We start from the raw sequence: 42503 nt of genomic DNA on the forward strand, positions 1-42503 counted from the left end.
AAATATAAGCTAGGTGAGTTAAACCGAAACGAAGTGTAGGTTCATCGAACACCAGAACAAAATATAAGCTAGGTGAGTTAAACCGAAACGAAGTGTAGGTTCATCGAACACCAGAACAAAATATAAGCTAGGTGAGATAAATGGAAGATGACCTGAAATAGGTACAAAAAGAAATAAAAAAAGGATCAATCTAGTAAAGATTGATCCTTTTTTTATACGGTATTTTTACTCTTCTCCCTTCTCTCCTCTCCCATCTCCAAAATAGCGTTCGGTAACGAAATCGATATCTTTGATTGTTTTTCTCGCCCAATCAATGCGTTTAGCAAGTAATTCTTCTTCAGACAGCTGCCAATTGACTTCGGATTCTCTCAAGCGAGTCGTTAAGCTTTGGATGATGATTGCCGCAGAAACAGAAATATTCAAACTTTCAGTGAATCCCACCATGGGAATGGTAATAAAATCATCCGCTTGTTCGATAATTTCGGGGGATAATCCTGATTTTTCTGTGCCAAAAAAGATAGCAACAGGTTCTGATAAATCAAATTTATCCAAACTTTGCGCTGTTCCATGTGGCGTTGTAGCAACTACTTTGTACCCTTTAGCCTTAACGGCATCAATACAACCTTGTACGCTATTGTAACGGTGAATATCCACCCATTTTTCTGCCCCTAAGGCAATTTGCTTATCAATTCGCTTTCCAAATTTTTGTTCAATAACATGAAGTCCCTGTACACCAAAAACTTCACAACTACGCATCACTGCGCTAGTATTGTGCAATTGATACACATCTTCTGCTACAACAGTAATGTGATCTGTTCGGTTAGCTAAAACACTTTTAAATCGCTCTACTCGGTTCTCTGTCAAAAAAGTTTCTAAATAAGCTAAGTATTCCTCATCTTGAAATAGCTTGTTTGAAATATTCATTATATCTTTAGTTTTATTCAAAAATGCAAAGGTAACAATATTATGGAAAAACGTTTAGTCGTACTTTCAGGAGCTGGAATGAGTGCAGAAAGTGGAATCAAAACCTTTAGAGATGCAGATGGACTATGGGAGGGACACGATATTATGGAAGTAGCTTCTCCTCAAGGTTGGGCGAAAAACAAAGCCAACGTATTACAATTTTACAACGATAGACGTCGACAATTATTAACGTGTGAACCTAATGCCGCACATGAGGCTATTGCGGAACTACAACAACATTTTAGAACAACAGTAATCACTCAAAATGTAGATGATTTACACGAACGCGCTGGGAGTAAAGACGTCATTCACTTACACGGTGAGTTACTCAAGGTACGTAGTGAAGTCAATGAGCATTTGGTATATCCTTGGACAACGGATCTTACAGCATCCGATCAAAACGAACAAGGGCATACTTTGCGTCCGCATATTGTATGGTTTGGAGAAATGGTTCCCGAATTGGAACGCGCCATTCCCTATGTAGAAGAAGCAGATGTGATTTTAATTATCGGAACGTCACTCCAAGTATATCCCGCAGCTTCTTTATTGGATTTTGCCAAATCTGAAGCTTTGGTTTACTACATCGACCTCCACCCTGCTTCGACCCAACACTTCAATCGCCAAATCGAAGTACTCGCTGAAAAAGCTTCTGTTGGTATGCAAAAAATTCAAAAATCTCTGATTGAATTCAGTCAAATCATATAAAAAAATAAGGGTATTCTTTTAGAACACCCTTATTTTTTATCCTTTAGTTTAAGACTTTTGCGCCTTTTAGAAAAATCCATGACACACAGATTTTATCTCCTTCATCCGTTTTAAAAACTTTAAATTGTGGAGCGAAAACCGTTGCTATACCAGCACTCACTAGTGGGAGCCAGATGCCCGACAAATCGGTAAAATACATCAGTCCTACTCGCGCTAAAAGAAACAAGATCGCAAAACTCACAAATTGTAACAGTAATGTTTTAGTTCCTGCACTCATCGTTTTTTAATTTTGATTTATATATTTTCCTTTTTTACTTCCTTCGTAAAGATCGTATTTCGCTAAACGCGCTTCTAATTTACCATTAAATAATTTAATCTTTCTCGAAGGACGTAAACCTACGTATTTCAATGCCTCAATATTAGCCGTGATAAACCACGCTTCTGTTCCAGGATATCCTTGCTTTAGGGTATCGCCTATTTCGCGATAAAAACGCTCTAAATTGATATCCAAACGCTCGCCATACGGTGGATTAAAAACCATGTGCAAGGGTCCTTCTACCTCTTTAGACGTATCAAAAAAGTTTAGATTCTCCACTTTGATATATTCTTCCAAGTTGGCATTTCGCACGTTGTCCATTGCTTTCATCACCGCAGAAGGCGCTTTATCATATCCTTGAATGGTATAGTGGAACTCGCGTATACGCTTCAATAATGACCCCTGGATTACCTCGAACAAATCCGCATCCCAATCGTTCCAACGTTCAAAAGCGAACTCTTTTCGATTGATATTGGCCGGAATATTGCAAGCTATCATTGCTGCTTCAATCAAAAGCGTTCCTGAACCACACATCGGATCCATGAAGTGACTCCTTCCATCCCATCCGGATAGTAAGAGCATTCCTGCCGCTAATACCTCGTTAATTGGCGCAATATTCGTTGCTGTTTTATATCCTCTTTGGTGCAAAGAAGCTCCTGAAGAATCCAAAGAAACGGTACACATATCGCGTTGAATGTGTACGTTGATACGCAAATCTGGATAGTCTTTGTCTACATTTGGACGTTTGCCATATTTATCTCTAAACTGATCGACAATCGCGTCTTTCGCTTTTAAGGAAACAAATAAGCTGTTGTTAAACTGATCGGAGAATACAGTCGAATCAATAGCAAAAGATTGATGTGCACTTAAATATTTGCTCCAATCAATACTTTGGATTCCCTTATACAGATTGTTTTCATTGTAAACAGCAAATTGCTTAATCGGAACTAAAATTTTTAATGCAGTACGCAAAGCTAAATTCGCCTTATATAAAAATCCTTTATCTCCTTCAAAACTCACCATACGAGTTCCTTCCTTCACTTTCGTCGCTCCTAAAAGCTGTAGTTCTTTTGCCAAAACCTCTTCTAAACCGAACAAAGTCTTAGCAACCATTTTAAAATTTTCCATTTTTTTATATCGCTATAAGGAATAATTGCATTCGTTATCCAAATGTGCAAAAATAAAGTAAATTTGCAAGCTAATAAAAGATTTAATTTAAAACTATGTCTGAACAAAAGAAAGCTTGGTACGCATCGTGGTTTGATACCCCTTATTATCACATCTTATATAAGGATAGAGATTATGATGAAGCACAACTTTTTATAGATAACCTTACCCACTATTTAAACTTAGCTGAGGATTCAACTATTTTAGATTTAGCTTGTGGTAAAGGTCGTCATGCCATTTATCTCAACAGCTTAGGCTATGATGTGGTCGGAGCAGATTTATCAGCTAACAGTATTGAAGTAGCTAAAACCTTTGAAAATGAAAAGCTACACTTTGAGGTACACGATATGCGTGAGCCTTTAGAAAAAAAATACGACGCGATTTTCAACTTATTCACCAGTTTTGGTTATTTTAGTGAACCCGAAGATAATATCAAAGCACTAAAAGCAATCCACAACAGCTTATCTGACTATGGTCTAGCGGTAATTGACTTTATGAATGTCAATAAAGTAATTGCAAATTTAGTTCCTGTGGAAGTAAAAACAGTGGAAGGCATTGAATTTCATCTCGAACGAAGAGTAGAAAACGGATACATTTATAAAGATATTCGCTTTCATGCTGATGGAGAAGACCATGCTTATACAGAAAAAGTAAAGGCATTCACACTAGAAGATTTTGAAACAATGATGAATGAAAATGACATTTACTTACTTGATATCTTTGGTGATTATAAATTAAGAAAATTCTATCCGAACGAATCTGATCGATTAATCATGATCTTTAAATAAGCCGATGGCGTATATAGTACCCTTACTAGCTGTAATTATTGGATATTTAATTGCACTACTTATTCAACCCAAGAACAAAAAACACATCAAACTCTTGATGGCGTTTAGTGGTTCTTTCTTGCTTACAATTACAGTAACCCACTTGCTACCTGATGTTTATCAAGCCGCAATGGGAGATCTTGTTACAACAGCTGGGGAACACCTTCACGACCACGACCACAGCCATGACCATAGTGGAGCTGCTCGAATTGGGTTTTTCATCATGGTGGGTATTGTATTCCAGATTATTTTAGAATATTTCTCTAAAGGCGCTGAACATGGACATGTACATGGACACGAAAAACTAGAACGCATCCCTTGGTTGTTGTTTATCAGTTTGTGTATTCATGCCTTTTTTGAGGGAATGCCCATCAGTCAGCACAATGAATTAGCTATAGGCATCGGAATTCATCATCTGCCCATTGCCATTATTTTAACGGCATTTTTTATCAATGCCCAAATGAATAAAAAAATGGTATTTGTATTTATGATGCTCTTTTCCATTATGACGCCTTTAGGTACTTTGATTTCAAGTAGCATTCCTGTATTGAGTACCTATTATGCAGAAATATCGGCAGTGGTAGTCGGAATCTTATTCCACATTTCTTCAACCATCATCTTTGAAAGCAATGAAGATCACAAATTCAATATCAATAAATTAATAGCGATACTACTTGGAGTAGTCGCTGCTTATTTCATATAAAAAGTCGGAAGGTTTCTTCCGACTTTTTGTTCGTATTCAATTTATTTTAGCGATTTAAAAAAACCAGCTGACAACCATATAAATCATTTGGTTTGTTTTTAGTATTTTTGATGCTGTTACTATTTGTTAGACTTATTCGTTTATGAAAAAAATAATGATTATCACTTCTTTTTTATGCTTAGCTGCTTTGGTATTTGTGGCTTGCGAAAAAGATGATATATGCGGTAAAACGGAACCGACAACCCCTCAATATAAAATCGAGTTCTTTGATTATGAAGATCAAGTAATTAAAAAAACTGGATTGGTTGAGGCCTATGCAGTGGGTATCCAAGATACGATAAGAAGTACGGGAAATACCCTGTTACTTCCGTTGCGTTTGGATCAACAACAAACAGATTGGGTCTTACAAATTACAGAAGTAAAGGATAAGGAAACGCTGATTCAACGCGATACACTTACCCTAAAATACAACGTGAATACCCATTACTTAAATAAAGCTTGTGGATATGTCTCTACGTTTTCTTTAGTACAAGATGGTAGCTCACCTCAACTTAATGGAAAAGCCAATACAACCAAAGGCAATTGGATTAAATTATATATAACAGAAACAAACGAAATAGAAGATGCAGAGCAAACTCATTTTAACGTATATTACTAGTAGCATCCTTGTCTTGTTTTCTGTTGTAGGTGTTGCACAAGAAAAAAGCAAAGACAGCAAAAAAGAGACAGAAACGGCACATATGGCCACTATTGCTCCACCAAAATATCCGCAACGTTATGGATTGCGTGTAGGGGCAGATTTGTTTCGAATTACGCGTTCATTTTATGACAAAACATATAATGGGTTTGAAGTTGTAGGAGATTATCGATTGACCAAGAAATTATTTGCTGTAGCCGAACTAGGACATGATAAGTTAGAAAAAACAGAAAGCACCTATGGTTTTACGACCAATGGAACGTATTTGCGCATTGGGGTTGATTATAACTTACACGAAAACTGGATGGACCGTGAAGACATGATTTATGTAGGGGCTCGCTATGGTTTTGCTACCTTTTCTCAAAATTTAGATTGGTACAAACCCTATAGTACCAGTGATTATTTTGATAATCCCGCAATTCCAATCAACAAAAAATACAGCGGTTTATCTGCACATTGGGTTGAATTTGTTGCTGGGGTAAAAACTCGTGTGTTCAACAATGTTTTTATGGGATTCAGCCTTCGTTTAACTGGTTTGATTACCCAAAAACAACCCGATGATTTTGAAAATCTATTCATTCCAGGATTCAATAGAAAATACAGTGGGGCTATTGGTGTTGGTTTTAACTATTCGGTTAGTTATTTTATTCCGCTATACAAATCCAATAAAAAAGCCTTTACTATACCTGAAAAAGACACCCAATACGATTTAGAAGGAAATAAAATCGAATCGGAAGAGTTGAAAATGATTCAAGAGAACAAGCAGAAAGCTGCAGCAGATCAAAAACAACAAGGGTAAACCAATACAATAAAAAAGACCTTAGAGCCGCTTGCTCCAAGGTCTTTTTAGTTTCCCACCTATTGGGATTAATTCCGTATTATAAAAAAAGCGAATTTTCATTCGCCTTTTTTATTTATGATCCTTTTGTATTGTAACTCTTTACTAATTGCTTTAAAAAGGCCCATTGTTTCAACGTAGTCTTCGCTTCTAAAGCTGGATATCCTAGCACTGTTTTTCCTGCTTCTACATCACCGGTAACGCCAGATCCCGCACCTACTACTACACCATCACCAAGGGTTACGTGATCTTTAATAGAAGCACTTCCTCCGATTACAACAAAGTTCCCTAAGGTTACTGAACCTGCTAAACCACTGTTTCCAGCCATAATACAGCATTTTCCTAAAACAGAATTATGTCCAATTTGCACCAAATTATCTATTTTACATCCATCACCAATAATAGTTGCACTGAATTTCCCGCGATCAACACAAGAATTCGCTCCAATCTCTACGTGGTTTCCAATCACTACATGCCCAATTTGAGGGATTTTCACTAATCCTTTTTCAGAGGGACAAAAACCAAATCCATCCGCACCAAGTACTGCATTGGGATGAATAATACAGTGGTGCCCAATTTGCGTGCGTTCACGAACCACAACACCTGACCATACAACTGTATTATCCCCGATCACACTGTGATCCATCACGGTAACATTAGGGTATAAAATTGTATTTTTTCCGATCACAACATGTTCTCCAACATAACATCCTGCACCTATTTGCACCCCTTCACCTATTTGAGCAGTCGCTTCAATTGTCGCCTTGGGGTGAATACCTTCTTTGACTTGAGGTAATTGAGGAGCAAAAAAAGATAGTAATTGAGACATCGCAATATCAACATTATCCACTTTAATAAACGCTCTATCTTCACCTGGCACAATTGAAATATCTCGATTCACAATGGCAATACTCGCTTTCGAATTCGCCCACAAGCGCTCATATTTTTTATTGCCTATAAAAGATATTTGGCCATCTTGTGCTTTATCCAACTGCTCTGCTGCGTGAATCTTCTTTACTGTTGTGCCTATCACTATACCGTTTAGGACTTCGTTTATTTCATTAAGGGAGTACGTTCTCATACTAAATTTGGGTTTCTTGGTTTATATCAAAGAAAACGAATAAAAACTAATTATATTGCAAGAATACCTTTTTTTATTTCAAAAAAATAAAGCATAACATTTAATTAACCTAAAAATACTCAAAAACATAAATATATTTTTATTAGTTAATTCCTATTTTACGGAAATCAGATACAAATAACACACTATTTTAACTCATAATAAGAAATGATTCTTATTATTCATATTAAAATATAAAAACAAAAAATAAATAGATAAAAACTAAGATTTATCGTTTTTTCAGCTCCAATATTGCTTTTTTCCTTTTCACCACGAAAAAGAAAGTGCATTTTTTCCCTACTTTACTTCCCAAAATCCTTATCAAACTAAATTATCCCTACTATAAAATGGTCTTTCCCTCTCTTTTATTATGCATTCTTGATCCTTTTATGTATATTTTACTACCACAAAAAATAAAAAATAGATGAAAAATTTAGTTCAAACGATCGGAAGCCTTATTGCTGAAGAAAATTTTGGTGCTTTACATGATTTAAAAGTAGAAAAACCAACACATTTTAATTGGGTCACTGAAATATTCGAGGGCATTCACGTCAAGGAAACACCAGATAAAACAGCATTACTCTGGACGGATGGTCAAAAAACGGAGCATTATACCTTCAAGACACTATACCATCGGTACAATCAACTTCTGAATTTTTTGCGTAAAAAAGGAATTCAACAGCAAGATGTAATCCTTACTCAAATGATGCTACAGCGCATTAATTGGGTTACCCATTTGGCAACAATCAAAGGGGGATATCGTCTTTCTCCTGCAGCAAGTATTCTAGGGGTCAATGATTTAAAATATCGCTTTGAAAAGATTGCGCCAAAAGTAATTTTAGCAGATACTGATAATGTAGAAAAAATCGATGAAGCTGAAAAAGCAGCTAATCACACCATTCCCATTAAGATTATTATTGATGGAGAGCGCAAGGGATGGTACCCTTTGTCTGTCTTAGATGAACAAGCAACCGAAGCTGAAGCTGCAGCAACCCAACCCGATGACAATCTCTTCTTATTTTTCACTTCGGGTACAACGGGTATGCCCAAAATTGTTTGCCATACCCAATTGAGCTATCCCATTGGAAATCTAACGACTGCTGCTTGGATTGGGCTCAAAAAAGACGATATACACTACAATATTTCTCAACCAGGCTGGGCTAAATTTGCCTGGAGTAGTCTATTTGCTCCTTGGAGTGTAGGTGCCACTATTTTTGCCTTTCACACCAAGGCGCGCTTTCATGCAGCTACCACCTTATCCCTAATTGAAAAACACAAGATTACAACCCTTTGTGCGCCTCCTACTGTTTTGCGCTTCTTTATTCAGGAAGATTTATCCCTGTACAAATTCAGCTTGCGTCAATGTGTTGCGGCAGGTGAGCCTTTAAACCCCGAAATTATTGAGGAATGGTTTCAAACCACTGGCTTGTATATTCGCGATGGTTTTGGGCAAACAGAGAGCACTTGTATGGTAGCAAATTATCCTAATTCCAAACTAAAGTATGGCTCCATGGGAAAACCAACCTTTTTATATGATATTGTTATCGCAGATGATGAAGGTCGCGAATTGCCAAATAACGAAGAAGGTAATATTTGCGTAAAAACCAATACTGGAAAAGTCAATGGAATCTTTAAAGAATACATGTTCGACAAAGAACGTCAAAAACAAGTATTTAAAAATGAAGTCTACTTTACAGGTGATAAAGCCTATAAAGATGAAGAAGGCTATATTTGGTTTATTGGACGCGATGACGATGTGATCAAAGCTTCTGATTATCGCATTGGTCCCTTTGAAGTAGAAAGTGTTTTATTAGAACACCCGGCCGTAATTGAATCTGCTGTAGTTGCTAGCCCTCACGATATCAAAGGTTTTGAAGTTAAAGCCTTTGTCGTGATTCAAAATATTCAGCAGGCTAATGCAACCCTTGCTCAAGAATTATTTCAATTTTCCCGTCAACACCTCGCACCCTATAAAATGCCTCGTAAAATCGAATTTGTTACTGAACTGCCGAAGACAATCAGTGGTAAAATAAAACGAGTGGAACTTCGTGCACTACAAGCGGAACGAATCGCTAAGAAAACAATTGTTCCTTTGGAATTTGTTTATTAAGTGAGAGCGGGGAATGGTGAATAGTAAACACCGTAAACTCTCCTTCCCCACTCTATTTAAACTTGATATAAACTAATTTGCTTAAAAAAATTGCTTTCAATTTTATCGTAACTTTCTGCTTATAAAAAACACTGTTATGCTATCCGAACGCTATGCTTCTTTTGCACGTGAGTTGGCGAATTATATCAATCCGCTACAAATCATGACCAATCCCATACAAACGATTGCCTATGGAACAGACGCAAGTTTCTATCGTCTTATTCCCCAGCTAGTGGTCGAAGTGCGCAATGAAGCGGAGGTAATACACACCTTAACCTTAGCACACCAACAGCAACTCCCCCTTACCTTTCGCGCAGGCGGGACTAGTTTGTCAGGACAAGCGATAACAGATTCAATCCTAGTTGTTGCCACCCACCATTGGAAAAACTATACCATTACCCATGACGGCTTACAAGCTACTTTTCAGCCTGGTATTATTGGCGGAAGAGCCAATATACTTTTAGCCCCTTATGGGCGTAAAATAGGGCCAGATCCAGGTTCAATTAACGCCGCAATGATTGGCGGTATTGCCGCGAATAACGCTAGTGGTATGTGCTGTGGAACGGCACAAAACTCATATAATACACTGGCAGATATTCGACTTGTTTTTTATGATGGAACGGTCTTGGATACAGCGGATCCTCAAAGCAAAAAAGAATTTGCGGCCAAACATCCCGAAATTCTAAGTGAATTATCAGCCATACACTGTGAAATAAAAGAAAACAAAACCTTATACGATCGCATTCAACGCAAGTATAAAATCAAAAATACAACGGGATATAGTTTAAATGCATTTCTTGATTATCAAGATCCATTTGATATCATGAAACACCTAATCATTGGCTCTGAAGGAACACTTGCCTTTATCTCAACGATTACCTATCATACTGTTGTCAATTACCGAAATAAATCATGTACGTTGATGGCATTTGACAGTATTTCAACGGCTTGTCAGGCAGTACCTTTTCTCAAAAAAAGTCCCGTTGAAGCAGTGGAACTCCTCGATCGAAATAGTATTCGATCTATTGAACAAGAGCCACAGGCCCCTGCGTACTTTAAAACACTGCCTGCTTCAGCTTGTTTATTACTCGTGGAAGTACAAGCAACAACACAAGAAGAATTAGAACAAAAACAACAACAAGTACAACAGGCGGTTGCTCCTGTTCCGACTTTAGGTCCGTTCAATTTTACGTCAGATCCAAAAGCATATGCATTTAATTGGAAGGCGCGCAATGGTTTATTACCTACAACTGGGGCTTTAAGAGAAACAGGAACTACTTGTATTATTGAAGATGTTGCCTTTCCCCTCGATCGATTAGCAGACGCAAGTCTTGCTTTGCAACAACTATTTGCCAAGTACCATTATGACGACGCTGTACTATTTGGACACGCCTTAGAAGGCAATTTACACTTGGTTTTTTCACAAGATTTCAATCATCCGACTTCGATACAGCGCTATGCTGATTTAATGGATGAACTAGTCGAATTGGTTGTTCATCAATTTGATGGTTCACTTAAAGCAGAACATGGAACTGGTCGTAATATGGCCCCTTTTGTAGAACGAGAATGGGGTGAACAAGCCTATGCACTCATGGTGCGCATCAAACAAATTTTTGATCCGAACCACATCATTAATCCTGGTGTAATGATCAATACCAATCCACGCATACACCTAGAGAACTTAAAAGCCTCTCCTGCTACACATCCCATCGTTGATAAGTGTATAGAATGTGGATTTTGTGAATCTCATTGTGTGTCGGAAGGTTTAACCTTATCTCCTCGTCAACGCATTGTCATAGGACGCGAAATAAAACGCTTGGAACAGACCAATGAAAATCCTTTACTTCTCGCTCAATTAAAGAAAGAAGCTCAATATTATCTCGATGACACCTGTGCAACGGATGGCTTATGTGCCATTTCTTGCCCTGTAAAAATTGATACAGGACTCTATGTAAAAGCCATACGATCAGAGCGATTAACAGCTAAAAATCATCAGGATACACTATACTTTGTTGAACACTTAGACCGTGTGACCCAAATGGGTCGCTATAGTCTAAAATTCGTGCGCTTTTTTCAAAATAGTATAGGCGATCGTTCGATGTTGCGCCTAGCTACAAAAATGCGAAAGATAAGCAACAATCGCCTTCCACAGTGGAATGTGGCCATGCCAACAGGTACAAAAACTACGTTGCAACCTTCAACATCTGCTTCGAATCGCACTACTTCTGACAACCCCAAAGTAGTCTACTTCCCCTCTTGCATCAATCGTACGATGGGAAAATCCAAGGACTACGATAAAAGGGAATTAGATCTAAAAGATTTAATTGTCTTATTACTTGAACGCGCAGGTTATGAAGTTATTTATCCAGCTGCGATCAACAACTTGTGTTGTGGTATGCCTTTTAGTAGCAAAGGCTATCAGGAGGAAGGACTACAAAAATCTTCTGCTCTTGAAGCAGCCTTACTTATTGCCTCAGAGCAAGGAAAACACCCTATTTTATTTGATATGAGTCCTTGTTTTTACACCTTTCAAAGTCACCATACCTCAACGGATTTCACTTGCTATGACCCCATTGAATTTATCATGGACGTCGTATTTCCTCTTCTACCCATTATCCAACCAAGGGAAGAAGTGACCATTTTTCCCGTTTGTTCGGTTAAAAAACTAGGTTTAGAAGATAAATTAATGGAGATAGCGAAACGCTGTGCCCATAAAGTACATTATATTGATAGCAATTGTTGTGGTTTTGCTGGAGATCGCGGTTTTACTTTTCCTGAATTAAATAAACACGGAACGCGAAATCTTCAACAGCAACTCTCAACCCATTCGCCTAATTGCTCTGATGGTTTTTCCACCAGTCGTACCTGCGAAATAGGGCTAACTGCTGCTAGTGATCATTCCTTTAAATCTATTTTCTATTTAATAGAAGAGGTGACTAGATCCAATTAAATGTCACTGGAGTAAAATATAGAAGGCATCTAATGGTAATTAGATGCCTTCTATATTTTATCTTTATTTCTATTACAATTCAATATCGTATAGCTTCATTTTATTGTATAGCGTTTTTCTGTCAATTCCTAACAATTGCGCAGCCTTAGTCTTATTGAATTTCACTTTTTCCAATGCCGTTCGTATTGCTTGTTCTTCATTTTTAGACGAAAACAATTTCAAATCGCGTTCTTCTTCAGCTGAACTATCTGAAACAACGGGTTTCGGTGCAAACATTTCATCTGGCAAGACTTCTTTTTCAATAAAGTCGCCCTTGGTTAAAAGTACAGAACGCTTGATGATATTTTTCATTTCACGCAAGTTCCCTGGCCAATCATAGGTCAAGAAAATACATTCTACTTCGCTAGAAAACCCTTTTACCCTTTTTTCTAACTCCTGATTGGAATGTTTTAAAAAGTGTTTAGCAAAAGAAAGCACATCGCTTCCACGATCAGTCAATCTTGGAGCAACAATACCAAACTCATTCAGTCTGTGGTATAGGTCTTCCCTAAATTCTCCTTCTCGTACTGCTTTAGGCAAATCCTCATTGGTAGCGGCAATCACGCGAATATCCACATCAATCTCATTGCTACTACCCACAGGTTTTACTTTTCTTTCTTGAAGTGCACGCAACAATTGTATTTGTACTTCATAGGATAAATTTCCAACCTCATCTAAAAAGATTGTTCCACCATTTGCTGCTTCGAAATGTCCTATCTTATCTGTAACAGCTCCTGTAAAAGATCCCTTGATGTGTCCAAAAAACTCACTAGAAGCTAAATCCTTTGGAATAGCTCCACAATCAACTGCAATATAGGGTTTATTGCTTCTTTTACTCAAAAGGTGAATAGAATGAGCTATATTTTCTTTTCCTGTACCACTATCTCCAATAATCAATACGGACATATTAGTAGGAGCCACTAATTCGATATATTCTTGGAGTTGAAGCGACACTTTGCTTTCTCCTTTTACGTATTCTTCTATTTCTTCTTCCGATTGCACGAGACCAGCGGCAGAAGATGCTGGTTCTTTACGGGCCTTATCTTCTGTTTTCTGTTTCTTGTCCAAGGCTTGTTTGATTGTTAAAACAATCTCATCTGGATTAATCGGTTTAGCCACATAATCAAAAGCACCTAATTTCATCGCATTTACAGCAGTCTTAATTTCGGTATAACCCGTCATTAAAATCACTTGGGAAGTAATACATTTTGCTTTGATGTATTTTAATAGCTCGATTCCATCACTATCAGGAAGCCTAACATCTGTTAATACAATATCATAACATGTATCATCAATTGCTTTTTTTGCATCTTGGGAATTGAAAGCATTCATAACAACAAAACCTTTTTTGGTCAAAAAGGCTTTCAACATCTCACAAAATGGAACATCATCGTCTATAACAAGAACTTTATGACTCATATTTTATCCGTCTTTTTTTAAAGGGCTAAAGACAAATTTAATATAATTATTTTTGAGAAACTAACAAGTCATAAAACTTTAACCAATAACAGGGATTAGTTAACGGTTGACGGTTTACAGTTGGTTGGTGTTTTTGTAAGATGAGGTGATGAGAGGGTGCCGATAAAAACAGTAAAAGGGAGCCAAAGCTCCCTATTTACCTGAAGATTTCTCTTCTTCACCTTACTAACGATCTAACCTATTACCTCGTTTGGTAATAAAATTTTTTTAAAACAAACACTTAATTTTCTTTTTCTAGCAATTAAAGTTGACTGCTCAACTCATTTGTTTTTTTGTATAACACCTTACGCTATAGTATATAGAAAAAAGCGTGCCAAAAATTATTTTCTATTCAATAAATAAATAAAACCTTATTTATCAACAACTTGAATATGTTTTATTTTTTTTCATCTTTTGTGAAAGGTTACTATGCCACAACACAAAGTGGGTACATATTCCCCAAATATTAGAATGGATACCCAATTGCTAGGTTAAACATCAAATTGTCTTTTCTCCATTTTCCGCTGCCAAAATTAATATCTTTCACTACCCAACGTTCGCCTGGTTCGTTATAGGGCACACGTAAAGGAAAGGCAAAGTCAAAACGCACCACTAAAAAAGTAATATCAAATCGCAGACCTGCACCGGCTCCTAAGGCAATTTCTTTATAAAAATCACCCGAGAACTTCCCTCCTGGTCGATCTGAGACCTCATTTAAGTTCCAGATATTCCCTCCATCAAGGAATAGAGCTCCGTGAATAATACTCACTAATTTTTTGCGGTACTCGAAATTAAATTCAAACAACAAATCTCCTGATTGATCTGGAATAAACTTTGCATCAAATGAATTGGGATTAAAACTACCTGGTCCTAATGTTCTCGCTCGGAAAGCGCGCACACTGTTAGACCCTCCAACGTAAAACTGTTTGGTATACGGCAGATTCTTAGAATTGCCATAGGCGTAACCAATTCCTGCATGAATGCGACTCACAAATTGGGATGTTCTACTCAATTTCAAATAGTGCCTAAAATCGTGCTCTGTCTTGAAATACTGGCTAAATGGCACTCCTAAAATTGATTTTTCTTCTCCTTTATCTACATTGGCTCCCATGATTAACCCTGTAATATTACCTGAAAAATCAAGTCCTCCACGGTAGTAAAACGTATTCTTTTTAAACTGATTCATCGTATTGGTATACGTATAGGTATAGGTCGGCCCAAAGATCAGTTGCTTATCTAGCACCCGTTCCAACGAAGGATTACCCGCCGCAGTTTCCCGATACAAATCAGTGATATTTTGAGGGGTTACATAATTCACCTCCAATACGTTAAACTGATGTTCTTTTCTGACGTTTTCTTTCCATAGGTATCCCCAAGATCCCTTGAATGAAGTCAAGGAATACAGCTTACTTCGCTCTAAGTACTCTCCTCCTAAAGTTGCTCTTGTGCGGGGGATATAACCACTAGAAGAATGGAAATTCCAAGGTGCGATCAAACGCGGCCAGGTTAAACTCGTTTCCAATCCCGTTTTGTATACATTATAGCCCTTATTTTTAGATGACATCTGAAAATCAGCACCTCCATAGGCCGATACAGAAAATAACTCGGCTCCTTTGAAGAAATTCTTATGGCTCCAATTAACTTTTAACTCAGCTCCATTATAACTGGCTGAATTTGTTTTTCCCAACAACTCCAATCGAATCGACTTGGGGCTATCTGGTGTTAGAAAATAGTAAACATCCAATTTATTTTGAACAGAGTCCACTAATTCAAATTGGTTTTTCACATATTTAAAAACACCTAAATTCACGAGGCGATTGAGTGATAAATTGTGATCGTTTCGATTGTATAGTTCTCCTTCCTCTAAGTAAACCGTACGATCGTAAATACTGGGTTTAAATTTATTTTTAGGATCGATAATTTCAAAACCTTTATACGAGGTAGCGGTTTGTATATCGCGTTTACTATCCGTTTCAGCGAGTGAATAATCAGAAAAGATATAGACCTTATTAATGGTATAAGCCTTGGTAGCTAATACTGGCGTATCTTCTTTTACTTTTACAAATAGATTGACTTTGTGGTTTCCCACTGTACTATCTACCTGAACCAATAGATTATCAGGGCTAAAGTAAAAATACCCCTTATTTTTTACATAGTTATCAAAGCGAACACGTTCTTCTTTAATTTGATCGAGATTATAAGGATGATCTTTTCTCAGACGCGTCCATCGATTACCTGCATCATAAATAGCTTGTTGTAAAGGCGTAGAATCATTTAAAAAGGTTACATCATTAATAGTAAACTGCACCCCAGGATGAACGGTATATTTTGCTCCTATTTTCTTTACTCCTTCTTGTATGCTATCATAGTCAACCTGTACATTAAAGTAACCGTTATTTTCCATTCGATTGACTAAAATGGCTTGGTTGTGCTCCATATCCACTTGGCTAAAGAGTACAGGAGGTTGTCCCATGGAGTTGCGAAACCAACGTCTAACTTTATTTGTTTTGGCAGGATCACCACCTAAGTTGTAAAAAAACAATTTGGGTCTAAACCCTAAAAATGAAGCATTGGGTTCAGGACGCAACAGAGATTCTAGCGATTCTTCTAGCTCTTTTTTCTTGGCCTTATTCACTTCATTTCCGTCAATATCAACGACTCCTTTGGTATAGAGAGCCTCTCCATCTTCTATATACTTTGTGGAACTACACGAGCTTATAAAGAATCCTGCAATTCCAGTTAAGGTAAATAGTAGAACGTTACTCTTCTTTTTTAGCTTCATCTCTTAGTTGTTTTTTCAATTGTCTTTTGTCTTTCGAGCGTTCAAATAGCTCTTTAAAATGCTCGTAACTCATTGTAATAATAAACCCTACACCTGTTTCGACCACTTGCCCTTGTAGCGCCACTTCATATTGATTTTTGCGGTAGACACGCAACAAATAGCGTCCATCTTTCGATAAAGCATATTCTAACTCTATATCTCCTGCGATATTTGTTGCTTGTTCATTCTGTCTTTGATTACCTTCTACTTCAAAACTACTTCCTACTGTTACTTTCAAGCGATCTGAAAACAAACGCTTGGAAACTGCAATATTTAAATCTGTTCTATTTTCTCTCGTTCCCGATGAAAAATCTTCGGTTGATTCTAGATTAAAGTTCAATTCCACCCCTTGAATCAAGTTCGTAGCGAGATTATTCAATTGATCTGACAAGAGGCGATTTACACTTTGACGTGCCATTGTTCCGGCACTTAAACCTCCCATGCTACTCTCAAAAGGATTATCTCCAATAAAGTGATTCAATAAAAGTAACGCAAACACTTGTTTATTTAATTCTGATTCATTGGCTTTAATTTGTTCTAATTTGGATTTCGTCAGTGAAATCACATCCCCTGACGCGCTTGTTATTCCTTCTTTCAATCGAATATCAAACGAAATCTCTGGTTTGAGCAACTCGCCTTTCATCATCAGCAAAGCTTGAAATGGCAACTGTTGTTTGTATTTATTTTGTTCGGTCGGAGTCATTCCTGACAGTTGATTTTGAAGCAAGTCAATCGGTGCTGTTTTCGTCTCATAAATTGCTGTTAAGTTGAGAATTGCATCGGTTGGATCTCCTGCAAAGGTGATTGAACTTCCTTTTTCGACCAAAAATTTACGTTTAATGAAATTAAAAGACAGGTCATAGGAGCCCTCTGAAAACTCGTATCGTCCTGTTAACGAAACTTTGCCCGAAGGATCAATTCCTCCAACAATATCTCCTTCTCCTTTGAGTACAATTTTATCACCACTACTCTTATCCATGATCATAGCAAAGGTAGCTTCCTTATCCACGATAATGGATACAGAGACATCCATTCCTTTTAGCGCAGATTGATTAAAATCGTCTTGATATTTAAGTAATTCCGCTTGTCGCAAACTCGCTTCATCAATAAACTCTACAATTCCTTCTCGATCAGCAATAGAAGGATCCTCTTGTGGCATGACCATCGTAAAATCTGTCTTCTTACCTACTTTTATTTGGCCTGAAACTTTGGGTGTATTGAGATCTCCGCGGATTTTAAGGTCAGAATCAAAAATCAAGGTACCATAATACATATCATTGTCCTTAGCTGTTGAGCTAACCGCTTTAAAATCGACTGCTTTTATATCGAGGTTAAATTTAAAATCAGTATAGGTTTGGGTTAAAATTTGTCCATCAATAACCAATAAGTTGCCCTCTGAATCGGTAATACTAAACGTATTCAGTTCAATTCCACGGGAAGTAAACGCTATTTTCTCATTGATATCTTTAAAATCGGCATTGATGGGATTCACGTGAAAACCAATTTGATTAAAGTCGATTGCTCCCAAAATAGACGGTTTATCATACGTTCCTCCAATGGCAATTTGTCCCGAAAGGTAGCCTTGGGCATCGCTGAGGTTCCCCATACTAAAATGCTCTACGGCTTGTAATTGGAATTTATCTAAGGCCAATTTTAAATCTAAGGTTTGTTGATCCACATCGGTGGTTCCAAACAATCGGATTTTATTTTCTTTCCCTTCTAAAACGATATTTGCTCCATATTTGCTCAAGGACTGATTCGCCACACCAATATGAAGATTTCCTAAGCCAATTTCATAAACGGCTAAATCTGCGATATCTATATTGGATACGAAGCGAAAATCGGTCGTTAAATCTTTTAAATGAACCTCTCCGTTAATCGTACCGGCAGCCAATAACTTATCTTTTTGAATCATTTTAGTTATGGTTTCAATACTAAAATCTTCAAACTTCACGGACAGTGGACTATTCATTTTTTCTTCATCAGAAGCCAAGCGAATCAAGCTACCTTGATAACTCAGTTCAAAATCTTTAGCAAAGAACCCCTTATCGCTGAGTACAATGCGATTATCTGGATGGACAATCCACGGTTCATAATCTAAAATAAATCCATTTTCTTTTAACTGAATACGCTGTTGTTCAATACCGGCTAACAGCTCAGCACCAACTAAATAACTAATTTGTTCTTGGCTATCGAGTAGCTTAAAGTTAAGGTCAATTTTATTGTCCTTGGCAAAGCCGTCCAGCACCATGCGTCGAATTCCAAAAGACGCATTCGAAATACGCTGAACGGCCAATTTGTAAGACAAAGCTGAAGATGCATTGGGTTTAACATCTAGGGTGATGGAATCAATCATTAGATCCCCATATTGTATAGCTGGAATTTCTCCTTTTAACGTGAGGTAATCGTCTTTTTGTCTGTACGTACCTCCAAAAACAATAGGTTGAATTTCCTTTAGATCAGGGACAATTTTTTGAAAAATAGGATCGTTCTTAATGCGCAATTGATACGTAAAATAGTTTTGTTTTTCGGATGCTACTACTTCTTTTTCAGTTGGCCCCGATTGCTGCTCTACTTTATTCGTCATTTTATTTACAGTCTCCTCCGCACTTACACTGTAGTATTTTTGAATCGTCTGAGTCAGGGCATTGCCTAATTCTGTTAAGAGATAATCCCCCTCCATTTCGAAATCTAGAACTTGAGAATGGAGATTCATCTTGCGATAAGAAGGAGACGCTTGTGCGGTAAATTCAATGGGTTGTAAAGCAAAAGATCGACTTAATGCATTGAAACTCAAATCTCGAATCGTTGCTGTTCCAACAAGACTATCTGGGAGTATATTAGGCATTGCCACTTCTATTTTCCCTTTGAGGATAGCGGGTTCATCATTTAGGTGTAATTGATGTAAATCAATTTGTTTCAGGTCAGCAAGTAACTGTAAACTAAGTGCTTTATCCGTCCATGTTCCGGAAGCATCTAAATTAAAATTCAAATTAGGATCGTCATTTTGCGTTTGTACTTCATAGTGTCCATCTGCTAAATGACCTTCCAATTGAATATCTTTATACGTATAGCCATTGAAAACCGCTTTTTCAAGCTTAATGGATGCATTAGCCTGCGCATGTAAAGGTTCAAATCCCATTCCATCAATTTTAGCTTGTAAACTTAGGCTTCCGATGGAGTCATTTTTAATGATTCGCCCTACATTCAGCTGATCAACGGTTAGATTCCCCCAGTACTTTTCTTTGTTTTTTATACGTTGGTTAAATCCTCCATCAAAATCAATCGATCCTGAGCTTGTTTTCAAGTGGAAAGTACTTGCAATATCCTGCTGTGTTCCCTTTGCTTTTCCCACAAAGCGGATTAAAGAGGGAATTTCAATATTGTTAGGCAATACATTGGGTGGCGCCAAGGTATAAATATCTTTAGCTGTGGTTTGAAAATCTTTGATAGCAACATCGATATAGGCTTTTTCAACTTCAGGTAAATTTCGAATTTTCCCCTCAGCATTGATAAATGTTGAACCCAATACGTTCACATACATTTTTTCAATCGATAAATCACTAACTAATCCTTTGGCGATGAGTTCAATCTCAATTTTTTCTTGGTTTAGCTTTGTTAACCCATTGGCTTTGAAAAAGTCAGGCATGAGAAGATAAGCATCTTTCAATCCCAAGTGAGAATTGGAAATCACAACATCTGCAGAGAGTTGTCCCAATTCGTCTGTTAACTTAGCTAAGCTTTTGTAATTTAATACTGTTGTCGTATGGAATTGGGTATTTGGCGTTTCTATACTCAGATTTTTTACAAAGGAAGCCTGCTGGCCATATTGAAAGTACGCTTTGATGTTATTTAGGGTAAATCCACTTTGTTCCTTAAAGGCAAACTGCTGCAAATTTCCATTTAATCCAGCATCTGTGTACTGAAAGTCTTTCAAACTAAAATTTAAGTCTTCAATAGCCAAGTGATTGGTATCTAATCCCTCTAGAAGTTTCTTTTGGTTATTATCATCATACTTCGCATTAAAATCTTTGATCGCAAAGTTGCGAACCGCTAGATTCCACCCCAAGCTTGTTTGCTCTGTTGTCGTTAAACTATTGGGATTTACAACAGCAGCTGATTGGGATTGTGTTAGTTGCGGACGCGGTAAGAAGGTAACTTCAGCCTTGGTTTTATTTACTACAATATCCTCAATATCAATCTGTTGTTTTTCAATATCTAATTTATTCAACGACAATTTAAAATCGTTCAAGTCCAACATAGCTTGGATATAATCTTCAGCACTTTGATAGTCCAAATGCGTTTGTGTCAATTCCAATACACCAATACTCAAATCAATAGGCTGACTCTTTGTATCCGTTTTTTCGACAGACTTTTCTTCTGCTACTTCTAAGTGCTCTCCTGCTGGTTTTGCCTTATGGTATACAAGATTGATACCATCTGATGAAATTTTAGGAAGAGCGAAACGCATCTGCTCTAAATCAAAATCTTTAAAACGCGTGACAAATTGATTGAGTTTAAAATTGACATGATGCCCATCGTAAGCGTCATCAAAGGTAACGGCTATATTACTTAAATTAAGCTGCCCTACTGAAACAGCCATCGAAGAAGGTGTATCTTCTTTTTCTTCTTCTGATGCAAAGGCTTCTACAATATAATCAAAATTAAAACGCTGTAAGCTATCGCGTTTTACTGTTGCTTTTAGTCCATCTAAATCAACAGCACCAACATTAATTTTATTATTCAACAATCCAAATAATCCAATATCAACCCCTAAATGTTTCACATAAACCAAGGTGTCTTTTTCTTGGGACTCCAAATAAAGTCCTTTTACGACAATTTTCTTTGGAAATGAGATTGCAATCTTATCCAACTTTACAGGAGTTCCGATCTTCTGTTCCACAAAGGATATTGCCTTATCCTTTAGGGTATTCTGAATCGAAGGTATCTGCACCAATACAATTAAAAGTATCAGCAAAACAAGGATTGAAAACACAATCCAACCCACTATCTTACCTATTCTAATAAGGAGTTTCTTCAAAGTCTTTTATTTTTAATCAAAAATAGCAAAAACATACCGTATGTAAGGGTGTGAATAACTAATTTTTCACAAATATTCTTGTTTTGAGCCCCAATTATAGAGAAAAAAACAAAAGGTTGGCTAGTTTGTCCACCTAGTAATAAAGCTTCCTCTTTTATGCTCTTTTTACGCTTCGTCTACTCCCCTTTCACTCTCTTCCTTTTCTACAATACAAGACTTTTTTCTCCTTATTTCTGTCTTTGTATTTTTTTTTTCGCTAAAAATGGCTCAAAAAAACGAAGGTTAAACGCCAAAAAAAAGTTAAAGTATGTTCTTTTTCTGGTCTTTCTTTTTAGTAGAAAAACTTCTAAAATTCCCAGTATTGATCAAGGATTAAATGAAGTATTTTATTTAAAAACCTCCATTCATTTTTAAATAAAAAGAAACTAATTATAAACTTTAACGTTTTTACGTTAAAAATAAAAATTTTTTTAGTAATTTTACAATAACAAAAACAACACTTAAATTTTAAATTAATCAAAGCCCCTTACAAAAATTGATTGTCGTTCTTAAAAAGTAGCCGAAATGAAAAAATTATTTTTCAATCAAGAAGGAATTGAGCAAAAGCAACAAAACATGACTCAACTTCCTGCTCAACAATTGCAAGAGGAGCTATTAATTATGCTTTATGATACAAAAAATTGGGTTATTAGTAACTTCATTTTATCAAAGCATCAATTAGAAAAATTAGAAAATGCACCCGAAGCATTTCTAAGAAATTTTAAACTTACAACGATGAATATCGTTTGTAATTAAGCTAATTGCAAATTATTAATTGATACGAAAACAAAAAAAAATCCAGCTCAACAAAGCTGGATTTTTCTTTTGTATTACTTTTTATTTTGGGCTAAATACGTTCTAAAATAACCGCATTCATTTATAACCTCTTGGTAGTATTTGGTATCACTATATAAGGTTGCTAATTCTTGGAACCCCTTCCATTTTTTAAACATAGGATCATCCCAGCCTGCTCCCCAATAATAATCTTTATTTTGATACTCTTTCGCATAGAATTCATTGCGTTCTATTTTGGCTTCAAAATAAGCGATTTTGGCTTTTTGTTCTTTTGTTGTTGCCGCTTTTTTCGCTATTGCATAGTACTTCTTCGCTTGGCTCATATTCAGTAAATACTTGCGTTCAGCTGGAGAAATGGAATTGCCGTATTCATTGACTAAAGCATTGTAATAAAAAACACGGGCATTTCCATAATAGGTTCCGTTATAAAAGGCATTTCCCACTAATAATGCATTGTTGAATACATCATCTCCTTTTGCAATTTTATCCTGCATTTCTTTAATCTTGAGCAAGAAGTCTATTTTTGTGTATTTCACTGCCTGTTTGGCCCTGTGATCACAATCATTACAATCTTGTATCTTACCGTTAAATGGATTTCCTAACAATACCGTATTTTTATACGTTTTTTCATAGGTTTCTCCATCATAAGAAGAAGTGGTACGTATAGGTTCTGCCTTATTCATTTCAACAATCGCCTCGTCAATTTTATCAAGATAGAACAAGTTAATGGCTCTTCTTTCGTAAATATCACTTAAATTATACTCGTATTTATCGACCATCAACTGTTCCAAACTGGTTTTATTCTTGCTCAACAAGAATTTCTCCATGTTCACCGTATGGTCTACTTTACCATAGAAGTCTAAGTTTGAATATACAATTTCACTCATGACACTATTACCTTGTTCTTGGTAGATGGCAGCCAAATATTGACGTATCCAATGGAGGGCGTACTCATAGCGAAATGGATCTTCCCAATTCGAATTTGGCATAATATCGTTATAGATCCACTGCATGTCTGCTAAAATAGCTTGTTCAGCTTTGGCATCTATTTTCTTAATTTGAGACACTTGATTGATTAATCCAAATAAGCGAATTTGATTGTCTACTAATTTATTGCCTTTTCCTTCTTTTTTTGCTTGCGCAAAGGCGACATCTGCTTCCTTATATTGCCCTTGAAAAATAGCTAAATAACCACTAGCCATATGCCATAAGGCTGGATTATCTACTTTGCCTTCTTGTGTTGTTTTCTTCACCCAGTCTAAACCTGGTTGATCGATTTTTTTCTTTAAACTCTCAAAATAAACTTTACTCGATTGGAATGATTCTTCTCTAAACTTCAAAACAGAAGCTTCTTGTTCATTAACCCATCGCGTAAGCAAGAAATTGGCATGAGGACTTTTACTATCTACAGCAACGACCTCTTTTAATGCTTCCATTGCATTGCTATAATACCCTTGCATCGCCCAAAAAGCGGCTTGTACTTCTTTTGTTGGAATCGTTGAAACCACCGTTTTTACGCGTTGGGTTTCCATGGGTTTATAGTTGTATAACGCTACTTGACGCAAAGCAGGACTTCCGTTAAAAACCTCAGCATACAAGGCATTAGAACGATCGTAATCTCCCTCTTGGTAGTAAGCACCTGCTACATAGCTCAATCCTCTATAATACAGCGTATTTTTGGGTTGTTTTGCTGCTGTTTGCTCAAAAAACGTAACGACACTTGAGCGATTCGTCGAATAGAATTTCGCTTTCATCACCTGAAACCACATTCTGTTGGTGTAGAATACATCTTTGCTTTTGAGGCTTTTATATTCTTTTTCCACCTTATCTGCCTGATGCTCATTCATCACGTTAGCCACATACGATTCGTAGTCCCAATAACTGTAGCTGTCATTTGAATAGGCTTCAATTTCTTTGGCTTGATATAAAAAGGTAACAAAGTTTTTTACTCTTTCATCTTTTAGATTCCATCCTTTTACTTGTTTCCTATTTAAGTTCGCGTATAATTGATCGATCTCACTTGCGTGCTCAGTACTTGCTAATACATAATTTTTAATGTCCTCTCGGTCTATTTTACCTTGTAAATAGGCCGTCCATTCTTCGACGATATCTTCGTTAAACATCGAGGCATTATCCATATACCCTCCATTGTAAAAACGATCATAAGGAGCAAAAAATAGAGGTTTGTAAGACTCATCGGCAAAAGCCTCGGGAGTAAAATTAGAAATACTCGAATAGCTCCACCAGCCATCTGCACATCCATAGGTGTAAACGCCTGATCCTAAAATCAAGGACAAACTACCTACAACGTACCATTTCTTTAAAGATTTCTTGATCATAGTAATTGATATTTTTTGAATTCAAATCGTATAGTATTATTTCATTGGGGCAGGTTCCACTGGCTTGATATAAGTCGGTGATCATTTCTTTTAGCTGTTCGGCTGAAACACTCTCTACTTTTAAGTGATCTCCTTTTTGAAAGACAAAACCAAACATACTAGCTTCTCGTTTGACAACAAACTGACTGCCACTTTGTTGTGCTAATGCTTCTTGTTCTTTTAAATCCGATACACGCAAACGGCTAACCAATCGAATAACTTGATCGTTTCTACTGTGAACAACCCAAGAATAAATAGGCAAAGCATAATCCAAGTGCAACGGATAATCCTTTAATCCACTATGATACTTTTGTGCGATCGTGCGATCGTAAATAGAATTCAGAGAATCACTGGCAATACGCCCCATATTGTAATGCATCAACACCCCACGATCTACAGGAGGCACCCCCGTTTTGGCTGCATATTTCACCTGATGCAAACGGATGGTTGCTGAAATTTTCATGTCTGTTTCTTTGCGCAATTGCTCCAATAGCGAAAAAAAGCGATCCTTACTCGTCAAGGACCAATCGCAATCGATTTGAATCTCTTGGCAATCGATATTGTTATGTTCATTGATTTGAAGCACAAAATCGACCACTTGATTTGCCAGTTTTTTAACATCTAATTTATCGGAGAGAACCACTTCATTCTTGATGTAAATAACGGGAACCACTTCTAGTTGAGGTACGGTATCTTTAAATACAATTGGTGAAATGGGAACCGCTGTTCCGTTTTTTAGTCCCACATCAAAATAGCGTATGTACAACTTATTCACGGCTAAATTTTGCAGGGTTTCCCGTTCAACTTGATCCAAGAGGAAACTCGTTTTCCAATAGTAAAAAGAAAGTTTGGGATTTGTCTTCGTTGACGTATTCACACAGGATATCACAAGCATGAGTAGTATTCCCAATAGTATTTTTTTCATAGCATTTTCACAGCGTTTCACCCCATTGAAACAGGATGATTTTCTAAGTACAAATGTACAGTTTAGCCTGTATTTTCAATTCATTTATCTCGATTTAATTTCAAGCGTATGGTGTTTTTTTAATACGATAGTGAGCGTTGTAAAAACGCCTTTCTCAACTGATGGTACTTCTTCTCAAAAACAAATAAGATTGGATCTTTCACGGTCTACGTACAACAATAAGTACATAAAAAAAGAGAAGATCTTTTGTGATCCTCTCTTTTCTATGCTTTAATTAATACGTTCATTCGTCAAATCGAATCCCCAGTCTTTCCCTTTCAAGACAGCTGGAACTCCTTTTACCATCCAAACAGGCGCTTGTGCCTCTTTTAGATAGTAATCAAAGAATTGTTGTTGGCGAATCTGAATGTCTTTTCTATTTTGACGTTTCATCAAATTGTGTTCATCACCGTTGTAGTTTAACATCCATACGGGTTTATCTAATCGACGCATCGCCATAAACATTTCAATTCCCTGATACCAAGGCACTGCTCCATCATTGTCATTGTGCATAATCACCAGTGGCGTTGTAATGGCTGGTACTTGAAATAACGGTGAGTTTTCGATGTATAAATCATAGCCGTCCCACAGTGTTTTTCCGATTCTACTTTGCGTTTTTTCATACTGAAATTGACGACTCATTCCTGTTCCCCAGCGAATTCCACCATAGGCAGACGTCATATTAGCTACTGGTGCTCCTGCCCATGCTGCTGCATATTTATCTGTTACCGTAATCAAATATGTTACTTGATATCCTCCCCAACTTTGGCCTTGAATTCCAATTTTATCTCCATTTACCCAGTGGTTTTCTTTTAAGAAATCTACACCTGAATTAATATACTCTTCTGCTGCTTTTCCTGGGAATCCATCAGTATAGCTAATATCGGGAGTAAAGACCAAATATCCATTACTGACAAAATACGGAATATTTAAACGAGAAGGTGTAGGTGCTGGTGCTTCATATCGATGCAGATTGTCTGATAATTTCTCATAGAAATACACTATCATAGGATATTGTTTTGTCGGATCAAAGTCTTCTGGTTTGAATAAAACACCTGTGGCCTCATAGCCCTTTGGCGTTGTCCAATACACCAGCTCATTGGTTCCCCAATTGTATTCCTGTTGCTGTGGATTTAAATTAGTCACTCGTGCCATTTGATCTAACTTCTCTCCAATATACAAATCATTTGATTGGGTAAAGTTCCCTTTTGTTAAAGCATAAACAGGGGCGTCTTTTGCTTTAGTTAGCGAAGCAAAACCGCTGTACTTTTCAAGTATAATTTTAGCTGGGTCTTGCTGTTTTGCCAAATTAATCGAAAAGTAACCTCCCTCTTTCGTCCCTTCATGAAAGGCTGTAGCTAAGGTATACGATTTCTTATGGAACGATTTCTTTTCCTTGTCCAATTGGATCAAATCAAACTTTATATTGTGTTTGCGTCCATATCCATTGGTAATCATACGCGGTGCTTTATTTTCCTTGAGATAAAACTCCCAAATATCATAACGATCCCCAATATACACAGAGGCATCATCATCGCTCCAACCTTTGATACCATATGCATTAGGTAAATCAGGCATATCAAATTCTTCTTCAGCAAAAGAAACAGTCAGTCCGTTATTCAACTGTTTTGTACGTCCTGTCTTCACCTCATAACTATACCAATTCGCTTCTTTACTGTTATAATACACAACAGCGCTTCCTTTAGGTGAGATGGTTGCTCTTCCAGGTAAATCTTCTACAACTACTTTCTTTGCTCCAGTGCGAACATCCACAAGAAAATAGGACATTACTCCAGAAATATCCCATTGTCTCTCCACACGTCTCCCATAATCTGAAGCCTGGAATACATTCGTTGATTCTCCTTCATCTACCATCAACGTATAATTCGCTGTTTCATCTGCCAAGGCAATAAGCTGAGTTGTATTCGCTAGATCTATCGTAGCAAGATAGGATCGCTTTAACTCTTTGTCCAAATTGACCAATTGTTGAGGTTGTAAATAGTCTTCTTTATAATGCCAAATATCAACAATGGCATGATCATCAGCAACTAACGTTGTATCTTTTGGAATGGGTTTAGGCGCAATACCAAAGTATAAACGCTTTCCATTTTTACTAAATTGAGGGGTATAATTTTCAGAAACAACCCAATCGTTAGGCATTCCTTTTTTTGTATTAGAGATCAATGCTTTGGCCTGATTCGGTAATATAGCATGGTATAAAGTATACGACTTCACCAGTGCTTTTTCTTCATCTTCCGTATAGGTAAAAACGAGCTGTTTACCTTCTTTATCAAAACTAAACTGGGTGAACTTCCCTTCTCCTGCTGCTACTTGAGTTGTCTTGCCTGTTTTTAGGTGTAAAGCATAAACGCCATAGGATTCTTTTTCGCTTGTGGCAGGAGCTTCTTCTTTCGCTTCCGTTTTGATCTCAACTGTCTTTTTATCTAGCTGCTCCTCTTCTTTTTGTTCGTCCTCTTTTTTAGTAGGTGTGGGATTCGCTACTACATAAACCAAATAATTCCCCTTTTCATCAAAATAGTAAGCTGATACATTGGCTATACGCTCTTCCACCGTTGTTTCTAGGTTGCGTACCACGAGTACAAGGGGTTGATTTTTATCGTCTTTTTTTGCTGCTTTTGCCTTTTTTTGCTGGATTGTATCCGTTTCTTTCTCCAAGAGATAAGCCAATGTCGTTCCGCCTTTTTCAGCTACTTTGAACGATTTTACCTGAGGTAGTTTTATCAGCGATTGATTGCTTAGATTAAATATTCCCAGCGAATCTTTAGCCAGTTCGCTTTCCTTCTTTTTTTTGTTTTTTACTGCTTTTGTATCCTGATAAAAGGGTTTGATAGCAAAAACAAGGTACTTCGAATCTGCTGTAAAGACAGCATTTTCACCCCGTTCAAATGATCTTTTTTGCTTATTTTTAAGCAACTCTACTCCTAGTTGCTTGTCTCCTTCTTGTGGAGAAATTTGATAAAAAATAGCTGTTCCATCATTGGAAAATTGCTTTTGGGTGATGCTTTCCCAACCATCATACACGCTGTGGTCTAAGGGTTTCTTTTGTCCATATCCAAAAGTTGTTGTTAGTAGAATAAAACTAAAACCTATAAAATATAATCGATTCATTCGGATCATTTTAGGAGGTGAATATTAATTATTATATATTTTGTAGCAAGGTACAAGATATTTCTTTATACATACTATAACAAACCTATTAACACCTCCCCGCTAAGGAGAATAGGCTAATTTCAATGATACCTAATAATTTAACGCTTTTTACCGTGGGAGTATCAGATGGACCGAAATGATTACTACAAAAAAAGGATAACCATTCTCAGGTCATCCTCTCTGTATTGTTTGATTTTTTACATTTACTCCTGTAATTCTCGAATAAAAACTTCTACATCGGTATCGAAAGTAGGTTCTTGGATCAAGGTTAGGGCTAAAGTGGTCATTTTTTTAAAGTGTACTTTGGTATAGCTACGTCCAAAACTCATCTTACAGAAGTCACCAACAATGCCAAATACACCATTAATTTCCGCTTCCGTCACTTCTTTCTTATCTGCATAACGTCCTCTGAGTACAGCTGCACCAACAAAAGCGCCAATTTTCACCACCAAATCTGTATTTAAGACTCCTTTTTTATCTGCTAAATACAATAATTCATCAAGGTTGTGATGAATCAATGTCTTTATATCCATAATCTTCATTCTTAGTTAAAGTACAAAGTTATAAAACAATTGACGAAATTCCTTGAAATAAAAAAGCTTCTATTAAAAATAGAAGCTTTATCTCTTTTTGATTCGGATTACATCTTTTTAAAGTACAAGTAAACCTTCTCATCTTTTAATCTTTGGTAATCAGACAAACGATCTTCCACGCGAAGATACCCTGCTTGGAAACCGATTTCTATATTTCCATCATAATGTGCTGGTTTTCGTCTTCTCTCATACTTAATTTCAGGATCTTCATCAGGTCCCTTATCTATAACTATCTTATGTAGATAATCATCTGTAACTAAAACTTTTAAATCTCCAGGAGCTTCTAACGCCATATTTCTAACGATTCTTGGAAACTCAAAAATACTTCCACACTCTCTTTTATTGTCGTTTACTTTCATTCCGAAATTGTTGTACGACAACGAATCTAAGACAGCTCCTGTACGGTGTGCTACTAAGTAATCTTTTTTCTTGCATTCGTTTGATTCGAGCACCAACCCTACTTTTCGATCTCCAATTTTATTTCCTACATAGGCATACTTTCCTTCTGCTAATTCATCTAAGCTAGTTAATTCGGTATACGGTTGAGAAAAAATAGGGTCTTCAGAAGAAGAAGAAGAGCTATCATCACTAGAACAAGCAACTATTGCCAAAGCGCCAAATAACAGAGCTAGTATTTTTTTCATTTTGTGTTTGTTTTTATAAATTACAAAAAACAAATATATTGTTTTTTGTTTCACGATAAATAAAAAAGAGTCTAAATAGACATTTAGACTCTTTTTTTAACATATATATTTCTTAAAATACTTATACGTGTAAAGCGCGATTATCTGTAGCAGCTAACGCAGCTTCTTTGATTGCTTCTGCAAAGGTTGGGTGTGCATGCGACATTCTTGAAATATCTTCTGCTGACGCTCTGAATTCCATAGCCGTAACAGCTTCTGCAATTAAATCAGCTGCACGAGCTCCTACCATGTGGATTCCCAATACTTCATCTGTATTTTGGTCAGCGATAATTTTCACTAAACCATCTAGGTCACCACTTGCACGAGAACGTCCTAAAGCTCTGAATGGGAAGCTACCAACTTTGTAAGCCACTCCTTCAGCTTTCAATTGCTCTTCTGTTTTTCCTACAGCTGCAACTTCTGGCCAAGTATACACTACTCCTGGGATCAGGTTGTAATTGATGTGTGGTCTTTGTCCTGCTAAGTATTCTGCTACTAAAACTCCTTCTTCTTCCGCTTTGTGTGCTAGCATCGCTCCGCGAACTACGTCACCAATAGCATAAATATTAGCAGCCGTTGTTTGTAAGTGATCATTCACTTCAATTTGTCCTCTTTCAGTCACTTTCACTCCAGCTTTATCTGCTTGTAATCCGTCTGTATAAGGACGACGACCTACAGCTACTAAAGTATAGTCTCCTTCTAAGGTAACGATTGCTCCTTTTTTATCTTCAGCAGAAACTTTTACAACATCACCTTCGCGTACAACACCTTGTACTTTGTGTGACGTATAGAATTTCATGCCTTGTTTCTTTAATACTTTTGTCAATTCTTTAGAAACTGCACCATCCATAGTTGGAAGGATGCGATCAGCAAACTCAACGACAGAAACTTGTGCTCCTAATCTCAAGTATACTTGACCTAATTCTAATCCGATTACTCCACCACCAATGATAATTAAGTGTTTTGGTACTTCTGGAAGCTTCAATGCTTCAGTAGAAGTAATAATACGCTCTTTATCCAATTGGATGAATGGCAACGTTGATGGTTTAGAACCTGTAGCAATAATGCTGTATTTTGCTTCCAATTGTTCTACTGAACCATCGTTTTTTGTCACATTGATTGTAGTTGCATTTTCAAATGATCCAACTCCTTCGAATACTGTAATTTTATTCTTGTCCATTAAGAATTTTACTCCTGAACACGTTTGATCTACAACGGCTTGTTTGCGTTCAATCATCTTAGCTAAATCCACTTTTACATCACCAGGGATTTCGATACCGTGCTCTGCAAAGTGTTTCACCTCCTCAAGCATATGAGACGATGCCAATAATGCTTTCGATGGAATACAACCTACGTTTAAGCAAGTTCCTCCCAATGTTGCATATTTTTCTACGATTGCAGTTTTAAAACCTAATTGGGCGCAACGGATTGCAGCTACATATCCACCAGGCCCTGAACCAATTACAACTACGTCAAATGAATTCATATTTTTTTTAACTTTTTGATGTTTATAAACGATGTACAAATGTACGCTTTTCTAAAGTAACTCTTTACACGATTTCGTGTTGATTTTGTGCCAAAAAGGCGATTTTATGTTAACAAATAACTTTTAAACTCTTTTGGATGACTTCGATTGTAAAATGATTGGTATCATATTCATAATATTCCCCATCAATCTGAACGCCATTTTTAGGACTATTGACAATTTCAACCTCAATTTTAGCCGTTTGAACATAATCAGTACGTCTAAATTTTTCTGTTTTTTTTAGTAGGACATATAGTCCAAAAGTCAATTGTTTTAAAAGTCCAATTTTTGGTACCATTAAATAATCCAATAACCCATCAGTCAGACTGGCTTGCGGAGTCAAACTCATATTGTATCCCATTTCGTTTGAATTGGAAATAAACAACAACAAGGGATTTACTTCTTTTGTTTTTCCATTATACGTTACACGCATTTGTTTGGCTTTGTATTGTTGAGCCGAATTCAATGCCGCACGAATATAGGCCCCTAATTTTCGCTTGCCTGACTTTTCGTACTGTTCAATAATCGTTGCGTCAATTCCGAATCCCATATTACTAAAAAAGTAGGCTCCATTTAACGCTCCAACATCCATGGCCATCACCTTTTGTTTTCGAATCAACTCCAAGGCTTTCTCAATATCTTTAGGAATAGCTAAGTTTGAGGCCAATCCATTTCCAGATCCCACAGGTACTACACCAAAAAGCACTGATTTTCCGACTAATTCTGTTGCAACTTCGTGAATGGTTCCATCTCCACCACAAGCCACAATAATTGCAGCTCCCTGGTCTAATGCGAGCTTAGTCAATGCAACCGCATGCCTTTTTCGCTGGGTTAAATGCACAACAACCTCGTACTCCGCTGCAGGAAAAAAAGTTTTGATATAAGGCTCAGTTAGGTTGTGTTTTCCCTTTCCTGAAATGGGATTAACGATAAAATGAATATGAGTCATATACTGACAATAAGGGGTTAAAGAATCGAATCCGGTTTGTATTTTACTGTAACAAAAAAGCCAACTAGCGTTGACTTTTTATACCGTTGGTCCTTCCCAAGTTGAAATTCCTCCAACTAGATTGAACGTATTTTCGAAACCCAACTGATTCATTAACATACAAGCTTGATGACTTCGTCCACCAGCTTTGCAATATACATAGTAGTTTTTCGATTTGTCCAGTTGTTCAACTGCATCTAAAAAACCTTGTCCTAAATAAATATCAATATTAATTGCTTGCGGTATGGCCAATTCCTCCACCTCTTCATCCGTGCGAACATCTAAAATAACAGCATTGTCATCTTGTTGGTATTGCTCCCACCATTGTTCTTGTGTTAAATCCATTTTTTTTACTTCTTAGAATAGCTTCAAAGATAAAGTTATTTTGTGTTTTATCTATTATTTCGAACTAAAAAAAGACATTTAGTAGGATTTATTGTTTTACTTTGTTTGATCAAACGCAAGAAGCAATTTATGTCATCACACCACATCGTTCGCGATGATCAAGAACCCGCTTTAATTATTGCTAATGGAGCGGCTTGTAGTCAAGAATTACTGGACCAATTACTAGAATGGTCTCCCTATATCGTTGTATTGGACGAAGCGATAGAACGCGTTCTCGCCTTATCTATTAAAGTAGATGTACTCATTGGAGATTTTGATCGAGATTTTGACCCTACCCCCTATGCAGCCAAGCAGTATCCTTTGGAGGTTGTACACGATCCCAATCAAGAAAATACAGATTTGGAAAAAGCACTTAATTTTTTACTTCAAAAGGGAATTAAAGCCGCCAATGTCGTATGGGCAACAGGTAAACGTGCGGATCATACCTTTACCAATATTACGACTTTAGTCAAATATCGCGATACAATGAAAATTGTCATCCTCGATGATTATTCTAAAATATTCAGATTACCCTCAACCTATACAAAATGGTATACCCAAAACACCATACTCTCATTAATTCCTGTGGGTAAAGCAGGTGGAATTACCACAACAAACTTAAACTATCCACTGCTGAACGAAGACTTAGAATTGGGCATACGCACCGGATCCAGCAATAGTGTTGCAACCGATGGTCTGGTAACCATTACCTATGAAACAGGTGATTTGTTGTTGATGGAATGCACGGATTGAACGGTCAACTAGGAGAAAACCGCAAAGAAATAACCATAAAAAAAGGACTGATTTTGCAATCAGTCCTTTTTATTATTCTATAATTTACTTCTTATTTTCCTAAGAAAATTTGGAAACCTAAAGATAATCCCAATCCGTTATGTGCAGTTGCACTTGCTTGATTTGATTTACTGTAGTTGTATCCAACAATTGCTTCTAAAGCAACGTTACGAGAGACAAAGTGAGAATAACCTGCATTAATATTAAATGCGAAAGAAGTATTACTTTCACCTGCAATTTCAGCACCTGAAATACCAACAGCTCCTTGTCCAAAGAAACGCCCTGTAGCGCTTGCTCCTTCTGGGAAGTAGTATCGTGCGAATGGCATAACTTTGTAACTCCAGATGTTATCACCGTCTTTTACTGTTTGGAATCCTGTTCCAATTTCTAGACCAATAGCAATTCCATCAGAGATAAAATAACCAGCTCTTGGCGTTACATTAATATTGAAGCTTTCTTCTTCAAAACTATACCCTGTAGATCCTAAAGCACCTCCTACAATCCAGTTTCCTTTTTTGATAGGGGTATCACCAACTTTCTCAGATAATTTTGGTGTTTCCACTAATTTATTACCTTTTTGTGCGTGTGCTACGGTCATACCTGCTAACAATAACGCTGTAATCAATGTAATCTTTTTCATCGTTTTTTGCTTTTTAATTATACCTATTTTTCTTAGCTGTCTGGATCATTGGCTTGATAAAAAATTTCGTTTTAATTCTACCAAGCTTTTATTCGTCGTGACCAGACCGTTAATTAAATATTTTCTAATTTCTTCTTGATCTGGATGGGTGATGTATTTATACCAATCATCCGCAAGGAGAACTTTTTTAATTTCAACAATGCGCTTTGCTGTATCTTTAGCATTTCTACGACAGGCATCGCTGTCCTTAAGACTAGCATAATGTGTAAAGGTCACTTCTTTTAATAAAAAATTAACACTTATGACATAGTTATTTTCTTTTTCATCATTGGGAAAAAAGCTAGACCAAGGGGCATAACCTACACTATATCCTTGGTTTACATTTTTATCCGCAATTAATTTCCATCGACAATTTGCCACTCTCCCCCAATGGTTTGCGTATCGAAAGATTCCTTCTTCGCTAAAAAAATAACTACTGCCTTTTTCACTTTTGTAATTGGGCTTTTTTTGAGCGATTGTGTCTAAAGGCACTTGAGTCCATTCACAATACGTATGCTTAAAAAAATTCGTCTTGTTGTATTTTTTCATCTAGACTGTTAATTCTTCTACTTGACTAACAACTGTGATTTCCTGCTTTAGCAATTCAACTTTGGCTTGTTCTAGACCCGCTTGAGAGATAGGCTTGGTTGCAAAATCTAAAAAATACGTTTTAAATCCTGCCTCTTTAGCATCTCTTGCTGTATAAAACACACAAAATTCAGCTGCTAATCCACAGACATATACTTCGGTTACTTGTTTATCTTTCAAATAACCCAGAAGACCTGTTGTGTTCACTTTATTGTTGTCATAGAATCCGCTATAGGAGTCTATGTGCTTATTCATGCCTTTTCGGAATATGGCAGCCACTTGGGTACTATTCCAAGCGTTGCTAAATGCAGCTCCTGCTGTACCTTGTACGCAGTGATCGGGCCATAACACCTGAGGGATTCCCTGTAATTCAATCACATCATATTGATTTTTTCCCTGATGCTGAGAGGCAAAACTCTGATGATCCAAAGGATGCCAATCTTGGGTTGCAACGATCAAATCAAAACGATCTTGTATTGCATTGATTACTGGGATAATTAAATCTCCATCTTGGACAGCTAAAGCGCCATGAGGCAAAAAATCAACTTGCAAATCAACAACCAATAAAGCCTTCATAAGTTACTTATTTTATTTGAATTTTTAAAGAAAAAAGAAAGAAAATCTTATTTTCTCTTATTTTTCGAATTCCTTTAGCGTTTTAACAATAATCGAAACACAAGCTAACAATTGTTCTTCTGTCATCACTAAAGGCGGTGCAAAGCGAATGATATTACCGTGTGTTGGTTTTGCCAATAATCCATTGTCTCTCAATTTCAAGCAAATATTCCAAGCGGTATCACTTTCTTCTGTATCATTAATTAGGATGGCATTTAATAGTCCTTTTCCGCGTACGAGTGTACAGATGTTACTTGTTTGAATATAGTTGTTCAATTCTGCTCTAAACAAGTTTCCTAAGCGCTCTGCATTAGCTGCCAAATCTTCTTCTAATACCACATCTAAAGCTGCAATAGCAATTGCTGCTGCCATTGGATTTCCTCCAAAAGTAGATCCATGTTGTCCTGGCTTGATCACATTCATAATCTCATTGTCTGCCAATACAGCTGAAATTGGGTAAGCACCTCCTGATAAAGCTTTTCCTAATACTAGAATATCTGCTTTTACATTTTCGTGTTGAATCGCCAACATTTTTCCTGTTCGCGCAATACCTGTTTGTACCTCATCTGCAATAAATAATACATTGTGTTGTTCACATAGTAATTTTGCTTCGGCTAAATATCCTGTTTGCGGAACATATACCCCTGCTTCACCTTGGATCGGCTCCACTAAGAATCCTGCAATATTTGCACTATCTTGTTCTAATATCGCACGCAATGCATCGATATTATCATAAGCTACACGGATAAATCCACTGGTATAAGGTCCGTAGTTATTTCTTGCTTCTTCATCATTGGAGAAAGAAATAATGGTGGTTGTTCTTCCGTGGAAATTATTTTCACAAACAATTATTTTAGCTTGATTTTCGGCAATTCCCTTTTTCTCATAGGCCCATTTACGACAAACTTTTACTGCTGTTTCCACTGCTTCTGCACCGGAGTTCATTGGCAATACTTTGTCATATCCCATCAATTCAGTAATCTTCTTCTCGTATACACCTAATTGATCGTTGTAAAAAGCACGAGAAGTCAACATTAAGGTATTGGCTTGTTTAGTCATCGCTTCAACAATTTTCGGGTGACAATGACCCTGATTCACTGCTGAATACGCAGATAAAAAGTCATAATATTTTTTACCTTCAACGTCCCAGACATAAACACCTTCTCCTTTTGTTAGTACAACTGGTAGGGGATGGTAATTGTGTGCTCCGTGTTTATCTTCTAATGCAATCGCTTGTTCTGAAGTTATTTTTTCTGACATCATACTATCTGTTTTAATTTATCTGCAATTTACTGCTTTTTATGTAAATAATTCGAAAATACCTTGGGTCTCCTTCCTTCTATTTCGTTCAATTATCCAAAAAACGGAGCATATTCTGTTTAGTTTTTTTTATAAGCCCCAATAAAACTGGTTAACCCTTTGGGATATCTCCCTTTTTCCTTAAACATTAGCTATTTAATTCTTGTTTTTAGTATCAAAATCACAATTCTGATCGGATGCAAAAAGAAGCGGTCTAAAAGAGGAAAAAACAAGGTTCCCGATTGCGCGGATTTAAGGTTGCAATCCGTGTACTAGATTTATTCTAATCCGTGCGCTAGATATACGCTACAAACCTACATCAGTCGAGATTAACCTGCAATACCCCCTTCCCATATAGGGAGAAAAAAAGCTCAAATGGCTTTATTTGTCTCTATACAAAAAAACACAAACAACTATTATCCAGCTATTTATATTACTTTATTTTAGTTTTGTTTGGGTTTTCTTTGGGTCTTCTTCGGTAAACATGTGTATTTACGGGGGATTACCCCACATTTACCGAAGAAGACCCGAACATGACTCGAACAAAACCCGAACAAAACTCGATCACGCGGATTTAAGGTTGCAATCCGTGCGATCGAGTTATTCTAATTCCTTTATAAAAAAGAAGATAAATTATATTCACCATCGGATTGAGGGAAAAGTATAAAAAACAAAGAGGGTGACCTTTTGGGACACCCTCTTTGTTTTTTGTTCTATTTACTTTTTTGCTCTTGTTCTTTGTTCGTTAACTGCTGTTCGATTTCAGTCCATTTCGTTGGATCTTCTTTTACTTCAATATAGTAGTCATACAACATGCGAGTTAGTTTAACCTCTACGCGTTGTCCCATGATTTCATTTAGTGTAAAATAGCCGTAAAACTCTCCTTCTTTTTTAATGATAGGCGGTTTTTCAGCATGCTGATTCCAAGGTGAAAAGTTACTTTTTTCATCTCCATAAACGCCATATTTATTCCAAATAGACTTTTTATTGTACTCATTTCCATAGACACCATATGAATTCCATACCGAATTTTTATTCTCGGAAGGACAATTGAGGCATCCTAAATACTCTTGAGCTTTATTATTGCTGTAAATCTCCAAAATTTGCGCTTTTAAATTGAAGGAAATTAAACACAATAAGGCTACGATTAGACCTGTATTCTTTTTCATTGTTTTTTTCATTGTTTTGCTCGTGCAAATTACAACTAATTTTAAACATTAACAGCATCACTTATTTTCTTATTTGTTAATTTGAGAAGTACAACACGATTCGCTTCCTACTGAATGCTAGAGATTACCGCACTTTACAGCTAATTTATTTCCCTATTTTAGTAAAAAAAATATTGACATAATTTATAGTGAATTAAAAAAAAATTACTTTTATCTTATTCTTGCTTCATATGCTAAGCTCACCAATTTATAATAAAAGAGAGGCTCTGCTTTTAAAAAACAACCTATTCTCTTATGGAAGAAATACAAACACAGCGCTTGTTCTTATCAAAAATCGATTATTGCGACAGTACTTTTTACATCGAACTTGTCAACACGCCTGGCTGGTTAAAATACATAGGTAACAAAAACATACACAACACTTTAGATGCTAATAACTACATTAAAAACATTCTAAGCAATCTACAGACAAGCTATTGGACGGTGCATCTAAAAGCAGAACAAAAGCCAATAGGGGCTATTTCATTGATTAAACGCGATTATTTAGACGCCCATGACCTTGGGTTTGCCTTTTTACCGCTTTATACCCACATGGGGTATGCGTATGAAGCCACTCATGCTATTATTGAGCAGCTAAAAAGAGAGCAAATACATTCGCTGTTATACGCTATTGCTATACCCGAAAATAAAAGTTCAATCCAATTATTGATGCGTTTGGGCTTTCGTTTTGTTGAAGCCATCACAGCTGAAGGAGCAGTATTGAATTTATACAAATTAACGCTGAAGGAAGAATACAACTAAATCCTTCTTATCTTCGTCTTGTCAATCGCTTAAAAGTCTTATTCATATGCAATGTATCCTATGTCAAAGCCCATTAACGCATCAAGTGGATTCACTTTACTATCAATGTAGCACGTGTTTTGCTTATGTTAAAGATGTCGCCTATTACTTTTCTGAAGCTCAAGAAAAGCAGCATTACGAATTTCACAACAACGATGTCCATGACATAGGGTATCAAAAATTCACTTCGCCCATTACCAACGAGATTCTCCGTCGTTTTCCATCAGATACACTGGGATTGGATTTTGGTTGTGGTAAAGGTCCCGTGATCACCAAACAGCTAGTCGATCGCGGCTACCAGGTAAATTTATACGATCCTTATTTTTATCCCGATCGCTCCTATGCCAATGCGGTATATGATTACATATTCAGCTGTGAAGTATTTGAGCATTTTTATGACCCCGCTAAGGAAATTGCCCACCTCAAATCCCTCTTGAAGCCTGGCGGTTTACTGCTGATTATGACCCATCTTTTTCAGGAACAGGTTCCTTTCGAATCTTGGTATTATCGCAAAGATGAAACCCATGTTTTTATTTATACCGCTCAGACGTTTGCGTATATTGCCAAACAATTTAATTTTGAACTACTTTCGCTATCAGAGCGCTTTATTGTTTTAGCATCGAGAAACAGTAACTAAAGATCAATGCAGTTTGTACCCAAGAAGTAAAACAAAAAGGAGTAATTCAATTGAACTACTCCTCTTGCAAATGCTGTTTGGATTCAAACAGCGAGAACAATAAAAAAAACTATGAAATGCATGTAAAAAAATCGCGAGCGACTTTTTGCTTCTAATACTAAAAAATTGGAAATCATCTTATACTATTTATTTACATAGTTTCAAATCAACTTATATTTATTTGATTTTTAAATGATTCTTTTAGTATATATCAAGTATCGTACCAAAAAATCGCACAATTGGATTTATTCTTCCTTCTTCCTTCTGAATAAACGTAAAACGCCATATAACAAAGCCTTATAAATTAAAAACAAATCGAATTAAGTACAAGGATAATGGATCGTGATGATCAATTTAGCTAAGATAAAGGCTTAGAGTATAGTGGCTCTTTTTTCAATTTTCACTGGGTATTACTTGTGTTATAAAACAAAAAAGGATCAACTGTTTCCAGTTCATCCTTTTTCTTAAAAAATCACTTTACGTTATATTTAAAATACTTACAGGTTCATAATAATAAACTCACTTCGTCTGTTGGCTTGGTGCTCGTCATCTGTACATTTCACTCCATTGCTACAGTGATTAATCAATTGACTCTCTCCATACCCTTTTCCTGTTAAGCGGCTAGGATCTACTCCTTTACTACTTATCCATTGCATGGTTGCTTGTGCACGACGTTCAGATAATTGCATATTATAGGTATCATTTCCACGGCTATCGGTATGTGAGCGAACATCAACAATCAAACTTGGATGTTCTAGCATGGTTTTCACCACTTTCATCAGCTCAACCTGGGCATCAGGGCGAATTACAGCAGAATCAAAATCAAAATGGATCGGTGCTAATTTCAATTTCTTGAATAAATCATCTCCTTTTTCAATTAATTCTAGTTCAATATTTAGTCGTTGTCGTGTTTTTCGATCGGTATTTACGGCAAATTCTTGTGTCAAATACTTCTCTTTACCCACGTGAATGCGATATTGCTGTCCGCAGCTTAGTTGCTCTGCACTGTAATAGCCTTGTTCATCCGTATACACTTTTTCAACGATATTGTTTCGCAGGTCATAAACGATAATTTCCACGCCTTCCAATCCGTTTTTGTTATCGCGATCCGCTACTACGCCATCGATAATTTGAACACAGGGTTTTTCTACAAACAGGTAGATATCATCACTACCTATGCCTGTTTTTTTGTTGGATGTCACAAAGCCTTTTTTGGTTGAAGCATCAATATACAAGCCAAAATCATCAAAAGTACTGTTGATATCTGGACCTAAATTAGATGGAACTCCCAATTGTCCCTCGCGGTTGATTTTTGCTTTATACAAGTCCAATCCTCCAAAACCAGGGTGTCCATCACTAGCAAAGTACAAGGTGTAATCGGAAGAAATAAAGGGAAACGTTTCGCGTCCTGCGGTATTTACTTGATCTCCTAAGTGTTCAACCAAACCAAAACGACCGGATTCATAGACGCTAATGCGAAATAAATCGGATTGCCCTAAACTTCCTTGGCGATCGGAAACAAAATACATCCATTTTTCATCTGGGGTTAATGCTGGATGAGCGGTATTGTATCCATCAAGGTTGAACGGCAATTCTTCTACTGCCCCCCAAGTACCATCGCCTTGTTTCGTCGCTTTGTAAATTTTCAATAAGGAGGATTCTTCCTTGTTGTATTGGGCGCGTTTGCTCCCCGTCGTTGAGCCATTATTACTGGTAAAATACATGGTATTGCCATCTTTGGTAAAGATAGCTGATCCCATATTTAACTCCCGTGAGGCAATTTCTTTGGCAAATAGCACAGGTGAATCAAAACTACCCTCATTGGTGATAGTTGTTGCGTATAATTTAGTGTATTGCTCATTGGTCCAGTTGTGTACCTTGTTACGCATTTCATCGCTCTCCCGAGAGGAGGTAAAAATCAATCGATTGCCTAAAAGAGTCCCACCATAATCGGAATGCTCACTATTTGTCGATAAGTTGAGCATTGTAAAACGAGAACTACCAAGTGTTTGGCCTACCAATTCCTCTTGGGTAATCAAGCGTTGAGCCCGAGAATCATTCACTGCTAGAGCAGCAAATTCTTCCAAGATTGCATCTGCTTTTTGGGGTTGATCCACTGCTTTGAGCGTTTGCGCATAGCGATAGTAATACTCTTTATCTAATGCAGCAAGATTTTTGTCTTCATACGTCCCTTGAAACAAGTGATCGTACCATTTATGGGCATCCACAAACTTTCCATTGTAGTAGTAAGAATCGCCAAGTTTACACAAAATAGAGGTATTTACCTGACCTTGTTCAACCATCATTTCATAATAACTAATTGCTTCTACATAGGCGTAGGTATCGAAATTGCGATCTGCTTTTTTTTCTTTTCTTGTTTGTCCAAAGCTAATCAGGCTGGAGAACAAGAAACAAAGTAGAATACCTTTGGTTCTATTTTTTACCATCATTGCTTGTTTTTAGAAAAATCGAGGAGCGACTTTTCTTCTGTTGTTACTAAATAATTCAAATTTCATAAAGATCTCATGGGA

32 protein-coding genes are annotated in these 42503 nt (G+C 36.8%); 11 read left to right on the plus strand and 21 right to left on the minus strand.

From position 1 onward, the window contains the following. Nucleotides 1-225: 225 nt before the first annotated feature. On the minus strand, nt 226-924 hold the full coding sequence (locus ACPDHL_RS13530) for a TrmH family RNA methyltransferase (RefSeq protein WP_430533285.1): 699 nt from the start codon (nt 922-924) through the stop codon (nt 226-228). A 42-nt stretch (nt 925-966) separates the two neighbouring features. Here ACPDHL_RS13530 and ACPDHL_RS13535 point away from each other — a divergent pair, with 42 nt between their 5' ends. Continuing rightward, entirely contained in the window at nt 967-1668 is a 702-nt protein-coding gene (locus ACPDHL_RS13535; RefSeq protein ID WP_430533286.1) for an SIR2 family NAD-dependent protein deacylase, read from the plus strand. Nucleotides 1669-1711: 43 nt separating this feature from the next. Here the strand turns inward: ACPDHL_RS13535 and ACPDHL_RS13540 are convergent, their stop codons facing one another. Together ACPDHL_RS13540 and ACPDHL_RS13545 are read right to left on the minus strand one after the other, a co-directional pair. Further along, the gene (locus ACPDHL_RS13540; protein WP_430533287.1) at nt 1712-1945 is read right to left on the minus strand and encodes a hypothetical protein; all 234 of its coding nucleotides are present in this window, start codon (nt 1943-1945) and stop codon (nt 1712-1714) included. A 6-nt stretch (nt 1946-1951) separates the two neighbouring features. After that, nucleotides 1952-3112 (minus strand): THUMP domain-containing class I SAM-dependent RNA methyltransferase, encoded by a 1161-nt coding sequence (locus tag ACPDHL_RS13545; RefSeq protein WP_430533288.1) that lies wholly within the window; start codon nt 3110-3112, stop codon nt 1952-1954. 95 nt (nt 3113-3207) lie between these two features. Between ACPDHL_RS13545 and ACPDHL_RS13550 the strand changes: the two genes are divergently transcribed. The 4 genes from ACPDHL_RS13550 to ACPDHL_RS13565 all read left to right on the plus strand — a co-directional run bounded on the left by ACPDHL_RS13550 (nt 3208) and on the right by ACPDHL_RS13565 (nt 6177). Next, nucleotides 3208-3939, plus strand: coding sequence for a class I SAM-dependent DNA methyltransferase (locus tag ACPDHL_RS13550; RefSeq protein WP_430533289.1), 732 nt, complete (start codon nt 3208-3210; stop codon nt 3937-3939). 4 nt (nt 3940-3943) lie between these two features. Next, a complete protein-coding gene (locus tag ACPDHL_RS13555) occupies nt 3944-4681 on the plus strand; it encodes a ZIP family metal transporter (protein WP_430533290.1) in 738 nt (245 codons plus the stop codon). Nucleotides 4682-4823: 142 nt separating this feature from the next. After that, nucleotides 4824-5339 (plus strand): DUF6452 family protein, encoded by a 516-nt coding sequence (locus tag ACPDHL_RS13560; protein ID WP_430533291.1) that lies wholly within the window; start codon nt 4824-4826, stop codon nt 5337-5339. Continuing rightward, entirely contained in the window at nt 5305-6177 is an 873-nt protein-coding gene (locus ACPDHL_RS13565) for a DUF6048 family protein (RefSeq protein ID WP_430533292.1), read from the plus strand. Before ACPDHL_RS13560 ends, ACPDHL_RS13565 begins: the two co-directional genes overlap by 35 nt. A 115-nt stretch (nt 6178-6292) precedes the next feature. Here the strand turns inward: ACPDHL_RS13565 and lpxD are convergent, their stop codons facing one another. Then, nucleotides 6293-7297, minus strand: a complete 1005-nt coding sequence (gene lpxD / locus ACPDHL_RS13570) for a UDP-3-O-(3-hydroxymyristoyl)glucosamine N-acyltransferase (RefSeq protein WP_430533293.1) — start codon at nt 7295-7297, stop codon at nt 6293-6295. A 463-nt stretch (nt 7298-7760) separates the two neighbouring features. On the opposite strand from lpxD, the gene ACPDHL_RS13575 reads away from it, so the two are divergent. Both ACPDHL_RS13575 and ACPDHL_RS13580 read left to right on the plus strand, forming a co-directional pair. Further along, nucleotides 7761-9446 carry an acyl-CoA synthetase gene (locus ACPDHL_RS13575; protein ID WP_430533294.1) on the plus strand — a complete coding sequence of 562 codons (1686 nt, stop codon included), beginning with the start codon at nt 7761-7763 and terminating at the stop codon, nt 9444-9446. Between the two features lie 136 nt (nt 9447-9582). Continuing rightward, nucleotides 9583-12435, plus strand: coding sequence for an FAD-binding and (Fe-S)-binding domain-containing protein (locus ACPDHL_RS13580; RefSeq protein WP_430533295.1), 2853 nt, complete (start codon nt 9583-9585; stop codon nt 12433-12435). A gap of 72 nt (nt 12436-12507) precedes the next feature. Here ACPDHL_RS13580 and ACPDHL_RS13585 read toward each other — a convergent pair whose 3' ends face one another. The 3 genes from ACPDHL_RS13585 to ACPDHL_RS13595 form a co-directional block, all read right to left on the minus strand. After that, nucleotides 12508-13893: a sigma-54-dependent transcriptional regulator gene (locus ACPDHL_RS13585; RefSeq protein WP_430533296.1), complete on the minus strand. Its 1386-nt coding sequence runs from the start codon at nt 13891-13893 to the stop codon at nt 12508-12510. Nucleotides 13894-14398: 505 nt separating this feature from the next. Then, entirely contained in the window at nt 14399-16714 is a 2316-nt protein-coding gene (locus tag ACPDHL_RS13590; protein ID WP_430533297.1) for a BamA/TamA family outer membrane protein, read from the minus strand. Continuing rightward, entirely contained in the window at nt 16692-21794 is a 5103-nt protein-coding gene (locus ACPDHL_RS13595; protein WP_430533298.1) for a translocation/assembly module TamB domain-containing protein, read from the minus strand. The genes ACPDHL_RS13590 and ACPDHL_RS13595 overlap by 23 nt, the downstream gene beginning before the upstream one ends. Nucleotides 21795-22358: 564 nt before the next feature. Here ACPDHL_RS13595 and ACPDHL_RS13600 point away from each other — a divergent pair. Further along, complete coding sequence (locus ACPDHL_RS13600) at nt 22359-22589, plus strand: hypothetical protein (RefSeq protein ID WP_182626182.1); 231 nt, start codon at nt 22359-22361, stop codon at nt 22587-22589. Nucleotides 22590-22663: 74 nt separating this feature from the next. Here ACPDHL_RS13600 and ACPDHL_RS13605 read toward each other — a convergent pair whose 3' ends face one another. The 8 genes from ACPDHL_RS13605 to ACPDHL_RS13640 all read right to left on the minus strand — a co-directional run bounded on the left by ACPDHL_RS13605 (nt 22664) and on the right by ACPDHL_RS13640 (nt 33275). Then, nucleotides 22664-24967, minus strand: coding sequence for a hypothetical protein (locus ACPDHL_RS13605; protein WP_430533299.1), 2304 nt, complete (start codon nt 24965-24967; stop codon nt 22664-22666). Further along, nucleotides 24927-25931, minus strand: a complete 1005-nt coding sequence (locus ACPDHL_RS13610) for a hypothetical protein (RefSeq protein WP_430533300.1) — start codon at nt 25929-25931, stop codon at nt 24927-24929. Before ACPDHL_RS13610 ends, ACPDHL_RS13605 begins: the two co-directional genes overlap by 41 nt. Before the next feature lie 270 nt (nt 25932-26201). Then, the gene (locus ACPDHL_RS13615; RefSeq protein WP_430533301.1) at nt 26202-29099 is read right to left on the minus strand and encodes an alpha/beta hydrolase family protein; all 2898 of its coding nucleotides are present in this window, start codon (nt 29097-29099) and stop codon (nt 26202-26204) included. A 245-nt stretch (nt 29100-29344) separates the two neighbouring features. After that, complete coding sequence (locus ACPDHL_RS13620) at nt 29345-29674, minus strand: hypothetical protein (RefSeq protein WP_430533302.1); 330 nt, start codon at nt 29672-29674, stop codon at nt 29345-29347. Between the two features lie 107 nt (nt 29675-29781). After that, nucleotides 29782-30378, minus strand: coding sequence for a hypothetical protein (locus tag ACPDHL_RS13625; RefSeq protein WP_430533303.1), 597 nt, complete (start codon nt 30376-30378; stop codon nt 29782-29784). Nucleotides 30379-30499: 121 nt separating this feature from the next. Then, entirely contained in the window at nt 30500-31903 is a 1404-nt protein-coding gene (lpdA, locus tag ACPDHL_RS13630) for a dihydrolipoyl dehydrogenase (RefSeq protein ID WP_430533304.1), read from the minus strand. Nucleotides 31904-32012: 109 nt separating this feature from the next. After that, the gene (locus tag ACPDHL_RS13635) at nt 32013-32891 is read right to left on the minus strand and encodes a diacylglycerol/lipid kinase family protein (protein ID WP_430533305.1); all 879 of its coding nucleotides are present in this window, start codon (nt 32889-32891) and stop codon (nt 32013-32015) included. Between the two features lie 78 nt (nt 32892-32969). Beyond that, complete coding sequence (locus ACPDHL_RS13640) at nt 32970-33275, minus strand: rhodanese-like domain-containing protein (RefSeq protein ID WP_430533306.1); 306 nt, start codon at nt 33273-33275, stop codon at nt 32970-32972. A 129-nt stretch (nt 33276-33404) separates the two neighbouring features. On the opposite strand from ACPDHL_RS13640, the gene ACPDHL_RS13645 reads away from it, so the two are divergent. Continuing rightward, nucleotides 33405-34067, plus strand: coding sequence for a thiamine diphosphokinase (locus tag ACPDHL_RS13645; RefSeq protein WP_430533307.1), 663 nt, complete (start codon nt 33405-33407; stop codon nt 34065-34067). 91 nt (nt 34068-34158) lie between these two features. Here the strand turns inward: ACPDHL_RS13645 and ACPDHL_RS13650 are convergent, their stop codons facing one another. From ACPDHL_RS13650 to ACPDHL_RS13670, 5 genes are all read right to left on the minus strand, one after another. Beyond that, a complete protein-coding gene (locus tag ACPDHL_RS13650) occupies nt 34159-34746 on the minus strand; it encodes a hypothetical protein (protein ID WP_430533308.1) in 588 nt (195 codons plus the stop codon). Between the two features lie 45 nt (nt 34747-34791). Next, nucleotides 34792-35334 carry a hypothetical protein gene (locus ACPDHL_RS13655; protein WP_430533309.1) on the minus strand — a complete coding sequence of 181 codons (543 nt, stop codon included), beginning with the start codon at nt 35332-35334 and terminating at the stop codon, nt 34792-34794. Further along, nucleotides 35335-35949: a bifunctional nicotinamidase/pyrazinamidase gene (pncA, locus tag ACPDHL_RS13660; RefSeq protein WP_430533310.1), complete on the minus strand. Its 615-nt coding sequence runs from the start codon at nt 35947-35949 to the stop codon at nt 35335-35337. A 57-nt stretch (nt 35950-36006) separates the two neighbouring features. After that, entirely contained in the window at nt 36007-37248 is a 1242-nt protein-coding gene (gene rocD, locus ACPDHL_RS13665; RefSeq protein WP_430533315.1) for an ornithine--oxo-acid transaminase, read from the minus strand. A gap of 752 nt (nt 37249-38000) precedes the next feature. After that, nucleotides 38001-38456: a hypothetical protein gene (locus ACPDHL_RS13670; RefSeq protein WP_430533311.1), complete on the minus strand. Its 456-nt coding sequence runs from the start codon at nt 38454-38456 to the stop codon at nt 38001-38003. Between the two features lie 294 nt (nt 38457-38750). Between ACPDHL_RS13670 and ACPDHL_RS13675 the strand changes: the two genes are divergently transcribed. Together ACPDHL_RS13675 and ACPDHL_RS13680 are read left to right on the plus strand one after the other, a co-directional pair. Then, nucleotides 38751-39257, plus strand: coding sequence for a GNAT family N-acetyltransferase (locus ACPDHL_RS13675; protein ID WP_430533312.1), 507 nt, complete (start codon nt 38751-38753; stop codon nt 39255-39257). 46 nt (nt 39258-39303) lie between these two features. Then, nucleotides 39304-39933: a class I SAM-dependent methyltransferase gene (locus ACPDHL_RS13680; RefSeq protein ID WP_430533313.1), complete on the plus strand. Its 630-nt coding sequence runs from the start codon at nt 39304-39306 to the stop codon at nt 39931-39933. Between the two features lie 536 nt (nt 39934-40469). Here the strand turns inward: ACPDHL_RS13680 and ACPDHL_RS13685 are convergent. After that, nucleotides 40470-42419, minus strand: a complete 1950-nt coding sequence (locus tag ACPDHL_RS13685; RefSeq protein WP_430533314.1) for an OmpA family protein — start codon at nt 42417-42419, stop codon at nt 40470-40472. Nucleotides 42420-42503 lie beyond the last annotated feature (84 nt).

The sequence above is a fragment of the Myroides sp. C15-4 genome (genome assembly GCF_050522745.1).
Classification (GTDB): domain Bacteria; phylum Bacteroidota; class Bacteroidia; order Flavobacteriales; family Flavobacteriaceae; genus Flavobacterium.

What these genes read in the sequence shown, in the direction of transcription:
- ACPDHL_RS13530 (WP_430533285.1), bottom strand. Translation starts at nt 924, where the DNA reads ATGAATATTTCAAACAAGCTATTTCAAGATGAGGAATACTTAGCTTAT.
- ACPDHL_RS13535 (WP_430533286.1), top strand. Translation starts at nt 967, where the DNA reads ATGGAAAAACGTTTAGTCGTACTTTCAGGAGCTGGAATGAGTGCAGAA.
- ACPDHL_RS13540 (WP_430533287.1), bottom strand. Translation starts at nt 1,945, where the DNA reads ATGAGTGCAGGAACTAAAACATTACTGTTACAATTTGTGAGTTTTGCG.
- ACPDHL_RS13545 (WP_430533288.1), bottom strand. Translation starts at nt 3,112, where the DNA reads ATGGAAAATTTTAAAATGGTTGCTAAGACTTTGTTCGGTTTAGAAGAG.
- ACPDHL_RS13550 (WP_430533289.1), top strand. Translation starts at nt 3,208, where the DNA reads ATGTCTGAACAAAAGAAAGCTTGGTACGCATCGTGGTTTGATACCCCT.
- ACPDHL_RS13555 (WP_430533290.1), top strand. Translation starts at nt 3,944, where the DNA reads ATGGCGTATATAGTACCCTTACTAGCTGTAATTATTGGATATTTAATT.
- ACPDHL_RS13560 (WP_430533291.1), top strand. Translation starts at nt 4,824, where the DNA reads ATGAAAAAAATAATGATTATCACTTCTTTTTTATGCTTAGCTGCTTTG.
- ACPDHL_RS13565 (WP_430533292.1), top strand. Translation starts at nt 5,305, where the DNA reads ATGCAGAGCAAACTCATTTTAACGTATATTACTAGTAGCATCCTTGTC.
- lpxD (WP_430533293.1), bottom strand. Translation starts at nt 7,297, where the DNA reads ATGAGAACGTACTCCCTTAATGAAATAAACGAAGTCCTAAACGGTATA.
- ACPDHL_RS13575 (WP_430533294.1), top strand. Translation starts at nt 7,761, where the DNA reads ATGAAAAATTTAGTTCAAACGATCGGAAGCCTTATTGCTGAAGAAAAT.
- ACPDHL_RS13580 (WP_430533295.1), top strand. Translation starts at nt 9,583, where the DNA reads ATGCTATCCGAACGCTATGCTTCTTTTGCACGTGAGTTGGCGAATTAT.
- ACPDHL_RS13585 (WP_430533296.1), bottom strand. Translation starts at nt 13,893, where the DNA reads ATGAGTCATAAAGTTCTTGTTATAGACGATGATGTTCCATTTTGTGAG.
- ACPDHL_RS13590 (WP_430533297.1), bottom strand. Translation starts at nt 16,714, where the DNA reads ATGAAGCTAAAAAAGAAGAGTAACGTTCTACTATTTACCTTAACTGGA.
- ACPDHL_RS13600 (WP_182626182.1), top strand. Translation starts at nt 22,359, where the DNA reads ATGAAAAAATTATTTTTCAATCAAGAAGGAATTGAGCAAAAGCAACAA.
- ACPDHL_RS13605 (WP_430533299.1), bottom strand. Translation starts at nt 24,967, where the DNA reads ATGATCAAGAAATCTTTAAAGAAATGGTACGTTGTAGGTAGTTTGTCC.
- ACPDHL_RS13610 (WP_430533300.1), bottom strand. Translation starts at nt 25,931, where the DNA reads ATGAAAAAAATACTATTGGGAATACTACTCATGCTTGTGATATCCTGT.
- ACPDHL_RS13615 (WP_430533301.1), bottom strand. Translation starts at nt 29,099, where the DNA reads ATGAATCGATTATATTTTATAGGTTTTAGTTTTATTCTACTAACAACA.
- ACPDHL_RS13620 (WP_430533302.1), bottom strand. Translation starts at nt 29,674, where the DNA reads ATGGATATAAAGACATTGATTCATCACAACCTTGATGAATTATTGTAT.
- ACPDHL_RS13625 (WP_430533303.1), bottom strand. Translation starts at nt 30,378, where the DNA reads ATGAAAAAAATACTAGCTCTGTTATTTGGCGCTTTGGCAATAGTTGCT.
- lpdA (WP_430533304.1), bottom strand. Translation starts at nt 31,903, where the DNA reads ATGAATTCATTTGACGTAGTTGTAATTGGTTCAGGGCCTGGTGGATAT.
- ACPDHL_RS13635 (WP_430533305.1), bottom strand. Translation starts at nt 32,891, where the DNA reads ATGACTCATATTCATTTTATCGTTAATCCCATTTCAGGAAAGGGAAAA.
- ACPDHL_RS13640 (WP_430533306.1), bottom strand. Translation starts at nt 33,275, where the DNA reads ATGGATTTAACACAAGAACAATGGTGGGAGCAATACCAACAAGATGAC.
- ACPDHL_RS13645 (WP_430533307.1), top strand. Translation starts at nt 33,405, where the DNA reads ATGTCATCACACCACATCGTTCGCGATGATCAAGAACCCGCTTTAATT.
- ACPDHL_RS13650 (WP_430533308.1), bottom strand. Translation starts at nt 34,746, where the DNA reads ATGAAAAAGATTACATTGATTACAGCGTTATTGTTAGCAGGTATGACC.
- ACPDHL_RS13655 (WP_430533309.1), bottom strand. Translation starts at nt 35,334, where the DNA reads ATGAAAAAATACAACAAGACGAATTTTTTTAAGCATACGTATTGTGAA.
- pncA (WP_430533310.1), bottom strand. Translation starts at nt 35,949, where the DNA reads ATGAAGGCTTTATTGGTTGTTGATTTGCAAGTTGATTTTTTGCCTCAT.
- rocD (WP_430533315.1), bottom strand. Translation starts at nt 37,248, where the DNA reads ATGTCAGAAAAAATAACTTCAGAACAAGCGATTGCATTAGAAGATAAA.
- ACPDHL_RS13670 (WP_430533311.1), bottom strand. Translation starts at nt 38,456, where the DNA reads ATGAAAAAGAATACAGGTCTAATCGTAGCCTTATTGTGTTTAATTTCC.
- ACPDHL_RS13675 (WP_430533312.1), top strand. Translation starts at nt 38,751, where the DNA reads ATGGAAGAAATACAAACACAGCGCTTGTTCTTATCAAAAATCGATTAT.
- ACPDHL_RS13680 (WP_430533313.1), top strand. Translation starts at nt 39,304, where the DNA reads ATGCAATGTATCCTATGTCAAAGCCCATTAACGCATCAAGTGGATTCA.
- ACPDHL_RS13685 (WP_430533314.1), bottom strand. Translation starts at nt 42,419, where the DNA reads ATGGTAAAAAATAGAACCAAAGGTATTCTACTTTGTTTCTTGTTCTCC.